General features: G+C 39.4%; 43 protein-coding genes (2 of these 43 running past the window's edge). 15 read left to right on the top strand and 28 right to left on the bottom strand.

What is annotated here, in order from left to right; all coding sequences use genetic code 11:
* The 3 genes from OGI71_RS18385 to OGI71_RS18395 all read right to left on the bottom strand — a co-directional run.
* A protein-coding gene (locus tag OGI71_RS18385) for a bifunctional UDP-3-O-[3-hydroxymyristoyl] N-acetylglucosamine deacetylase/3-hydroxyacyl-ACP dehydratase (protein WP_259186648.1) crosses the window boundary here: on the bottom strand, window positions 1-294 show its beginning. 1,107 nt of this gene lie to the left of the window's left edge; only the first 294 of its 1,401 coding nucleotides appear in the window; its start codon is at window positions 292-294; its stop codon lies beyond the left edge, outside the window.
* A 143-nt stretch (window positions 295-437) separates the two neighbouring features.
* Window positions 438-1,478: a UDP-3-O-(3-hydroxymyristoyl)glucosamine N-acyltransferase gene (lpxD, locus tag OGI71_RS18390; protein ID WP_282250908.1), complete on the bottom strand. Its 1,041-nt coding sequence runs from the start codon at window positions 1,476-1,478 to the stop codon at window positions 438-440.
* A 33-nt stretch (window positions 1,479-1,511) separates the two neighbouring features.
* The gene (locus OGI71_RS18395; RefSeq protein WP_282250910.1) at window positions 1,512-2,762 is read right to left on the bottom strand and encodes an HD domain-containing protein; all 1,251 of its coding nucleotides are present in this window, start codon (window positions 2,760-2,762) and stop codon (window positions 1,512-1,514) included.
* A gap of 260 nt (window positions 2,763-3,022) precedes the next feature.
* Here OGI71_RS18395 and OGI71_RS18400 point away from each other — a divergent pair, with 260 nt between their 5' ends.
* The 3 genes from OGI71_RS18400 to OGI71_RS18410 are packed head-to-tail and all read left to right on the top strand — an operon-like array spanning window position 3,023 to window position 6,066.
* Window positions 3,023-4,576, top strand: a complete 1,554-nt coding sequence (locus OGI71_RS18400; protein ID WP_282250912.1) for a PglZ domain-containing protein — start codon at window positions 3,023-3,025, stop codon at window positions 4,574-4,576.
* Between the two features lie 12 nt (window positions 4,577-4,588).
* Window positions 4,589-4,999, top strand: a complete 411-nt coding sequence (gene tsaE, locus OGI71_RS18405; RefSeq protein ID WP_282250913.1) for a tRNA (adenosine(37)-N6)-threonylcarbamoyltransferase complex ATPase subunit type 1 TsaE — start codon at window positions 4,589-4,591, stop codon at window positions 4,997-4,999.
* A 23-nt stretch (window positions 5,000-5,022) separates the two neighbouring features.
* Complete coding sequence (locus OGI71_RS18410; protein WP_282250914.1) at window positions 5,023-6,066, top strand: ABC transporter ATP-binding protein; 1,044 nt, start codon at window positions 5,023-5,025, stop codon at window positions 6,064-6,066.
* Here the strand turns inward: OGI71_RS18410 and OGI71_RS18415 are convergent.
* Entirely contained in the window at window positions 6,063-6,914 is an 852-nt protein-coding gene (locus OGI71_RS18415) for an alpha/beta hydrolase (RefSeq protein WP_282250916.1), read from the bottom strand. The genes OGI71_RS18410 and OGI71_RS18415 overlap by 4 nt on opposite strands.
* Before the next feature lie 166 nt (window positions 6,915-7,080).
* On the bottom strand, window positions 7,081-8,292 hold the full coding sequence (locus tag OGI71_RS18420) for an alanine dehydrogenase (protein ID WP_282250918.1): 1,212 nt from the start codon (window positions 8,290-8,292) through the stop codon (window positions 7,081-7,083).
* A 223-nt stretch (window positions 8,293-8,515) separates the two neighbouring features.
* On the opposite strand from OGI71_RS18420, the gene OGI71_RS18425 reads away from it, so the two are divergent.
* From OGI71_RS18425 to ytxJ, 5 genes are all read left to right on the top strand, one after another.
* Window positions 8,516-10,441 carry a nucleoside-diphosphate sugar epimerase/dehydratase gene (locus tag OGI71_RS18425; RefSeq protein WP_282256149.1) on the top strand — a complete coding sequence of 642 codons (1,926 nt, stop codon included), beginning with the start codon at window positions 8,516-8,518 and terminating at the stop codon, window positions 10,439-10,441.
* Window positions 10,442-10,518: 77 nt separating this feature from the next.
* The gene (locus tag OGI71_RS18430) at window positions 10,519-11,190 is read left to right on the top strand and encodes a tetratricopeptide repeat protein (RefSeq protein WP_120261859.1); all 672 of its coding nucleotides are present in this window, start codon (window positions 10,519-10,521) and stop codon (window positions 11,188-11,190) included.
* An 82-nt stretch (window positions 11,191-11,272) separates the two neighbouring features.
* The gene (gene ribH / locus OGI71_RS18435; RefSeq protein WP_282250920.1) at window positions 11,273-11,761 is read left to right on the top strand and encodes a 6,7-dimethyl-8-ribityllumazine synthase; all 489 of its coding nucleotides are present in this window, start codon (window positions 11,273-11,275) and stop codon (window positions 11,759-11,761) included.
* A gap of 147 nt (window positions 11,762-11,908) precedes the next feature.
* Complete coding sequence (locus tag OGI71_RS18440; protein WP_282250922.1) at window positions 11,909-12,649, top strand: hypothetical protein; 741 nt, start codon at window positions 11,909-11,911, stop codon at window positions 12,647-12,649.
* Between the two features lie 5 nt (window positions 12,650-12,654).
* Window positions 12,655-12,984 (top strand): bacillithiol system redox-active protein YtxJ, encoded by a 330-nt coding sequence (gene ytxJ / locus OGI71_RS18445; protein ID WP_282250923.1) that lies wholly within the window; start codon window positions 12,655-12,657, stop codon window positions 12,982-12,984.
* Here the strand turns inward: ytxJ and OGI71_RS18450 are convergent, their stop codons facing one another.
* From OGI71_RS18450 to OGI71_RS18470, 5 genes are all read right to left on the bottom strand, one after another.
* Complete coding sequence (locus OGI71_RS18450; protein WP_282250924.1) at window positions 12,985-13,827, bottom strand: cyanophycinase; 843 nt, start codon at window positions 13,825-13,827, stop codon at window positions 12,985-12,987.
* Between the two features lie 28 nt (window positions 13,828-13,855).
* On the bottom strand, window positions 13,856-14,911 hold the full coding sequence (locus OGI71_RS18455; RefSeq protein ID WP_282250925.1) for an isoaspartyl peptidase/L-asparaginase: 1,056 nt from the start codon (window positions 14,909-14,911) through the stop codon (window positions 13,856-13,858).
* Window positions 14,912-14,915: 4 nt separating this feature from the next.
* Window positions 14,916-16,346 (bottom strand): RagB/SusD family nutrient uptake outer membrane protein, encoded by a 1,431-nt coding sequence (locus OGI71_RS18460; protein WP_282250926.1) that lies wholly within the window; start codon window positions 16,344-16,346, stop codon window positions 14,916-14,918.
* 13 nt (window positions 16,347-16,359) lie between these two features.
* Window positions 16,360-19,491 carry a SusC/RagA family TonB-linked outer membrane protein gene (locus OGI71_RS18465; protein ID WP_282250927.1) on the bottom strand — a complete coding sequence of 1,044 codons (3,132 nt, stop codon included), beginning with the start codon at window positions 19,489-19,491 and terminating at the stop codon, window positions 16,360-16,362.
* A 101-nt stretch (window positions 19,492-19,592) separates the two neighbouring features.
* Entirely contained in the window at window positions 19,593-20,003 is a 411-nt protein-coding gene (locus OGI71_RS18470; RefSeq protein ID WP_282250929.1) for an RNA-binding S4 domain-containing protein, read from the bottom strand.
* A gap of 176 nt (window positions 20,004-20,179) precedes the next feature.
* On the opposite strand from OGI71_RS18470, the gene OGI71_RS18475 reads away from it, so the two are divergent.
* The 4 genes from OGI71_RS18475 (at window position 20,180) to folP (ending at window position 23,135) form a co-directional block, all read left to right on the top strand.
* The gene (locus tag OGI71_RS18475; RefSeq protein ID WP_108636324.1) at window positions 20,180-20,998 is read left to right on the top strand and encodes a 2,3,4,5-tetrahydropyridine-2,6-dicarboxylate N-succinyltransferase; all 819 of its coding nucleotides are present in this window, start codon (window positions 20,180-20,182) and stop codon (window positions 20,996-20,998) included.
* 29 nt (window positions 20,999-21,027) lie between these two features.
* Window positions 21,028-21,606 carry an L-threonylcarbamoyladenylate synthase gene (locus tag OGI71_RS18480; protein ID WP_282250933.1) on the top strand — a complete coding sequence of 193 codons (579 nt, stop codon included), beginning with the start codon at window positions 21,028-21,030 and terminating at the stop codon, window positions 21,604-21,606.
* Between the two features lie 213 nt (window positions 21,607-21,819).
* The gene (locus OGI71_RS18485; protein WP_282250935.1) at window positions 21,820-22,299 is read left to right on the top strand and encodes a DUF4920 domain-containing protein; all 480 of its coding nucleotides are present in this window, start codon (window positions 21,820-21,822) and stop codon (window positions 22,297-22,299) included.
* Window positions 22,296-23,135, top strand: coding sequence for a dihydropteroate synthase (gene folP / locus OGI71_RS18490; protein ID WP_282250937.1), 840 nt, complete (start codon window positions 22,296-22,298; stop codon window positions 23,133-23,135). The genes OGI71_RS18485 and folP overlap by 4 nt, the downstream gene beginning before the upstream one ends.
* A gap of 48 nt (window positions 23,136-23,183) precedes the next feature.
* On the opposite strand, the gene OGI71_RS18495 is transcribed toward folP, so the two are convergent.
* From OGI71_RS18495 to OGI71_RS18580, 18 genes are all read right to left on the bottom strand, one after another.
* Window positions 23,184-24,206 (bottom strand): cytochrome c peroxidase, encoded by a 1,023-nt coding sequence (locus OGI71_RS18495; protein WP_282250938.1) that lies wholly within the window; start codon window positions 24,204-24,206, stop codon window positions 23,184-23,186.
* A gap of 140 nt (window positions 24,207-24,346) precedes the next feature.
* Window positions 24,347-25,213 (bottom strand): MbnP family protein, encoded by an 867-nt coding sequence (locus OGI71_RS18500; RefSeq protein WP_282250939.1) that lies wholly within the window; start codon window positions 25,211-25,213, stop codon window positions 24,347-24,349.
* Window positions 25,214-25,244: 31 nt separating this feature from the next.
* Window positions 25,245-27,233 (bottom strand): TonB-dependent receptor, encoded by a 1,989-nt coding sequence (locus OGI71_RS18505; RefSeq protein WP_282250940.1) that lies wholly within the window; start codon window positions 27,231-27,233, stop codon window positions 25,245-25,247.
* A gap of 5 nt (window positions 27,234-27,238) precedes the next feature.
* Window positions 27,239-28,183, bottom strand: a complete 945-nt coding sequence (locus OGI71_RS18510) for a hypothetical protein (RefSeq protein WP_282250941.1) — start codon at window positions 28,181-28,183, stop codon at window positions 27,239-27,241.
* 437 nt (window positions 28,184-28,620) lie between these two features.
* The gene (locus OGI71_RS18515) at window positions 28,621-29,001 is read right to left on the bottom strand and encodes a hypothetical protein (protein WP_120261872.1); all 381 of its coding nucleotides are present in this window, start codon (window positions 28,999-29,001) and stop codon (window positions 28,621-28,623) included.
* Window positions 29,002-29,111: 110 nt separating this feature from the next.
* Window positions 29,112-30,446: a DUF5125 domain-containing protein gene (locus tag OGI71_RS18520; protein WP_282250942.1), complete on the bottom strand. Its 1,335-nt coding sequence runs from the start codon at window positions 30,444-30,446 to the stop codon at window positions 29,112-29,114.
* A gap of 11 nt (window positions 30,447-30,457) precedes the next feature.
* Window positions 30,458-31,930 (bottom strand): glycoside hydrolase family 30 beta sandwich domain-containing protein, encoded by a 1,473-nt coding sequence (locus OGI71_RS18525; protein WP_282250943.1) that lies wholly within the window; start codon window positions 31,928-31,930, stop codon window positions 30,458-30,460.
* Window positions 31,931-31,966: 36 nt separating this feature from the next.
* Window positions 31,967-33,487 (bottom strand): RagB/SusD family nutrient uptake outer membrane protein, encoded by a 1,521-nt coding sequence (locus tag OGI71_RS18530; protein WP_282250944.1) that lies wholly within the window; start codon window positions 33,485-33,487, stop codon window positions 31,967-31,969.
* A 10-nt stretch (window positions 33,488-33,497) separates the two neighbouring features.
* Window positions 33,498-36,470, bottom strand: coding sequence for a TonB-dependent receptor (locus tag OGI71_RS18535; RefSeq protein ID WP_282250945.1), 2,973 nt, complete (start codon window positions 36,468-36,470; stop codon window positions 33,498-33,500).
* Between the two features lie 256 nt (window positions 36,471-36,726).
* Complete coding sequence (locus OGI71_RS18540) at window positions 36,727-38,247, bottom strand: DUF6377 domain-containing protein (RefSeq protein WP_282250946.1); 1,521 nt, start codon at window positions 38,245-38,247, stop codon at window positions 36,727-36,729.
* Window positions 38,248-38,525: 278 nt separating this feature from the next.
* On the bottom strand, window positions 38,526-43,076 hold the full coding sequence (locus tag OGI71_RS18545; RefSeq protein ID WP_282250947.1) for an efflux RND transporter permease subunit: 4,551 nt from the start codon (window positions 43,074-43,076) through the stop codon (window positions 38,526-38,528).
* A gap of 13 nt (window positions 43,077-43,089) precedes the next feature.
* On the bottom strand, window positions 43,090-44,196 hold the full coding sequence (locus tag OGI71_RS18550) for an efflux RND transporter periplasmic adaptor subunit (protein WP_282250949.1): 1,107 nt from the start codon (window positions 44,194-44,196) through the stop codon (window positions 43,090-43,092).
* A 146-nt stretch (window positions 44,197-44,342) separates the two neighbouring features.
* Window positions 44,343-44,705 carry a hypothetical protein gene (locus tag OGI71_RS18555; RefSeq protein WP_259186610.1) on the bottom strand — a complete coding sequence of 121 codons (363 nt, stop codon included), beginning with the start codon at window positions 44,703-44,705 and terminating at the stop codon, window positions 44,343-44,345.
* 174 nt (window positions 44,706-44,879) lie between these two features.
* A complete protein-coding gene (locus OGI71_RS18560; RefSeq protein WP_282250952.1) occupies window positions 44,880-47,168 on the bottom strand; it encodes a GH92 family glycosyl hydrolase in 2,289 nt (762 codons plus the stop codon).
* 254 nt (window positions 47,169-47,422) lie between these two features.
* Entirely contained in the window at window positions 47,423-49,717 is a 2,295-nt protein-coding gene (locus OGI71_RS18565; RefSeq protein WP_282250953.1) for a GH92 family glycosyl hydrolase, read from the bottom strand.
* 10 nt (window positions 49,718-49,727) lie between these two features.
* Entirely contained in the window at window positions 49,728-50,447 is a 720-nt protein-coding gene (locus tag OGI71_RS18570; protein ID WP_282250955.1) for a basic secretory protein-like protein, read from the bottom strand.
* Window positions 50,448-50,468: 21 nt separating this feature from the next.
* Window positions 50,469-52,820 (bottom strand): GH92 family glycosyl hydrolase, encoded by a 2,352-nt coding sequence (locus OGI71_RS18575; protein ID WP_282250956.1) that lies wholly within the window; start codon window positions 52,818-52,820, stop codon window positions 50,469-50,471.
* A gap of 171 nt (window positions 52,821-52,991) precedes the next feature.
* Complete coding sequence (locus tag OGI71_RS18580) at window positions 52,992-53,978, bottom strand: LacI family DNA-binding transcriptional regulator (protein ID WP_282250957.1); 987 nt, start codon at window positions 53,976-53,978, stop codon at window positions 52,992-52,994.
* A gap of 529 nt (window positions 53,979-54,507) precedes the next feature.
* Here OGI71_RS18580 and OGI71_RS18585 point away from each other — a divergent pair.
* From OGI71_RS18585 to OGI71_RS18595, 3 genes are all read left to right on the top strand, one after another.
* Window positions 54,508-55,080: an RNA polymerase sigma-70 factor gene (locus tag OGI71_RS18585; RefSeq protein ID WP_282250958.1), complete on the top strand. Its 573-nt coding sequence runs from the start codon at window positions 54,508-54,510 to the stop codon at window positions 55,078-55,080.
* Between the two features lie 111 nt (window positions 55,081-55,191).
* Window positions 55,192-56,319, top strand: a complete 1,128-nt coding sequence (locus OGI71_RS18590) for a FecR family protein (protein WP_282250960.1) — start codon at window positions 55,192-55,194, stop codon at window positions 56,317-56,319.
* Between the two features lie 304 nt (window positions 56,320-56,623).
* Window positions 56,624-57,671, top strand: the 5' end (the start) of a protein-coding gene (locus tag OGI71_RS18595; RefSeq protein ID WP_282250962.1) for a SusC/RagA family TonB-linked outer membrane protein. It continues 2,306 nt past the right edge of the window; only the first 1,048 of its 3,354 coding nucleotides appear in the window; its start codon is at window positions 56,624-56,626; the stop codon falls past the right edge of the window.

The raw sequence follows: 57,671 nt of genomic DNA on the forward strand, positions 1-57,671 counted from the left end.
ACCATCAATATCAATCAGAACATTGTCGATTTGAAGACCAATTAATGATGCCATTAAATGTTCGATTGTACTAACACTTGCTCCATTTTGAGAAATAGTGGTTCCCCTGGAAGTGTCTGTAACGTTATCTGCATCAACCAAAACCTCAGGTTGACCGTCTAAATCTACACGTCTGAACTTAAACCAGTGATTTTCCGGAGCTGGTTTGATCGTCATCGATACAATTTTTCCTGTATGAAGACCTACCCCCGAAATTTCAACCTCGTTTTTGATGGTTCTCTGTTTCACATTCATTTCTAATAACATATTTTTAAATCAAAACTTCTTTTGACAAAACCATCATGAGATTATAATATTTATATCGAAATAGCAGCAAGCTGGACTACTCATGATAACTTCATTACAATTAGATAACAGTTTATTTCAATGAAAAAAGATTATTTTAACTTTGATTCTATTAATTTTTCTAGCTCTTGGATGCGTTTCTCCAACTCTGGAAGGCGGGCAAATATGACATTTGATCGCAGCTGAGGCTGATACGGCATCACTGGTGTGCCACCCCATTTTTTCCCTTCGTCTTTAATTGACCGATTAACACCCGATTGAGCTTGTATTTGAGAGCCTTTAGCCACGACAATATGCCCTACGACACCCACCTGTCCTCCTAACACCACTCGTTCTCCAATTTTTGCACTCCCAGAAATCCCCGTCTGCGCAGCAATTACTGTATTTTTACCAATATCAACGTTATGTGCTATCTGAATCAGATTATCCAATTTGACACCATCACGCACAATAGTCGCTCCCATAGTAGCTCTATCGATCACAGTATTCGCGCCAATCTCGACATTGTCCTCTATTTGAACATAACCTATTTGTGGAACCTTCTTATAAGAACCGTCTTCCTGAGGGGCAAAACCAAAACCATCAGAGCCAATAACGACACCTGAATGAACAACAACGTTCTTGCCTACCTTGCAATCATGGTAGATCTTTACTCCTGGATAGAGGGTCGTATTATCATCAATCGTAACTTTATCTCCTATAAAAACCTGTGGATAGATCTTCACATTATCGCCGATCGTAGCTCCTTTACCGATATAAACAAACGCTCCAATATAGCCGCCAGCTCCTAATGTCGCCTCAGGATGTATAAAATAGGGTTCTTCACGTCCACTTTTGTCAAGACGAAACTCATTATACATATTCAATATGGTAGAGAAAGCCGCATAGGCATTCTTAACGCGAATAATCGTCAGTGTGGGTTTGGTCGCTTGCATCAATTGCAAATCTTCATTCACAATGACTATCGATGCATCAGTAGTATAAATAAAATGCTCATATTTTGGATTTGACAAAAAAGAAAGATCGCCTTTTTTACCTTCCTCAATTTTGGCAAGGTTACCTACAGTAACTTCAGGATTCCCTTCAATCCTTCCTTCTAATAATGTCCCTATTTGTTGAGCAGTAAATTGCATGGTACAAATCTATGTTTTTTTATTAAAAAATAACTATCCGATGGAAGGAATTGCAATATATCCTACCTCTTTCGGATAACATAATGCATATTTGGACACATTTTTTGACAACGCTTCTAAATTTCCAAGATCCGACGCTTCAGTAATATCAATAAGTTCTCCCGACTTCAATAATATCTTGATTTGATCATTGGAAGGATTATATGCGCGATTATGAATTTCCTGTGTAAACACATAATAATGAATATCCTCTTCCTTTACACCCAAGGACTCCCGTACTTTGGCTTTTACCAATTCGATATAATCTGAGGGAAAGGGTTTATTGCTCATAACTGAACGATACAGGTCTCTTTTCATTATTCGCTGACACATTTTACTCAAAATCTTATCCTCATGCAGCTCCCATGTTTTTATCGCTGACATAATATCCGTATCATCTAAACGAGTAAACCAGTCCAAATGCAACGGGTCAGCCATAAAATTTGTTCGGTCAATCTCCTGACTCAAAAACCAATGGAATGCTGGAGTAGAAAAGAGTGCTACTCCAGATGCTGTTAAATATTTTGCTCTTTGTAAAATTTTAATCAATAATTGCTCCGCTCCTATAACCGTTTTATGTAAATACACTTGCCAATACATCAGTCTCCGCGCAATAATAAATTTTTCCACAGAATAAAGTCCTTTATATTCAACTACAATCTCGTCATTCACTACATTCAACATCTTAATAATGCGGTCAAATGAAATTACTCCTTCAGAAACACCCGTAAAAAAGCTGTCTCTATTCAGATAATCCATCCGGTCTACATCCAATTGGCTAGAAACAAGCTGATGGAGAAATTTTCGAGCGTATTTATTATTAAAGATATCAATCGCCATACTTAATCTCCCCCCCAAGTCCTGATCCATCCGATCCATCAACAAAGAGGAAAGTAATTCATGCGAAACGCCTGCAATCAAACTATGTTCCAGTGAATGGGAAAAAGGACCGTGACCGATATCGTGTAGCAAAATTGCAGCTAAGACAGCTTCTTCTTCCTTTTCAGAGATCTCTACCCCTTTACTTCTAAGCGTCTCCAATGCCATCGACATCAAATGCATAGCACCTATAGCGTGCTGAAATCGTGTATGTAACGCCCCTGGATAGACCAAATGAGTCATACTCACCTGCTTAACATAGCGAAGTCGCTGAAAATAGGGATGTTGTACAAGGTCAAAGACCAACCCAGTAGGAATGGCAACAAACCCGTATACAGGATCATTGATGATTTTATTTTTATTCAATGCGGCGATAAATTAATGCTACTTTTCAACATATTAAATAGAAAACCCACTTATGTAAAACACAAACTTATGGTTATCACTAATATAAACTTAAAACAAAGATAGTTAGTTCATCGTTAAGAAATGTTAAAAATAAATCTAAAGCACGATATTTGCTTATGTTAGCACGATATTGAAATCCATTCAATGACCGAGGTATTTTCTTTTGTTACAATTTGAGTAACATATCAACCTCTCTTATAGTAGACATATATAACAAGATGCAAAAAACACATATTCTCTGGGCTGATGACGAGATTGACTTTCTAAAACCTCATATTTTGTTTTTAGAAAGTAAGGGGTATAAAGTTGACACAGTCAACAATGGAAATGATGCAGTTGAAGCCTTTAAAAATGGTTTTTTTCACTTAATATTTCTGGATGAAAACATGCCGGGGCTAACTGGGCTCGAAACACTCTCGATCATCAAATCCATTAATCCTACAGTTCCTATCGTACTCGTCACCAAAAATGAAGAGGAACATGTCATGGAAGATGCCATCGGATCTAAAATAGATGACTATTTAATCAAACCTGTAAATCCCAAGCAGATTTTGATGACAATAAAAAAACTCACTGAGAATAAACGTATTGTCAATGAGAAAACTTCCATGGCCTACCAGCAAGATTTCCGCAATTTAGGGATGATATTAAATGACGATCTGGATTTTAACCAATGGTCAGAAGTATATAAAAAACTTGTTTACTGGGAGTTATCACTTGAAAAGCTCGATGACAACAACATGCATGAAATCCTGACCATGCAAAAGTCGGAAGCGAACATGCAATTTTCAAAGTTTGTAGAAAATAACTATATCAATTGGATCAATCGTCCGGAAAATGCACCTATTTTATCCCATCAGTTGTTTAAAAAGAAAGTATTTCCAGTACTTGAGGATGAAATATCTACCTTTTTCGTCCTGATAGATAATTTGCGTTTTGATCAATGGAAAATCATCAACGAGGTGATTACTGATTATTTTAGACTGGAAGAAGAGATCAACTATTTCAGCATCCTCCCAACAGCAACGCAATATGCGAGGAATGCAATCTTCAGCGGCTTAACGCCATTGGAAATGGAAAAACGGTTTCCGAAGTTATGGCAAAATGACGAGGATGAAGGTGGCAAGAACTTATATGAAGACAAATTTCTAGATGATCAGGTCAAAAGGTTATATCGTAAACCGATAAAACATTCTTACACCAAAGTTTTAACACTTGAACAAGGCAAGGACGTTTTAGATAATTTAGGAAACCTGATACATAATCAGCTCAATGTTCTGGTCTACAACTTCGTTGATATGCTATCCCATGCACGCACGGACAGCTCCATGATCCGTGAACTGGCGAATGATGAAGCGGCATACCGTTCGCTTACCTTATCGTGGTTTGAGCACTCACCTCTTTTAGAGACCCTTAAATGGCTTTCACAGAAAAAAGTACGTGTTATTATCACAACGGACCATGGGACGATTCGGGTCAAAAAACCGAGCAAAATTGTTGGAGATAGAAATACAAATACAAACCTCCGCTATAAACAAGGGAAAAATCTAAATTACATTGAAAAAGATGTATTTACGATAAAGAATCCCCATGATGCACAGTTACCCAAACTTCATGTCAGCTCAACTTATGTATTCGCCAAAGAGGATTCCTACTTTGTTTATCCAAACAATTACAATCAATTTGTTAATTACTTTAACGGAACATTCCAGCATGGAGGAATATCATTGGAAGAAATGATCATCCCCTTTGCGACATACTTGCCGAAATAGTAATTTTGCAACATGGAAATTATCGTAAATACAACGGCAGATCTTTCTGTTGCAGCCCAAACTCTTTTGAACAGGTTTCCAAAGGATCGAATTTTTCTGCTATATGGCCCAATGGGGGCAGGAAAAACGACCTTTATAAAATATTTGTGTGAACAATTAGGTGTAAAAGATAGCACGTCGAGTCCTACCTTCTCGATTGTTAATGAATATGATTCTGACAACGGGCCAATATATCATTTTGATTTTTATCGGATTAAAGATGAACAGGAGGCATTTGACTTTGGTTATGAGGAATATTTCTATTCGGGAGCATACTGCTTTATTGAGTGGCCTGAAAAAATACCAAATTTGTTGCCTGAAGAAGCAAAAGAAATACATATCAGCATCATAGACGCTGCTACCCGAAAAATATCTATCCGTTAATCTATCTTTTATCATACTCCATTATGGCTCATTCATCATCTTGTCAATATATTCCTTCAGATATCCACGTCCCGGGGTTAGCAGCTATTCATGCTGAACATTTAAGTTTCTCATTTCATGAAAACAATGTACAGTTTGCTGTTGAAAATGCTTCTTTTGATATTGAAGGAGGAAAAATAACGGCTATTATTGGTGAGTCCGGAAGTGGAAAAAGTACCCTACTTAAATTAATCTATGGCCTGTTAGAACCTACGGACGGTGGCGTGCGGTATAAAGGCTGGCAAGTTCCTACGCGTAAAGACAAGCTAATACCCGGACATGATGCCATGAAACTCGTCTCGCAAGGATTCGACGATTTAAATACCTATGCGAATGTATGGGATAATGTTGCTTCACAGCTACCCAATACGGATATCAAACGTAAGCAGGATAAGACCGCAGAGATTTTACAACGCTTACGCATAGATCATTTGGCAAAAAAAAGAGTCGCTGATATCAGTGGTGGAGAAAAACAGCGCGTTGCCATCTGTCGCGCATTGGTCAATGAACCAGAAGTACTTCTGATGGATGAACCGTTTAACCAAGTTGACGCGTCTTTTCGAGATACCTTGCAACAGGACATCAAAGATATTGTAAAGGAAACAGGTCTTACGATAATTTTGGTTTCGCATGATCCCACTGAGGTCCTTGCTCTGGCAGACAACCTTATTGTCATGAAATCAGGAAAAATATTAGATCAAAATAATCCACATCTGTTGTATAGCCAACCATCACACCCTTATACGGCACAATTGTTGGCAAAAAGTAATATCCTAAATCCCCAACATGCACAAAATTTAGGTATAGCAAGCGAAAAGCCTATTGCAATTCACCAGGAATGGATCTCTATTATGCTCGCCGAAGAATCACCTTTCTATGTAAAAGACACTAAATTTAGAGGCTTCTATTATGAAATCGTTGTTTCAAACAATGTGGTTGACCTACATTGCACAACCACTTCACAACTAATTCCTCAGAAAAATCAAGCGGTTGATCTAACAATTTCCAATTGGATCCCCTTCGATTAATTCAAGGTGGACACCCAGGACAGAAATACATCAAACCATTTTTTTTCTGAAGTTTTGTTGATCAATCCAAAACCGTGGCCGCCTTGTTCAAACACATAGAGTGTATTTGGGACATGCACCTTATCCAATGCCGCCATCATCTGGTAGCTGTTTTCAATCGGAACAGATTTGTCATCTTTGGCATGCACAAAGAAAACAGGACAGACCTCTGGAGAAACCTGCAAATCTGAAGAGAATAATTGAACAAGTTCTTCGGATGGATTCTCTCCAATCAGATTAATTTTAGAACCTTTATGCGTCACATCATTCTGCATGGAAATAACTGGATATATTAGTCCTGCAAAGTCCGGCCGCAGTGACACATGTGATGGATTGGCGATATATTCTTTCTTAAATTTGGTCACTAAGGTTGATGCCAAATGCCCTCCCGCTGAAAAGCCTATAACACCAACTTTTTTGAATTGTGGGTTGGAAGTACGAATCAATTGAACTGCCCGCTGAGCATCTTGAAGCGGTCCAATGCTCTTATCCCGCATGATATTGGGTGACGGTAATCTATATTGTAATACATACGCCGAATATCCATTTCTTACTAGTTCCTTAGCGACTGCATGCCCTTCATGATCCATTGCGATATGTGAGTATCCACCCCCAGGGATCACAAGTACGGCAATATTTTTGGCTGCACCTTCAGCTGGTTTATAAACAAATAATTTGGGTATATTTTTTTCCAAAAGAACCTGATCTTTATCAGTTGCATTTGGAATAGTATCCGGGTAAAGATTTATAACTTCCTGAGCCTTTGCAAGCGAAACCAAAGAACACAGGATCATAAGAATTTTTTTCATCCTTTTAAATTTGATTTTTCAGTTGTGATGAAGCTATCAGATTTATTCATCCCGCTATGTGATTATTCATTCATAATTTGTTTTTTAGTTGCATTCATGAACTCGTTTCACTCGGTTTGAATAAATCATGATGGTTTCATCTGTATCATATAATATGAGGTGTGCGTTACAGTGAAGAAACTACCAATAAGTCCAAATCTTTTGCCGTCATATTAAATCGGGAAGCCATATCGGCATTGGTTAGGTTGCCTTGGTACAGATAGATTGAACTTCTTATCCCCGGGCTTTTCCAAATCGCATTTTTCAATCCGCCCAATTCTGCAAAGTCCAACAAGATGGACGTGAAAATATTACTCATCGCATAAGTCGCTGTACGAGCGACCCGCGAAGCGATATTGGGAACACAATAGTGAATGACATCAAATTTTCGAAAAACAGGTTTATCATGCGATGTTACTTCCGATGTCTCAAAATTCCCACCTTGATCAATACTGACATCTATAACAACCGAGTTCGGTTTCATCTTTGAAACTGTTTCTTCGGAAATCACACAAGCAGAGCGGCCGTTGCGCGCGCGCAATGCGCCAATAACTACATCTGAACTTATAACTGCTTTATTGAGAATAATTGGTTGAATAACTGAAGTGAATACAAGACTACCAAGATTGTTTTGCAAACGGCGGAGTTTATAAATTGAATTGTCAAATACTTTTACTTGTGCGCCCAGCGCCAAGGCTGTTCGTGCAGCCTGTTCCCCAACTGTGCCCGCGCCTATAATGACGACCTCTGTAGAGGCTACTCCTGTAACACCTCCTAGCATGAGCCCCTTTCCACCGAAAGCATTACTTAAATACTCTCCAGCTATCAAAGTCGCCGTCGCCCCGACAATTTCGCTCATTGCACGTACCACAGCTAAACATCCTCCCTCATCCCGCAGATATTCATAGGAGATTGCGGTAATCTTCTTATGCATCAGCGCCTTTAACACTTCAACATTCATTAAAGAAGGCTGTTGGGAAGACAAGAGTACTTGCCTCTCTTTCATCAATTTAACCTCAGAGACGGTAGGGCTACCTACTTTAATGATCAAATCAGCCTGGTATATTTCTTCACTGGATGACACGATCCGAGCTCCCTGTTCACTATAATGGTGATCCAAAAAATTTGCTCCGGCTCCGGCTCCGGTCTCAATCAATACCTCATGCCCATTTTCGACAAGTAATGCTACCGCCAACGGTGTCAGACATATACGCTTTTCCTGAAGCGAGATCTCCTTTGGAATGCCAATAAAAAGACTTTTCCCGTTCTTTTTCTTCTCAAAAAGCATTTCTTTCGGAGAAATCATGGCCTGACTCGCAAGCTTCCCTAACTCATTCATTTTATTAAATTGACTTTAGTTAAAATTACGATAAATAATTAATCTAATCAAACGAAGATAAAATTGTCATAATACCCACATCGTTGTCGAACCAATAACACAAATCATAGATCTCCTATTACCTTTTGGAACCATTATATGGTGTGGAAGATTAATGCATATAAAGACCATGGGAATGAAACAAAATTATCTACATTTGTCTAAATTAATCAGATATAATACCATGCTAAGTAAAATCAGTATAGTACCCAGATGGATCATTTTTTTATTGGATATTTTCAGTGTCTCTATCGCTTATCTCCTTGCAAACGTCATTTATTACGATTTTAACTTCGATTTTCTCCTTGACATAGATTTCAGCATAAGATATATTCTATTTATAAGTGTCTGCTCCCTCTCATTTTACTTATTCAAGATGTATACTGGGATAATTCGTTACACAAGCGCGATTGACTCCATCCGGATATTATCCACCATAATATTTAGCGTATTCATGCTTTTAATCATCAAATTGATTATTCAAGCAAATGAAATTGAACGGAACATTCCCACGGCATTAATCATCTTTTTTGCGCTCTTCTCATTTTTAATATTAACAGTATATAGAACTATTATTAAAATTTTCTTTCTCTATACAAAAAAGGTCAATGGCACCAGAAAAAAAACCTTGATTTATGGCGCAGGTGATCTCGGTATCGCCGTAAAAAGAACACTAGATCATGATGTTAGATCGAAAAATGCTATAATTGGTTTTTTGGATGATAATGACCAGAAGATCAACAAAGTGATTGATGGAACGAAAATTTATTCATCCAAGAAATTTAATCATCTGATCAATACCTTAAATGTTGAAGAGGTCATTATAGCATCACATAATATTCCTTCAGAGCGCAAGAATGCAATTACTGATATTGCTTTAGAGCGAAATGTAAGTATATTAACACTTCCACCTGTCAAAAAAATCATGAATGGGGATCTTAATCCCAATCAGATTCAAAAAATAAAAATTGAAGATCTTTTAGAAAGGGATCCAATCAAAATCAATGACGATCATATCCTAAACCAAACCAAAGGTAAAAGGATCCTTGTTACTGGTGCAGCTGGATCAATCGGGAGCGAAATCGCCTCACAATTGGGTAAATATGAACCCCAAATGATTATCCTCTGTGATCAGGCGGAATCCCCATTGCACAATTTACAATTGGATTTACAAGACGAATTCCCAAATCAAGTATACCACACTTATATAGCAGATATCAGAAGTACAAAAAGAATGCGTTTACTATTTGAAACATTCAAACCACATTATGTATATCATGCGGCAGCTTACAAACACGTACCTATGATGGAAAACCATCCACTTGAAGCTGTACAAACCAATGTTATGGGTACCAAAAACCTAGCTGATCTGGCGGTGGAATTTCAGGTCGAAAAATTCGTTTTCGTTTCTACTGACAAGGCTGTTAATCCAACAAATATTATGGGGGCAACAAAACGAATTGCCGAAATATATGTACAGGCCCTAAACAATCATTTGGAAAGCTTATCGAATGGTGACGTCAATACCAAATTTATTACCACACGCTTTGGCAATGTCCTTGGCTCAAATGGTTCTGTTATTCCTAGATTTAGAGATCAGATCCAAAAAGGAGGTCCTGTTACAGTAACTCACCCCGAAATTACACGTTATTTTATGACTATCCCCGAAGCCTGCCGACTTGTTCTTGAAGCTGGTGCAATGGGTCAGGGTGGAGAAATATTCGTCTTTGACATGGGTAAATCAGTGAAGATCGTTGAACTTGCCAAGAAGATGATACGTCTTTCTGGATTTAAACCGAATGAAGATATCGAAATAAAGTTTACAGGTCTAAGACCAGGTGAAAAATTATATGAAGAGCTGTTAAACGATCTAGAAAATACCCTTCCGACGCATCATGAGAAAATTATGATCGCCAAGGTCCGTGAAAATAATTATAACATTGTAAGCCTGAAACTAGCGGAATTAAAATTGCGGTTAGCGACTCAAAATAAAAATGAGGTCGTTTATCAAATGAAGCTTATTGTTCCAGAATTTAAAAGTAAAAATTCGATCTATGAACAACTGGATAAAGAAATTGAATTGTCAAATGAGTCCGAAAACAAAAGTTAATTCACTTTAAAATTTGTAAAACACTTGCAAATTTGCTCGAAAAGTGTATTTTTGCAACCATATTTTACTGATTAGTAATGTCTAAAAATACAAATAATACAAATCAAGGTTTGAAACCTTCAAAAGGATCTTTTTTTCAAGATAACCAAAAAAGCGTTGCGTTTATTTTAGGTGGTATCGTTGTATTGATTTTGCTGTACTTTGGATACGAAAAACTCTACTTGCAACCAAGAGCAGAGGAAGCATCGAATCGCATGTACAAAGCCGAGCAGCTTGTTACAATTGATTCTTTACAGAATAAAGCGATTTCAGGAGATGGCGCATTCCTTGGTTTCAAGCAAATTGCAGACGAATATTCAAACACAAAATCTGCAAATATTGCAAATGCATATTTAGGAGGTCTTTACTTACGTCAGGGTAAATTTGATGATGCTGTAAAAGCATTGGAAAAATATTCCCCTACAGGAAGTCAAATCTTAGACCCACTAGTTATCGGTTTGACTGGAGATGCTTATTCAGAGTTAAAAGACTATAAAAAAGCTGCTGATTATTACAAACAAGCTTCTGAAAAATCGAGCAACTCATACACAACTCCATTATTTCTAAAAAAATTAGGTCTTGTTTACGAAGCACAAAACGACTACAAAAGTGCTGAAACAGCTTACAAAAAGATCAAAACAGATTTTCCAGAAAGCCAAGAGGCTTCTACTATCGATGGTCTATTGGGTAGAGTACAAGCACATTTATAAGAAATCATAAATACACAAAAAAGAGGCTATTTGATAGCCTCTTTTTTTGTGACCATCTAAAATCACTATCTTTGCATCTATTATGGCAAGTAGCATTAAAAATCTATCAGACTTTTCGCATATCCAAGTTGCGGATGCGAGTCCATTCAAATTTGCAATCGTAGTTGCACAGTGGAATGCAGAAATTACTGGTGCACTATTGAACGGTGCTATATCAGGTTTAGAAAAACATGGTGCAAAAGAAGGCAATATCGAAGTTATCGAGGTTCCAGGAAGCTTCGAACTGACCTCTGGAGCAGATCTGGCCTTGAGAAATCAACGCTTTGATGCTGTTATCTGTCTGGGATGTGTAATCCAGGGAGAAACCCGCCATTTCGATTTTATTTGCCATGCGGTCGCCAATGGCATTTCAAATGTAGGACTGAAGTATAATAAACCGGCTATCTTTGGTGTACTGACTACAGACAACCTTCAACAAGCTTTGGACCGTGCCGGTGGAAAACATGGCAATAAGGGTGAAGAAGCTGCTATTACAGCAATACAAATGGCTACCATCGCTAAAAAATTCTAGTTTGGTATCAATTTTGTCTATTATTTAATCATGAAAAAGTATTCTGGGCCAAAACATAAAAATGCACAAGTACTTTTATTTTAAATAAATCGATTAATAAAATATGATAATATCTTATTAATCGATTTTTATTTTTTAGATATGATTATGAAAACATTATCGAACATACTCTTAGCATTTATGCTATCATTCCTTTCTCTCGGGCATTTATCTGCTCAAGATGATAGCCTGAATAAACAGATCTGGCGCAGTATTGGTGGTCAAGGGAAATGGGATTCCTTACAATATCTCGCTTTCTCGGCAAAGGGCAATACAGTATCGGAAGAATTGTCTAATGAAGAACGTAAATTCCTCTTTAACCGTACAACAGGAGAATGTAGATTCGATGGATTTAGTGGATCTGATCAGGTGACCTATTTATTCAATTTTAAAGGAAACAGCACAGATAAGCTTTTTATAGCAGGCAATGTATCTACTGACGGTCAAGAAATAAAGAAATCCATAAAAAATCAACTTTTTGCAGATTTAAATCTACTGTTGTTACCCACGCTTATAGAGCAAAGAAGTGTTCAGTTTAAAAATCAGGAAGAACGTTTTATTGGCGGGCAAAAATTAACAGTTGCAAGTATTACCTCATCAGGTCAGGTTCTCGGTTCGAAGCTAGACGGTTTAATCTATATAGATCAAAATACGGGTGAGATTACGCGTTACGAATACACTGATAAATCAGAAAAAATCAGTTATGAGGTAAGCAAATACAAAGAAATAGGTGATGGAATACGTCTACCTAGTTTATTTAGCGCTGCTAGCAACGACAAGAGAACCTGTGTATTCTCTTCGATCTCTTCATTTGTGCAAGTCGAGCAAAAGAAATTTAAAGAATTATAATTATTATGATCAATTGGATAGAATTAAATACAGAAGAACAATTACAAGAACTTTATCAATCGGACAAGGTGTCCGCCATATTCAAACACAGCACAACCTGTGGTATCAGTAACATGGCAAAACGCAGCTTAGAACGGATGTCAAATACAGTTGATCAGGAGTATTCTATTTATCTTTTAGACCTGTTGCGCTACCGGGCACTTTCCAATGAAATTGCTCAACGATGGAATATTGAACATCAATCACCGCAGATACTGATTGTCGAAGGCAAAAACAGCCTTTATGATGCGTCACATGGGGATATTCAATTTGACGAAATTGAAAAATACCTATAATTATTTGATCTTAAATATTTTGCCTTCATCATAGGCACTCAATGTAAGATTATCCCAAGTGATCATTCCATTGGATTTTTTCTTTAATCCACGTGGATTTTTGGCTACGATTACTTGGGATTCGCCAACCACTTTTACAGTATTCTGTCGAACTATGATAGCAGTTCCCTCATCAATCCCGATACAGGTCTTGTCAGGGAACTCAGCTAAGGCAGTAAAAAGTCGATTATATCGACTTCTCTTTACAAAATGCTGATCTATAATCGCGGATTTTATCAATCCCAGACCTTTGGATGTCTCTAAATTTTGATGTTCCAGTCTATTGAAGGTAGGCCGATAGACCGAATCTTTTAATTGATTACCTGTTATCATTGTCTCGCTCATAATAGCCGCACCAGCGCTTGTGCCCGCTATACATGCGCCTTGCTGATAAGCTGCATGAATCGCGTCGAACAATGCTGTATGCTCCACGATCGACATAAAACGATTTTGATCTCCCCCTGTAATATAAATCAGTTTTGCATGGCGTACCGAATCAACTAGCGTCCGATCTTCGGCATCCGATTTCGAAAAATTAATACTGGTGATCTTATTTTTTGTCACTTCCTTGAGTTGATGTACCATGCCTTCTACAGACTCATCGGGGATCGTGGAAGCCATCGGTAAGATCATAATGTAATCCTTTGGCGAAAGCCGAGCTGCTTCGACCAAAGCCTCCATCAGATGTTCATCTTTATGCCCACCACCAATAATGAACAATGTTCCCTTAGGTGAAATTCGCGATTTCTGGTTGGTGAAAGAACACAAAACGACTACTGCAATAATACACAACAACTTTTTCATAACAGCTTCCCTTAGATTATACGTTTGATTACTTATAAATTTCTACTTTTACCGTACCCTCCTTTGTAACCGTCCCTCTATACATTCCTTCGGTATTAAACGGCATGGCGACATGACCTTCTTTATCCATAACAATCATTCCACCATCTCCGCCCATTTTGCCAATCCGATCAATGACAGCTTGACCTGCTTGCCATACATTATCATTTTTATATTCCATTAAGGCCGAAACCGAATATGCAGCTACATTACGAATATAGAATTCACCCCAACCGGTACAGGAAACCGCACAGGTTGCATTATTAGCATAAGTCCCTGCACCAATAATTGGTGAATCGCCAACACGACCAAATTTTTTGTTCGTCATCCCTCCGGTCGAAGTACCCGCAGCTAAATTCCCCTGATTATCCAATGCGACACAACCCACTGTCCCAAATTTATAGTCCTTATTAAGGATACCCAAACGGGAACTCTGTTTCTGATCATGATCCAGCTGTGTTTTGGTACTGTCCTCTTTTTTAATTTTTTGTAGGGCATCCCAACGCATTTTGGTCCAAAAGTAAGATGGATCTACCAATTGCAATCCCACCTGTTTTGCAAACTCTTCTGCTCCTTTGCCCACCATCATGACATGTTCCGATTTCTCCATGACCGCACGCGCTGCGGAAATTGGGTTTCTAATGGTTGTGACGCCAGCAACCGCACCAGCAGCTAATGTCTTTCCATCCATAATAGACGCATCCAATTCGTTTTTTCCCGCATTCGTAAATACGGCTCCCTTTCCCGCATTAAACAAGGGAGAATCTTCCATTACATGAATCGCTTGTTCAACGGCATCCAAGCTTGAACTCCCTTGCTTTAATTGGCTATAACCAGCTTGTAGAGCCTGCTCTAAAACCGTTTTATAGGCCTGCTCCATGGAGTCAGTCATATTTTTTTTCAAAATTGTCCCTGCACCACCATGAATTGCCAGAACAAATTGTTCCTTCGTCATGTCTTGCTTCTCCTTTCCGTCATTGTGATTACAGGAAGCCACAACCGCAGCACTTCCAATAATCATGGCTATCATTGCATGTATCTTCATTTTATTATTTTGTATAACCTGGATTTTGCACCATATTTTTGTTGACAAATATTTCATCTGCGGGAATAGGAAAATTGTATTGTGCTTTTGTTGACTCCAACAATAGTGCTCCCGCCGTATTTACAGCATCTTGGGGACCTCTACGAATAGGCATTTTCTTTCTTTTTAAATCAAAAAAACGATGTCCCTCAAATGCTAGCTCCTTGTAACGCTCCGCTAAAATAGCATCAATAAGTTCATCTTTAGAAGCGATCACTTGGTTTTGATAATCTTGGATTCGAGCTTTCCGCAACACGTTCAAATCACTATTTGCTTCATTGAGTTTATTTGTTTCGGCATTAGCTTCAGCCCGAATTAAATACATCTCCCCCGTCCTAAATAATTTCACATCCACAAGACCAGCTGTTGCATCAGCTTCTTTACGGCCCAAATATTTTCCAATCAGATACTGTTGTTTCCCTGCTCCCCGATTGGGGTCATCGAGAATATAGCTACCAAAACGTATATCTTTATTCTTATCAAATAGAGCGATCAATTTATTCGAAGGAGTATAAAGAGCTATTTCGCCGTCTTGTCTAAAAAATAGCGCGCCTATAGGTCCTTCGGCAGGAGAATCATCTTCTTTGGGGAGATCTGCTGCTGTCCTACGCAATGAAAAAACCACTTCATTGGAACTCTCATCTGACCATATTTTCGGAAAAGAAGTCCGGTCAGCCAGTGGCTTTGCAGCAATGACTTTCGATGAAGCAGCAATTGCCAGTGGCCAATCTTTTGCATATAAAGCGGCTCTTGCCTGCAATGCATACAAACCCATTTTAGAAAAGCGGTAAACAGCCTCTTCATCTCCAATTAAGCCCAAAGCCTCATTAATGTCCTTTTGGACTAAACTGATTACTTCGGCAACTGTTTTCCGTGGTGGATGTCCAATTTCAGACTTCAACATATAGGGAATTCCCAATGCTGTGGGCTCATAGCTCGCTGCATAAGCTCTCAAAAGCTCAACATGAGCAAAAGCACGGACTGCAAGCAATTCGCCTTGATAATGCTTTTTCGTATCAGCATCCACTTTCTCCAATTTTTCCAGTCCTGCCAAAGCGCGATTCGCACGATCTATGACTACATAGTACTCACCAAAAGCACTCGTCACCGATGAACTTGAGGCTGTATATTGCCAACGATAAGCACTAACATTTCCAACCGTATTTTCCAATGGATAAATTGCTTCGTCCGATACAACTACACTATTTCCAATGAGTGTATAGGTCATACCAGCATAAGCACCTTTGATGGCCATATCGATATCATCCAGATTACGGTAAGCCTTTTCGGGATCAATCGTATCTGAAGGTTTTAGATCTAATTTATTACAGGAATAGAACGTCGACAAACCCACAGTAAAGAGGCCGATTATTAGTATATTTTTAAATGATTTCATTGCCGTAGTCTTTTTAAAAATTAACACTGAATCCCGCTGTATATGTTCTCGGAGCAGGATAGTTAAAACGGCTGATCCCTTCACTATTTTCGGGATCAAGCCCTCGCCAGGACGTCCAGGTCAATAAATTTTGTCCCTGAAAGAAAATTCGGGCTCCTTTAATTACCTTTTGATCCCCAAACAATGTTTTCGGAAACTGATAAACTAAATTGACATTTCGCAATCTGAGGAAAGAAGCATCCTGGATATCTTTGGATGTATATTCGCGTGGTACATCAATCCGCTGTAAAATGGTATTGTCTCCCGGTTGCTTCCAGCGATCAGTAAGCATGCGTATACTTTGGTTACTCGTCATATAACCTGAATTTTCATTATAAAAATCCTCGTTATTCCAACGGCTAACATCACTCACAAATGCAAACAAAGCATCCAACGAGAGGTTTTTCCAGCGGACAGTTGTATTAAATCCGCCAACCCATTTTGGAAACATACTGCCAGATTTTGTAACGGCCTGTGAAGTTTCATCGTATTCGGTTGTTATACTACCATCGCGGTTATAATACTGCGCATCGCCAGTCTGGGGATTAACCCCTGCCCACTCAGGCGCATAATAGGTACCATAGGGCAATCCAACTCGCATAATCCGTGTATCTCCATCTAAAACCTCGGTCAATGCATCAGAAAGATATAATATGGTATTTTTATTATAGGAAGCATTGACCCCTAAAGTCACCCCCCAATCTTCCCTCTTAATAACATCACCGGATAAGCTCATTTCCAATCCCCTATTACGCATCTTGCCCGTGCTCAATGGTAGTTTACGATCCAAGAATCCCGATGTCAAGGAAATCGGCTGATCGAAAAACATATTCTTGGTTATTTTATTATAATAATCCATGGCAATACGAAGCCGCTTTGATGGAAAAAGCTCCATATCAAATCCGGCATTGAATTCATCCACATATTCCCAGTCATAATTCGGATTTCCGGGATCATAAGGACGAATGGCTGTTTCACCACCATAGGTAATGTCCTTTCTAAAAGTTGCTAAGTAATTGAAATCACCGTTGATTGTACTGGCCGTGGTACCATAACTGGCCCGTAGAGATAGGCCTTGTATGAATTCATTGGATTTCAAGAATTCCTCTTCCTTGATATTCCAATTTGCGCCGAAGGAGTAGAAACCATGCCAACGATTCGCCTCCGCTACACGGGAAGAGCCATCATAACGATAACTTGCCGTCAACGAATAACGATTGTCATAAGTATACCTTCCCAAGGCCATATACGAAGCCAACGCATATTTAGTACGCCCACCCAAAATTGCTGGTAAATAGGTCGGACTTACTGTTACACCATTCGGATTTTCCGGTAGACGGCTATCAATACCGTAACCTTTGTATCCAAAGGCGCGGTTACGTCGATATAAATATTCAAAATAAGCTGAGAGCTCCAAATTATGCTTTTCGTCAAAAGTATTTTGATAGGTTAATCCGGTGGTACTGATCACATTGGTAGACCGGAGATTGTCTTCTGCGAATAATCCCTTTCCACCAAGTGTCGGATCCCGATCCCGTGATCCGTAATAAGAATCAGGGTTGATATAATCTTGGCCGGTAGTCGTGTTATAGTCTATACCCAATCGCGTGTGGGCTTTTAAGGTCGGTAGTAATTGATAATTTAGATTGAGGCCAACATTGGTATTAAATAACTCAGAAGAACTACTTGAGTTGAGTAGACGTTCCAATCCGGCACTCCCTTCGCGCTGATCCAAAATAAAGTAATCGTCTTCATTACCAAAATGAATGAGCGTTCCGTCCGGTGCATACGGATATTCATAAGGTAGTGCATAATAAACCGATGCCATAGACGATCCGACACGTGAAGCTCCTACACCTTCGGTAAATTTCGAATTTGTATACCCAAGGGTCACATTTACACCTCCTGAAAGCTTCCCTTTATCAAAATCTACATTATTTTTCAAGGTATACCTATCAAGACCAGATCGAATGGCGACCCCCTCCTGTTTATAGTATCCCGCACTGCTATAGAACCGCACATGCTCCCCACCTCCGCTTACATTCACCTGCTGATCCATAAACTTTCCGTTGCGAAAGAAGTAATCGCGCCAGTCAACATTAATCCCTCTCAAACTATCCAAAATTTGAGCTGCTCGCGCTTTATAGGCGGAAGTTCCGCCCGCTACCTCGGGATTTTTAGGTGAATAAGTCCATCCGGGACCTATGCCTTCATTATTATCTGGATCGACAAAGGGCCCCAACTCTTCTTCAAATTGTAAACGTTGCTGCGTATTCATCATCTGGAATTTTGGCCGTGTCAGTTTAGAAAGGCCATATTGAGAGTTAAAATTCACAGCTAACTGGCCAGATTTACCTTTTTTTGTCGTGATAACAATAACACCGTTTGAACCTCTGGATCCGTATAAAGATTTTCCTGTTGCATCGCGCAATACATTGACAGATTCAAAATCATTCGCACTAAAATTCTTCAGTTCAGATGTGGCAATAGGAATTCCATCGATCACATACAGAGGATCCGAAATACCATTGATGGAACCAATCCCCCGGATAACAACAGAAGCAGTAGCACCAGGTTGTCCTGAACTAGCCATTACACTCATCCCCGGAACACGCCCCTGTAGCATTTGGTCAACAGAAGCCATAGGTACTTGTTCCAGATCTTTTGCTTTTACTGTGGTGGAAACATTGGCGGACTGTTTTTTTGAATAATTCGTATATCCTGTCACTGTCACATCCTCCAACACCGTGCTCTTATTTGCCAATACAATCGTTAGCGGCCCCGAACCGCTGAAAGTATTGCTCTGTCGGTCATAGCCCACAGAGGAGAACTCCAATTGATCCCCCTGTTTTGCAGTAATACTGAAATTGCCATCTGAAGTTGACTGTGCAGTTGTTCCAGCTGTCAAATTTCTGACAGTGACTCCTCCTATGCCTTGCCCCTTCTCATCAAGAACTTTTCCTCGAATAGTTTGTTGCAACAGTACAAATGAATTTCCATAATTGGCAAATGAGATGGATTTGCTTCCAGTCTTGGCAATAGTTGGTGCTAGGTTTAGGCTAAGCGCTAGTGTCAACAGCGCTTGTGCGTGCATGCTACCTCTCATAAATATCTACATTTTTGGTCAGTGTTAAAGCATATCAATATGGATAACTTTACTTAACCTAAAATGCAAATAATTATCGAACAAATGAAATGTTTTTTGCCTTATTCATCTTCTTTGTCCCACCAGTCTGAAGCCTGTAAATCATCTATTTCACGACGATCTTTCTTCGTAGGTCTTCCCGTTCCGCGGTCTCGCTTAAGCACAGGTGCCTGAAATACCGATTTGTAGCCTACAGTCTCTTCTACAGGGGTTTGATCTTCATAAAACTGAACAGCAGTTTTTGCATCCACCCGCCGATCAAGAAGACCGATCACTTTAACAACTTTCTTTTCGATTCCTTTTTGGATATGATAGACATCGCCGATCTTAACTTCGTAAGAAGGTTTAATATTTTGACCGTTCAACTTGACCCGTCCCGCCTTACAGGCTTCGGTTGCCAAAGTTCTTGTTTTAAACAATCTTATCGACCATAAATATTTATCAATTCTCAATTTTTCTGATGCTGCAGCCATAGTGCAAAAATAGTTATATTAGCAAATTATCGTGGTATTCCCACCGAAAATTAACATATTTCCCCTATACCTAATTTCTTCATGGCAGGGGAGAGAACGATAAAGTTGCTTTTAAATGCAACTTTATCTAAGTTTGTACATCAAAATAAACAAATTCAAATAAGCAAACAAATAATATGGTAGAGCCACTTAAAAAATTGATTGAGGAAGCTTGGGAAGATAGACAATTATTGGAGTATAAAGAATATACAGAAGCAATCCGTACAGTGATCATGAAGCTAGATAGCGGTGAAATCCGTGTAGCGGAAATGATCGGCACGAGATGGCATGTAAATGACTGGATCAAGAAAGCTGTGATCTTGTATTTCCCGATCAACGATATGCGTGAGATGACAGCAGGTCCTTTTGTATTCCATGACAAAATGAAGCTAAAAACGGATTACAAACACACTGGTGTGCGTGTTGTTCCTGGCGCTTCTGCTCGTTTAGGTGCTTATTTAGCAAAAGGGGTAATTATGATGCCTTCTTATGTTAACATCGGTGCTTATGTAGACGAAGGCACCATGGTAGATACATGGGCAACAGTCGGTTCCTGTGCTCAAATTGGTAAACATGTACACTTAAGTGGTGGTGTTGGTATCGGTGGCGTACTTGAGCCAGTTCAAGCTGCTCCAGTTATCATCGAAGACAATGTATTTATTGGATCGAGAGCGATCGTTGTTGAAGGAATTCGCGTAGAAAAAGAAGCTGTGTTAGGCGCTAACGTCGTATTGACTGCATCAACCAAAATTATTGATGTTACTGGACCTGAACCTGTAGAATACAAAGGCTATGTTCCTGCTCGTTCGGTTGTCATCCCTGGATCGTATACTAAAAAATTCGCAGCTGGCGAGTATCAAGTTCCTTGTGCATTGATCATTGGTCAACGTAAAGAATCTACAGATAAGAAAACTTCATTAAATGATGCTTTACGGGAGCATAATGTAGCTGTCTAAATTCAAGGTTAGAACTAAAAAAATAAAAAATGAGTGCATTTGTGGATCGTGAGGATTTGAACAAAGCGTTGGAAACGCTAAAAGCAGGTGGGTTAATCCTATACCCAACAGATACAATCTGGGGGATAGGCTGTGATGCCACTAATCCTGATGCCGTAGAGAAAATCTTTCAATTGAAAGGAAGAGATAAGTCCAAAAGTCTGATCGTCCTTTTACATAACGACAACCAATTGGCAAGTTATGTCAACGAAATCCCCGATGTTGCTTATCAACTTATTGAATATACGGACAAGCCATTGACAATTGTCTATTCGAATGCCAAAAATCTTGCCCCTAATGCCATTGCAGAGGACGGTTCGATTGGCATTCGAATTGTCAAACATCCTTTTTGTGAACAGCTTCTACAACGTTTCCGTAAACCTATTATCTCTACTTCAGCAAATATCAGTGGTGAGCCAACAGCGAAAGATTTTGACGAAATAGCTGAAGAGATCAAAGCAGGTGTAGACTATATTGTCGAATATGATAGGCATGTGAAGACTGATGGTAGATCATCTACCATTATGAAGCTGGACCCAAGTGGTAAATTTGAATTCATTCGAAAGTAATATAAATACATCATGATGTATTCAAACTCAAAGTAGATTGAATAAACGGTGTTAGCTATCTTGCATTCAGCTTTAATATACACGCAATGAAAACCGAGCCTGTGAGCTCAGGGAATAGCCTCATCACAATTGAAACCGCCAAAGGCAGCATGAACCGAGTGAAACGAGCTCATTTATACCGATGAGACCAATACTTATAAATAATTTATACAGATGAAAAAGATCATTTTATTTTTTGCATTGGCAATTGCTGTAAGTACGCAATTACACGCTCAGAAAAAGGAGATTCCCTCAGCAAAACCGGGTGTAAAATATGGAAAGGAAATTCAGGCTAATAAAGCGATTTCTGTTGCTAAACTGGAAAAAGAACTAAGTAGCAAGAATACTTTCAACGGTAAAATTGAAGGCAAAGTCGTTGAAGTCTGCAAAAAGAAAGGCTGTTTCATGACCTTACAACGCGATGGAGAGGAACCTATCATGGTACGTTTTAAAGATTATGGATTCTTTATGCCCGCAGATATCATTGGTAAGACAGTTGTTGTCGAAGGTGTAGCCAAGCGGAAAGAAACTTCAGTCGCATCATTGCAACATGCCGCAAAAGATCTCGGTAAATCTCAAGCCGAAATAAATCAGATTACTCAGCCAAAAAACGATATTAATATTGTCGCTGAAGGGGTTGTTGTGGTAAGATGAAAAAATTTCAGACAGTAACTGCCCCATCCATCAATGTAGGTGGAAAGCTAATGACATTTGACAAGCCTGTTATTATGGGTATTCTCAACGTTACACCAGATTCCTTTTTTGATGGTGGAGATAATACCACGGTAGAGAAAGCTCTGGGAAAAGCAAGTAATCTCTTAACGGCAGGCGCTCAAATCCTCGATATTGGGGCCTATTCTTCACGTCCCGGCGCGCCATTAATCTCTTCTCAAGAAGAAATGGACAGGGCGCTTCCCCCTATCCTGGCAATCAGAAACGCCTTTCCAGAAGCGATCTTATCTATAGACACCTTTCGGGCAGATGTTGCTGCAGAAGCTATTGACGCTGGTGTACATATTGTCAATGACGTATCAGGAGGTACGCTTGATGAGGAGATGTTTGCAACAGTAGCCAAATATCAGGTGCCTTATATCCTCATGCATATGCGTGGGACTCCAGAAACCATGCAAGGACAAACCGAATATACCGACATCGTGACCGATGTTGCTACCTTTTTGGGACAAGGTATAGCTCAATTAAGAGATCTGGGTGTAAAGGATATAATCCTCGACCCTGGGTTTGGCTTTGCGAAAACAATCGATCAAAATTATGAACTGCTTTATCGGGTCGATGAATTACAATATTTTGGTCTCCCTATTTTAGGTGGTATATCACGTAAATCCATGATCTACAAAAAATTGGGTATTACTGCCCAGGAAGCCCTCAATGGTACAACGGCATTAAACACCTTACTTTTGGAAAGAGGTGTACAGATACTCCGTGTCCATGATGTCGCAGAAGCTAAACAGCTCGTTGATCTCTTCTATTAGAGAAATGTGCATACTATTTGTATAAACATCGTTCCGGGTATGTCGTATTTACTTGCCAATAAATGTTGGATCACTTAATGTTTCTATAAAAGCGATAATATCCTGCTTTTCTTGCTCCGTTAATGGAATTCGATTACCATTTTCTTTAAGAATAGGATCGAGATTTTCTGCTTCCAACACACCTTTATCAAAATAATCTAAAACAGATCTTAAGGTTGGAAATTGACCAAAACTTCCGTAAGGCGCTGTGTAAGCCGCATTTCTTAAAGAGGGAACACGAAAAGCCATCTGATCTGCATGTCGTCCAGTGACCCGACCTCGTCCTGCTTCTTCAGGATTGGGATTCAATGGAAAGCCTACATTTCTAAAGCTCTGATCAGTAAAAAGCTCCGTACCATGACAACTTGTACATTTACTCTTGAAAGTTATATACCCTCTCTCCTCTTCCGCTGTAAATCGCTCCCCTTCATTTCTTTTTACACGATCATATTTGCTATTGGCAGAGATCAATGTATACTCGTATTGTGCAATACTGCGATAAATTCGATCAGCCGTTATGCTTGCATCGCCAAATGCTTTTTGAAATAATTTTTTATAATCGGCATCAACACCAATTTTACCGATCACCTCCAAGATAGAGGAGTTCATTTCTTCATGTGTTATAATCGGAACGAGAGGTTGCTTTTCTAATTGCAGGATATTTCCATCCCAATTATAAAACTTCATAAATGCCATGTTTTGAACAGCGGGCGTATTACGAAGTCCCACCCGTTCATAAATTCCGACGGCCTGTTGCTTTCCATCTGAAAAAGCTAGACTGGGATTGTGACAACTCGCACAGGAAATAGTATTATTTCCGCTGAACCTCTTTTCATGAAATAATTTCTCGCCCAATTCAACACCATATTTTGTAGGTCTATTTTGCGCTAGGGAACTATTTAATGCTGGAAATTCTGCAGGTATCTCCAGTGAAATTTCAGGGTTGTCCTCCTTTATTGATTCGTCCATATCCCTTTTACTGCAGGAAAGTACAATCAATAACACAGTTAAGGCACAGATTACTGTTTTCATTCGAATAAACGATTTTGCAAATAAGAATAGGATTATTATGCCACTATTGTTTCCTACTAACTAACAAGGGGTCTGTTAGATTTTATATTAAGACAAGGCCATCATCACTAAGTTCCTGATGACCTTGCCATTAATTTCTTTTAGTTGTTTTCGACACGCTCGACAGAAAACATGCCGCTTTTATCCTCTTTACCATCTCCCCCAATATTATTTACAAAAACTTCCATGGCCGCCATGCTGCTATGAAGGCTTGGTGTTGTTGCATTTTTCGACGTTAGGATTACTTTTGTTTTTCCACTTAAGAGTTTATCAAAGTCAGCTTTGATCGTGATTTTAGGTGCATTGCTTCCCACAACAGCAGTCGTCGTTAGATCCAATGTAATATCACGATAAGCATCTACGCCCTGCGTATATGTTTCAGGTTTACCTCCCTCTCCATTCAGTGTGCTTCCGGTGTGGACCTGAAAAGCATTATTTTCAACACCATAAAATCCTTCGATCTTCGTAAATCGATATCCCGTAGCCCATTGCCACATCATATCGGTATCATTAGCTCCCGCTGCAGCATAAAATACCGGAAATCTGACCTGATCCAATGTATTGATTTCTTGCTTCACCCCTAATCCAAATTTGAGCTGACGATACTCCCCTACAGGTATATTGGTCAATACATAATCCAAACTCGCTTGTTTGCTTTGGTTAACCACAGTAGCTCCTTTATCCAGGTCATTTACATTGTAAGGGATTTCAGTTCCATCTGCTTTAACAAGTCGAATATTACTGACAACATACTTAAGTTCTGAGAGGTGATGTGCTTGATCCTTTTCTGATGTGTTAACGGTAGCATCAGTAATTGTCGCTCCTCCAAGGACAATGGTGCTATTTTTAAATGTATTATTAAAATGTAAGTTGATATTATTTGCTACAGGGTTGTTATCGTTTTTGCTACAGGAAATCATTATTAATGAAGCAGCAGATAAAATTAGATAGTTCGTTAATTTTTTCATTGTATGTGTTATTTAAATGTGATTGATTTTTTTAAAAATTGACTTTTAGGGATGTAAAAATATTCCGTCCCATTCGTGGAATATTTCCCCAATCCGCATAGGTACTATAGTATTCATTCAACAGGTTCTCAGCCCCAACCTGAAAGACAGATTTGAACTTGCCGAGACTGAAACTGTAATCCGCAGATAAGTTCCATATTTTGTAGGAAGCCGTTTGATCTTCGCCATAGGCTGGACTGTAATTGGTCTGTGCAAAATCCCCATTTAATGAAGTCCGCAAGCCTATTCGTTTATAGGCATAATGAAGTGCTGTCTGATAGCTTAACGGCCGTATAAAAGGGAGATTACTCTCTTCATCGTCCTTGCCTCTAGCGTAGGTAAGCACCGCTTTCCAATGCAGGTTATCCAGGACTTGATAATCTATGCTCATCGCCGTATTAAATAGCGTCGCATACTTTAAAGACGTGTAACCTTTCACACCAACGGATTGATAATTCATGGGGCTTCCTAAACTCAGAATCCGTCCGATGATATAATTGTCGATGTAGAAGTAGTTCACTTTTGCGGATACACTTAGCTTTTCCGTTTTGAATCCAACACTGGCGTTAACCTCATAAGAGATTTCATTTTTGAGATCAGGGTTTCCGATGTAATCGTAACGGTCAAAGCTATTGTAGATATAATAACCATAGGCTTCGGAAACGGAAGGTGCACGATGTCCAACCCCTGTTCCGACAGAAATATCAAACTGATTTAAGTTTAACTCGTAACTGGCATGTATCCCCGGAAGCCATCTATTCTTTTTTTGTGGTGCGCCCGGATGAAAAATCCAGTTAAATTCCACATATTTAGAATAATTGTAGTTCCAGCCCAACGAACCACCCAAGTTCACTTTACTCCGATCTGAAATTTCCCAGGAATTATTCATTGCAACACTCACAAAACGTGTTGTTACCCAAGGCCAACTATAGGCAAACATAGTCTGTTTGGATCGATCCTGTGGGTACATCCGCATTTCCGCTATCGAAAGATTATCATAAGCATTTAACTGTACTTCTGAAGAATATCGGTCCTTCTTTAAATTTATTTTTGAAACCAATCCATAGGTTGTACTCCATCCGGGCATATCCATATGTACCAAATTCTCCGGCCGTGTCGTATCATCCATATAGTGCTCCACGGCATTGAAATAAACTTTGGTATCCCACACTTTTACCAACCCTTCCTCAAACAATTGTTTATAGGATGCTGATGTAATAATCGCCCGTGATAACCATAGGTCCATCGGTAAAGCTGGGAAGCCAACATCTTTTGCTCGATCAAATATCGCATCTACCCTGACAGCAGAAAGCGCACTTGTCTTATAGGCTAAGCCCAATGATGCATTCAGTTTATTATATTGTGAGTGCAGCACTTCCTTGTTGTTTCCATCATAATAATTACCCGCTTTACGAAGGGCAATGCTACCATCAGCAACGAAATTGTCTGTTGAATAGAATAGATTCCCAAGGTTAAAAGCTTGTTTATTGTTAAATTCAAAACCTGTCTGATACGCACCACCTATTTTTTGTTGCAGACCAAAAGGAGTACTTCTCCTTTTGAGATCAATACTTCCTGCCACTGTCGCACCATGCATATTCCCTTCTTGCCCAGACTTAATATCAATGGAAGAAAGGTTATTGCTTTCCACGTAGGAAGTTATGGGGTCCATCTTATCTGTACAGGCACCAAAAACATGCATACCATCAATTGTGATTGTGGAACGTTCCGTACTCATGTTATTCAGTAAGGGTTCCCATGCATACGCACCACGTTTGATAAAGCTGATATTGTCTGATGAAGCCAAAAATTCATCGACGGAGACGGCCATTTTCATGTCACTTTCAATCTTTCGCTTGATCGTAGCTTCAACATTGACTTCCCCCAAACGTCTCGTTGTATCTCTTTTTACTGGGATGCTTTGCCCATGTACTTTCAATCCAAGAGAAAGAATAAAAAGAATAATACTTAATTTCCTCATAACTCTTAGAATAAAATATCGAGGTACAACTCACTTTTACGTCCTTCCACTCCCGGTGTAAAATCTTTCGGCACCTCGGTACCACGGATTACTTTTCCATCTGGATTCAACAAGATGAAATTTAACGTCCAGTTCCCGGTCATGGTATAATTAACGACACCATGATATAAACCATCCGTGTCCTGTATCAAATCTTTATTGTTAGGAGAGGAGTGATTGCCCATAGACGGTTCAGGCATACGTGGGTCTAACTTCAGCGCATAACGCTCAACTTGCGAATAGGAAAATTGCAGTTGATCAGCGAAGCCTTTCGGTGAAGAGTCAAGCTGCCTATTCAATTTATAGATGCCAGCGACCAATTTATTCTCAGCGACATTAGGTTTCTTTGGAGAAATTAATGCAATGACATACTGCTCATCATCTTTCCCTGTGAACATCGTCATATTCAGATTTTTATTGGTTTGTTGCCGGACCAATACTTCTTTTATCACGGAGAAATTTTGACCGCCAACTGTAAAATTGACATTGATTTCCCAACCGCCTTCCGAGCCACTTTCGCTGGTAAAAACGGTATAACCCGAGAAATACTTATCGTCCGATTTATAACTGAAATTATACTGGTTTGGACATGATCTTTTCTCTCCTGTAACAGTGGTCTGGATTGGCAAAAATGTAACACCAGACACTTCCACAGGAGTATTCGTTTGCGTGTTCTTGATTCGCACGCGGATATCATTATAACCGCGATACAATACACCATTCAACGCCTCGATGCTAATCGTATAACCGGCGTTTACAACATTTGTAACCTCTTTAAATTCAACACCCTCCTCGACCACACTCCCTCTTTCGGCTTCATAATTTGTTTTTCCCTTTGTACATGACCCGAGAAATACGCATGTTATAGCAACATAAAAAACTATTGTTTTTATCAATACACTTACCTTCATAAAAATACCATCTTAGCTTAGTTTACAGGAGACTAATCTTAGTGCAGGATAAAGTATAGTTAGAAGACAACAAAAATGACGACAGAAAGGTATGCCCAACAAAAAGGGGATAACAATACATATGCTGTCCATAGAATCTTCTAAATTAACTGGAACCTGACATCCAAAAAGCCGATAACCTGTTCAAATAAAGTTTTCATCCGTTTAAATTTTTTATTCAGTTGTGATGAAGCGATCAGATTTATTCATCGAGCGTATGCTTTAAGCGGCATTCATGAGCTCGCTTTGCTCGATTATTCGTTCCCTTATAAGATTGAATAAATCATGATGGTTTCATCGGAATAAACTATTCCTTAAACACGATGAAGCGAACATGAGGAATTATTTGTCGCTCTAAGTGAACAACAAAAAACTCATGATGAATTCTAAAAATGGATTTAAACTAACGGGGGGTGGAAAATGGTAAAAATAGGTCTGTAAGAATAATTTTCGTTGTATTCAGGAAACGAGCGCTCCGCTACATCTTCTTGAAATAAAGAAGAGACCTTAAAGTCAAAATTTTGGGAATTATTGATAAAAACGACGTCGATAATACGTGATTCAAGGTTCTTTTGTTCCTTTTCTTCGTGTTCACGCATTTTCTTCATTAGGATACATTGTCCTCTACACGAAAGGGCGTTCTCATTGAAACGGTTGATACATTCATAGCGTGCAATGTAATCTCGATTCAGTTCAAAAATGGACCACAGCCATACTGTTGAGAAGCTCTGGAGGAGCATCAAAGGCAATAAAATCCATATGAACTGTCTAGCTTTCATCTTGTGAGTTCGGCAAATATATAAATGAATCCTTGATTAAACAAATTCAATAGGAACAATAAAGTCCCCAGATAAGGTTTTACCTGGGGACTGAAAAATCAAAAAACAGCTTATTTTGGTACAACTGTAAGCACAGCTTTTTTATTACCGGCTGTTAAATCTAATGTGAATGTATATGTTTTGCCAGTTTCTAACATTTTACCGGTTTTGACACCCAAATTTCCGGAATCACGTCCATTTTTACCATCACCAACAAAAACTAGATCACTTGAGGTTGTAACATCCGTACCACCAAATTCTCCGCCCCAGCCCTTCTGATGGAAAAACTTAAAGTTGATATTATCGGTATTGATAGACTCGCCTGCTCTCAATGTAATTTGGTACTTTTTATTACCCAATGGAGCTAAACAGAGTGCTTTATCTGTATTCCAACCTACCTGATTACTGGATACTTTTGGTTTCCCAACGCCTTCTCCAATTATCCATACGGCACCGGTACCATCTTCCTGCAATTTAGCAAGATCATTTCCGGCCATGGCCTCAACGACGAAGTATTTTAGCGTGAAGTCTGCAGTAACACGGTATTTCCCTGTTATTCCTTTAAACGATATGGCCCCATCAACTGATTGGCTGAAGAAATCCGGATCAATCCACCAATCTTTCAAATCTTCGATACCATCTATCGTGACCGAATTACCTTTGGTCATATTCAGCTCCGCTCTAAAATGTGTATCATCAAGACGACTAAAAACCGTACCATCGATCGCGTAGGCGATAATAAAAGGTGATGCCTGATAAGTTAACGTATTCAATGCGATACTATACACACCAGAGGTCGAATTTGAGAAAGGAATATCCAATGTGGATCCGAGCGTAATGGCATTATTGACCCATCCAAAATTCATGCTATTTCCCTGCTCACCAACCTTTGGCGCCTGAATATATCCTTTTACAGAAAACGGAAAATTCTCTTTGGCCGCATATTGATTCCGCCCGGTTCTCTCCATCCGATAGGACTTTGATTCAGTAACCAAAGTGAGATAAGGAAAGTCCGGACGGCTTAAGTCTATATCAAAAGACTGTTCGGTCTTCTTCTGACTAATATTCTGCAAGACAAACTTAATGGTTGCTTTGCCATCTGGAATGTCTTTCAAAAAAGGGACATAAATTTTTCCGCTATAGTCGCCATTCTCTTTTGTACGAATCGTCGTTTCGGTGACCTTATCGTCTGTAAAATATAATTGAGCTTTCAGCGTAGATAAAGCAACTTCGCTATCCGATACACGAACATTAAACACTAAACTATCACCAAAATGAGCAGCAGAAATAGCTGATTTCAATTCTATTTTGGGATCACCAATTTGATAGACATATTTTTCATCCTTTTTACAAGAACTTACCACAGCTATTGTTCCCAATAGTATATTGATGAGATATCTTTTCATAATCCCAATATTTAGTTTTTCCAACGATAAGAGACAACTGAATTTGCAGGAACCTCATAGCTAAAATGATTTTTACCATCTGCCAACGTGATTTTACGGTTGTCATTCGATTCATTTAATAACACCATAGCGTAGGTACCATCTGTATTTTGAAAGGCACTATAAACCAGCCCCTCTGCTGTATATCCTGTAGCACCAATTCGTGTCGCTCCAGACTTAACCACAGATGAAAGATGTCCTACAATATAATAATGCGAGTTGCGCGTGATGCTCTTATAATTTGATTTGCTAATATCGACAGCACCATAACAGGTTTGACAACCACCTTCGCGATTCGGTCCCTTATCAGTATCCAACATCAAATTCCAAACAATAACACCCTTGCTCCAGTTATTGACCGTTCCCAAAGCCACTTCACGCATATCTTCCATCAAACGCTTGTCGAGATTACGCCCGTCGTTCCATTCTCCTATAGATGTCTCTGTAAAGACCAGCTCCTTATCCGGGCGTTGATTATGAATATCAATTAGCTCCGCTTTATCTCCTCCATAGTTGTGATAAGCTGCGCCAGCAATAAAGGAAGCCGCCCCTGCATCATTATAGATTTTAATAGGATAATCTTCCTGATCAGCCATATTATCGTAATTATAGTTATGGTCAAACGCGTAGATCTTCGTAGCAATACTTGCAGCCTTGAGCTGTGGGCCTAGAGATTGTTTGATAAATGTTTGTTGCTCCTGCCATGACATGTACATTGAAGCAGAATTTTTTCGATTCAATGGCTCATTTTGAACGGTAATTGAATAAATATTAATACCCTCCTTCTTCATTGCTTGAAGCCATTGTACAAAATACCAACCATAATCCTGATAGTATTTTGGATTTAATTGACCGCTAGTCCAAGAATCGAAAGGTTTTAAATCTGTCAGATTATTGACCTTCATCCATTTTGGCGGAGTCCATGGCGATCCCATAATTTTGACGTTTGGATTGATGGCCAGTATTTCTTTCAACACAGGAATGACATATTGCGTTTCTTCTGACTGCAACCCAAAATTTTCCTTTCCTTCTTTGTCCCAACAAGTATACTCGCTCAATGAAAAATCAGAACATCCGATAGCAATACGAATATAGCTCATGCCCATACCATCTTTATCGGAGAAAGTCTCCGTAAGAAATTTCGTCCGATCCTCCTTACTCATTTTCATCAGATTATAACAGGTAGAACCGGTAATAGCTGCACCAAATCCGTCCATTGTCTGAAACTTCTGAGCAGGATTTACGGTAATTGTGTTGGGCGACATATTAAACTTTGTACTAAAATCGACATATTTTTTTGTCAGATCATAGGCACGGTTTGTATTAGTCATCACAATAGTGACATCGCCAGATTTTTTGATATCATCGCCCTGTGAGGGTGTGAAGCTATCACGGTTACAAGATGTTGCCGTGATCAAACAGGACAACAAGAATGTATATATCATAGTGTTATTATTACGTTTCATAAACAATTAAAATAATTAGTATCCTGGATTCTGAACTAAGTTAGGATTCTGGTCAATTTTAGGCTGTGGAATCGGCAGACGGTAGGAATTCTTTGTGAACGGATATACCTGCGCCTTTCTTCCTGAGTCTTTCGCATACACGGCATTCATGACAGTTTCCACCTTATCTAAACGAACTAGATCAAACCAACGCTGCCCCTCGAAGGCTAATTCCAGGCGGCGTTCTTTCAGATATGCTTCCAATAATGCATCTTTATTCGACCGAATTCCTGCAGGTAATTTGGGTAATTTTACACGTGTACGGATCTTATCAATAATGTCAGCTGCACCGGAAAGATCAGTTCCCTGCAGAATCAACGCTTCGGCTTTCAATAATAGAATATCGGCGTAGCGGAGCTTGACAATGCTACTCATGCCCGAACGCAATTTAAACATAAAAGGATAATGGCTCGATGGGTAATAGTTGCTCCAGGTTGTTGTATAGTACACAATCGCTTGCTCCATCCGAATTTGGTCTGCCTCATTTGTATATGCTTGTATCAAATCACGCGATGGTGTGACCCATTTGGCCCATGTAAATGCATTGTCGTAATTGGACAGGTCTCGACCGAACATCCAGGTCGCCCAGTTTCCTGAGCCAGGCATAAATTGCGCTTCTAAAATTGATTCTTTTGTATTTCGTTGTGCTAAATCGGTCTTGGCCGCGTTCACTGCATATAAATCTCCATAATTAGGATTCAAATCAAATCCATCTCCAGTCAATGCATCTGCATACTGAATCACTTTATTATAATCTCTAAGCGGTTTCTCAGCATATAGCTTTGCCAACATAGCTCGGGCTACAGACTTTGTAAACAAAGTTTTATTCGCATTGCTGTTGACCGGGGCATCAACCAGGGCCTCCAAAAGATCCTTCTCAATCTGTTTATGCGCTTCCTCTTCAGTCGCTTGCTTGGGGAAGTACTCCGGATATACCGCTTCGATATTTTCCGCGGTAATATCTTTTCCTTGTGTTGTAATTACTGGAATGGATCCAAATATGCGCACCATATCAAACATCGCAAGCGCCCGAAAGATTTTACCCTGCGCCTTGTAGACTTTGATGTCAGCCTCACTAATGGATTTATCCGCAACACTATCGACATTGATTATTAAACGGTTGGCCCGCGCAATATCTTCCAGATAACGTGCCCAATCCCGATCAACAACGGAATTGGATCCCTCTATAGAATTATTCTCAAATGGTACAACTTCGGCACCTGTTGTTCCTGCGTACGCATTGTCAGCATGAGAATCGCCGATCAGCAATAGATCCAGGTACCAATGCTCTTGCCGATCTCGCATCTGTTGGTAAATTCCCGAAAGAAAATTATCAACCTCGCTTTTGTTTTTAAAGACGATCTGTGTTCCATTTTCAGTTTTACCTTGACTTACATCTGTATAGCTGTCCAGAGGATCACGATTTAGCGAGCAAGATGCCAGCAATAAGCCTGTTATGAGCAAAGGTAAAACGTATTTAATATTTATTTTTTTCATCACAATTCAATTAAAATTCTACATTTACACCAAGTACAAAGGATCTATTTTGTGGATATGTCCCCCAATCGAGGCCTTGTACTCTTCCCGAATTTCCCCACTGGTTTACCTCTGGATCCATGCCTGAATATTTAGTCAGCGTAAATAGGTTGCTTGCCGAAAAATAAGGCTGAATCTTTTGAATTCCAATCTTTTTCAAACGTTCAGGTGCGATAGAATAACCCAATGAAATATTTTTCACGCGCAAATAACTTCCATCTTCCACAAAATAAGATGAGTTTTTGATATCAAAACCTGCTTTGGGCACATGTGTAATCTGTCCGGGAACACGCCAGCGATCGAGTACAACTGTCGTTTGGTTACAACCATCATACATTCCCTCTGTTTCCATTCTGCTCGCATTGAAAATATCATTACCGTAAGTGCCCTGAAGAAATATACTTAAATCAAAATTTTTCCAAGAAAAACTATTTGTCAATCCGTACACAAATTTTGGATTGGGATCCCCGATATAAGTGAGATCGGAAGGAGATGTTTTGCCATCACCATTGAGATCTCTATACATCAATTCACCTGTCTCCGGATTTACACCATCAGAAATATATCCATAAAATCCACCTAAAGGCCTTCCAGGTTCATTCCTAACGACCGTTGCATTGACTAGATTATTTGTAACCGCATCATTGTAGATTTTTGTAAAAACGAGCTTATCCAGACGGTTCTTATTAAACGAAATATTGAAATCCGTATTCCATGTAAAATCGCCTGTGAGATTCTTGGAGTTGATCCCAATCTCAAATCCTTTATTGGTCATTTCGCCCTCATTCCGTTTAATTGTGCTCGCCGAGGAAGACCCTGTAGGCAAGCTCACTTCCATCAACATATCTGTTGTTTTTTTATGGTAGTAATCTAAGGTCAGGTTCAATCGATTATTTAATGTAGAAAAATCTATCCCCACGTTCGCTTGGGTCGTTGTTTCCCATTTTAAATCTGTCGCTCGTAAGGTAGTCGAATTCCCAATATTTGGCGGAGAATATTGATATTTGTCTTCAAACCAAGGTAAACGCTGAATCACATTGAATGAAAGATAAGAGTAGTCCCCCAATCCAGATTGATTCCCGGTCTGACCCCATCCCCCGCGTATTTTAAAGTCATTGATCCAATCCACGTCCTTCATAAAATCCTCCGCAGATAAACGCCATGCTGCCGATACCGAAGGGAAATATCCCCACCGACCAGAAGGACTTAATTTTGATGATCCATCCGCGCGCATATTTGCTGTTACAAGATATTTTCCATCGTAATTGTACATTGCACGGGCAAAATAGGATAGGATGGCCCAATTGGATGCCCCGGACCCAGTTCCATTCCATGAAATCTTGTTTGCCGCATTGAGCGTCTGTATGATACCATTAGCATAATTGGAACCATAAATATAACTATTGGAATATTTGGAATCTGTCCAGGATGACCCTGCCATTGCCTCCAAGCTATGTTTTCCAAAGCTTCTGCTGTAAGTCAGCACATTGTCCCAAGTCAATACCGTGTTTGTGTTGCGAGCATCAGATGCCTCTCCAAACTGATTTCTACCCTGTTGTGTAATCCAGGGATCTAAAAACGTTGTCAGTACACCCGATCGTCTGTCCATTGAAAAAGAGGACTTCCAGGTTAAATTGGGTAAAAAAGATATCAATACACTTCCTGTTGCCAATAATCTATTCTCCCGATTATTGTTATTCTTGGTTCGTTCGAGATTTTCTAAAGGGCTGTTTATATTTAGCCCATTGAAATTAGTATTGTACCGATCAGGAAACAGAGTATCCCATATTGGTGCATAAGTTGGCGTATTAATGATAGAGGTAACCACTCCGCCACGATTAGATCCGTTGCCCGAGATAATCCCGTTGGTATTGTAATCCGCATAAGATAAATTGGCATTAACCTTCATCCATCTTTTTACTTGATTATCTATATTCGCTTTGAAGTTATAACGTCTAAAGAATGAACCTTGCAGCGTGCCTTTCTCTGTCAGATAGCCCCCACCCAAATAATAACGTAATTTCTCGTTACCATCGGAGATTGATAACTGATAATTCTGTTGAACTCCAGTTTTATAGGTTTCCTTAAACCAGTCTGTTTGATCAGTAAGCCCTTCAGGCAGCTTAACATAACCTGTCTCATCCATCAACTCCTTGTATTGTGCGGTATTCAGGACTTTTACGGTATTATTAACCACATTTGCTGTAGCTTGTGCTCCTAAGGTAATTTTAGCTTCCCCAGCTTTTCCGGATTTTGTCGTTACAAGAATAACACCATTTGCTCCACGCGAACCATAAATAGCTGCAGAAGAAGCATCCTTTAAAATCTGAATGTCCGTGATATCACTTGGTGATAAAAATTTGATGTCCTCAACAGGTAATCCATCGACAACATAAAGTGGGTCATTTGAACCATTAAATGAGGTTGTACCCCGGACTTTAATTGACATCTCACCACCGGGTGCTCCATTGGGTTGGATCACAGATACACCTGCAGCCTTCCCTTGTATGGCCTGCCCCAAACTTACGACCGGTCTCTTTTCCAAATCTTTGGTCGATACCGAAGAAATTGCGGTGGTTACATCTTTCCGTTTTACGGCACCATAACCGATCACAATAACGTCTTCAAGTACATTGGTCGATGAGTTCAGCTGAACAGTCATTGTACTATTAGCCGGCAATTCTTTATTGTCGTAGCCAACAAAACTAAATTGAAGAATACTACCGTGAACAGCTGAAATTTGAAAACGCCCATCTCCGTTACTGGAGACCGCATTACTGGTACCTTTCTGTGTAATTGTTACGCCAGTGAGCGGTTTCTGATCTTGGGCATCAAGCACTCGTCCACTGACCTGAATACGGTCTTGTGCAAACACCGAATTCAACCAGGTACACAAGAAAATCAGCCCTATTGAAAAGGTTACTTTTCGAGTAAAGTAAATCATATGAAATAAAAAAATTGGTTATTGTTTTGTCTTTGGTTATTCCAAACTAGCGAGGAGTTTCCCCTGCTCCATCGCTCAAAACAAAACTAGCAGGACCGAAACAGGAAAAAAAGCGGCGGTACTTAAAAAGTACCTCTCAAAAAACACAAAACACTACAAGACAGCGCACTACAAAATAAAACACAAGATAAAAAGTACTAAAAAGAGATCGAATACAGGCTTGTATTATTAATTATTTGGTATTTATCAGTGGATATTAAGGTCGATCAATAGTTGCAATTTGACAAACAGATGCCTCAAAGGCATCGCGATGGCCAGCTGCTTTGTTACGTACCTTGGTTCTATAGTTATAAACTGTACGAAGGGAGTATCTAAGAAAACTAGCGATCTTAACCGAGTCATCTATTCCCAGACGAATCAGGGCAAAAATACGCAGTTCTGTATTGAGCAGTTCATTTTTCTTCGGATATATCTTCTCGTCCTCTTGAAGAAGGGCATTAAATTCATCAACAAACGTTGGATAAAGGTTCAAAAAGATCCGATCAAAATTGATATAGAGTTGTTGTATCTCCCTTTCTTCCATCTGTGTCGATCTCAATTGCTCCCGGATTGCTTCCCATTGGTTATTGGATGCCTTTTTCAGCAATGCTTTTCGTATATCCTCCATTTTGTCAATATAACTTGAACACATATCAAAAAATTGCGCAATATACTCCTCTTTAATGTGATTGGATTCTGAGAGTTTTAAATTCGTTTGATTGATTTCAGTATTCAATGACCGCAACTGCTGATTGGTTCCTGACAATTCCGACCTGATCCTTCGCAAATGCTGGACTTGACGATAGATTACAATCAATCCGATAATTACACCGATCAACAAAATACTAACCACAACAACCAAGGCGATCAATTGCTTATTCTGACTATTGATTTTCTGTTGGTACGCAGCATTAATGATTGGGTAGGAAGAGGTGCCTTCAATAATCCGATAACGCACTTTACACAGCATCGCATCATCAATTGTTTTTTCAATATAGCGAAAGGCACGGTCAAAATCCTGTTTATCATAATAAGCTAGCGCTAAATCATGAAATGAAGCATTGTCTCGATTTGCCATCTCAATATCTGCACTCGCTGAAATAGCCAGATAATAAAGTTGGCCGGCCGTATTTTTTTCGTATTTATAGATCAAGCTAATAAAATAGGACAATAAGGCGCGCTGCTCCAAGTCTTTCTGATTTTCCGTCCAAAGCTTGAAAAATTGCTTTTTCGCATCTTCCCGACTGCCATTAAATAAGGTTTTTATCGCAATGGTCGTCCGATATTCCAATGAAGATTTCGGCAAAACCTGTAATAGTGAATCTCGATAGCGTTCACTTGCCTGATAATATTCCTGACGGTCGTTACTTTGTCCATAATGACTATAAAATGAGCTATAGGTATCGTAATATTTGGCTAAAAGTTTGGTAGCAAGGCCTGCGGAACTAATTTGGTTCAACAATTTTGATGCTTCAATATAACGCCCAATCGTCGAATAAACCCAGGCTAAATCTAGTTGAATAACTGTATGAAGTGAATCATTGTTGGCCGGAGCTAATTTTTGGCAAAGCGTGATATAGGTAAGTGCAGCATCGGAATCGAACTTTTTATAGTTTTCAAAAATTTCATAATTCTTCTCAAAAAAACGAATTTGGTCAGCTTCAAGTGCTTTCGCCTCTTGTTTTAGTTTGGCTAATTTGTCTTCCCGATTTTTAACATACATCTTCTGATTTTCCATTAGATATTCTAAACGTTGAAAAATCTTGGTACTATCCGAATAGTCCTGAGCAGTTAGTAAAAAACTTAAATGAAATAGAAAAATGAAAACAAAAATGCGCTGCAACATAATAAAGCCCGGTTCAACATAGTCAAAGCTAAACTACATAAAAATAACAATAAAAAAGAGGACATCTCACGACGGCCTCTTTCTGTGACCCTCTTTTTGGGGTCTAAGAATTAACAAATTAATTCTTTATCGCATGAAAAATAGTTTCCCTAATTAGCTGAACATTGGGTTTATTTCCACCCACCTCCCAAAGCTTTGTAAAGTAAAATCTGGTTCAAGGTATTTTCTTTCTCCAGTTCAACTTTTCCAATCTGGGCTTCCAAGGATTCTTTTTGAGCTGTAACCACATCCAGCGATGTCACACGTCCCGCAATAAAAAGCTCTTGTGCAGCTTCAATAGATAGATCCAATGCCCTTACGTACTCATCCACAAATGTTCTACGCTTACTGATTGCCTCTTGAGTCATAATGACATTAGAGACTTCGTTATAAGCATTCACAACAGATTTCTCATAGTCTAAAAAAGCAATTCCATAATCGGCTTTTGCAACTTCATACTGTGTCTTCAATTGTCTTTGATTTAATATAGGCAGCGTGATACCACCAAATAAATTATAAGCAATAGATTTGTCCAAATTAAACAACTTGTTGAAACTGAAGCTCTGTAAACCGACAAAAGGGCTAATGGCTACCGAAGGTAGAAAGGCCAACCGTGATGCTTCCTGATTGTTTGACGATGCCATCATCTTCAGGTAAGCAGTTTTAATATCTGGACGCTGATTGACCAGATCATCCGGAGTGCCAAAGGTCATTGCATGATATAGATTTGTATTTTCAATATATTCACTGCGCTTAATAGGCTGATAATATCTTCCCAGCAATCCGTTGATATGATGTTCCCACAGTGCAATCTCCTGACTTAATTTCTCCTGAGCAGATTTAGAATTTGCCAATAGTGCTTTAAACTGTTGCACAGACAGTTCCGTGGCATAACCGGCATCTTTTTTTACCTCAACGACTTCAAGTGCATTCGTATGCAGTTCAATATTACGGTTATACACCTTGATCTTTTGATCGAGAGCCATTAACTCATAATAGGCCGTTGCAATATTGGATACCAATTCTGTTTCTAACAGGCGTTTTCCTTCCTGTTCGGCCAAAAAACCAAAATAAGCAGCTTGCTTCTGGCTTTTTAATTTACCCCATAGATCAATTTCCCACGAAGAACGAAGTCCAATAAAATAATCTGGGATAAATGGTTCTGGCAGCTTTTCATCATTTTTCAAATTACTCGAAAAATTTGAATCATAGTTACCGATACCCGATTCCGTGTAGTGCCCATATTTACGTATCCCGCCCTCAACAGCTGCTTCTACAGTAGGGCCTAATGCAGCCTTTCGCTGTTTAAAATAAGCCTGTGCTGATTCAAGCCGTAAGATCGATTGGCGAATATCAATATTATGCTGTAATGCGGAATCAATCAATGCAACTAAAAGTGGATCCTTAAAAATCTCGCGCCAAGACCGATTCCCCACATTTACGCTATCAACAGCAGTCCTTTCTGAAAATGCTGTCGGTACGGCAATTTTATCAGGCTGTGCCGCCTTCTTGGGGACAGAACAGCTACCAAAAAGAATGAGTGCAGCAATCACTAACGATGTCTGTTTTATAACCTGTTTTTTATTCTCCTTTTTTGAGAATAAGATAACCAGCCCCGGGATAACAATAACACCTAATATCGTTCCGATAAGCATACCACCAACTGCAGCAGTACCAATACTCCGGTTCCCCAAAGCACCAGCCCCACTAGCCATCATTAATGGAATCAATCCAGCAATAAATGCAAAAGAAGTCATCAAAATAGGACGTAAACGCGCGACAGCCCCCTCAATTGAGGCAGTCACAATATCCATTCCCTGCTTATATTTCAAATTGGCATATTCCACAATTAGGATCGCATTTTTACCCAAAAGACCGATCAGCATGACCAGTGCGACCTGGGCATAAATATTGTTTTCCAAGCCAAATATTTTCAGGAAAATAAAGGCTCCAAAAATTCCGGCAGGTAAACAGAGGAGAACTGGTAATGGTAATAAAAAGCTTTCGTACTGAGCACACAACAACAGATAAACAAAGAGTAAACAGAGCGCAAAAATATACAGGGCCTGATTTCCTGAAATCTTCTGTTCACGGGTCATCCCCGACCATTCGATACTGTAACCTTGCGGTAAAGATGATGCAATCTTTTCAACTTCCTCGATCGCCTGTCCTGAACTAAACCCAGGAGAAGACTGACCTGTCACCATCGCTGAGCTAAACATATTATAACGCGTAATCTGCTCTGGACCGTAAATACGCTCCATGGAAATAAAAGCATTATAAGGTACCATCTCTCCGGTTTCATTCTTTACATATAGACGGAGTACATCCTCAGGCCGCTGGCGATACTCAGGTCCTGCCTGTACCATCACCTTATACATTTGCCCGTAACGGATGAAATTTGTTGCATAGAGACTCCCCATCAAGGTTTGTAGGGTATTCATTGCATTTTCTACCGATATCCCTTTCTTTGCAGCCATATCATAGTCTACTTTCAGCATATACTGCGGAAAGTTAACATCAAAACTGGAACTGATATCCTGAATGACTTCACTTTTCTCCATATCCTCCATAAATTTCTGCAATACCTCCGCCGTCTTATTGAGATCTTCATTCCCGCTACGGTCCAACAACCGTAATTCAAAACCTGAAGAGTTACCAAATCCCGGAACTGTCGGAGGAGGGAAGAAATCAATTTGCCCATCTACAAAATCCTTTGTTTTCTCCCGCAATTCCTTGATTACATCATCGACCGTTTGATCTCTTTCTTTCCAAGGTTTAAGGTTAATCATCCCCATTCCATACGATGCACCGGAGACCTCAGTAACGATACTATATCCCGATAGGGTTGAAACTGTTTCGACAATATCCAACTTACGTGCAACGGAATCAATCTTATCCAATACGCGCTCTGTACGATCTACTGTTGCCCCCGGAGGTGTAGTTACCGAGACATAGATCATACCTTGATCTTCTGTTGGAATAAAACCCGATGGCAATATCGCACTGCTTCCCCAAGTAGCAACAAAGAATCCACCCAACAATAGTAGTGTGAGTCCGCGTCTAGCACTTGTTTTCATCAATATTCCTTTATAACCGAAAGCGGTTCGGTCATAAATAGCATTGAATTGTTTGAAAAAACGGTCCAACCAATTATTGGATGGTTTGCGATCATGTGGTGATTTTAAGAAAAGCGCACATAACGCAGGTGTCAACGTTAGGGCATTTATACCTGAAATCACGATAGCCGCGGCCAAAGTCAGCGAAAATTGCCTATAAAATATACCTACTGGGCCTGAAAGAAAGGCAACAGGAACGAAAACTGCCGACATCACCAATGTGATCGCGACTACAGCTCCCCCAACTTCTTTCATTGCTTCTAAGGTCGCTTCCATGGGTTGTAGATGTTCTTCCTCCATCTTAGCGTAAACCGCTTCCACGACCACAATCCCGTTGTCGACCACAATTCCGATCGCCAATACCAATGCAAATAGTGTTAGTAGATTGATTGAGAAGCCTAACATCTGCATGAAAAACAAAGCTCCAATCAGACAGACCGGTACCGCCAGAATTGGGATAACTGTCGCTCTAAAATCCTGTAAAAATATAAACACGACAATAAACACCAGTAGAAATGCTTCCAGTAGGGTCTTTATAACCGATGAAATAGATGCATCCAAGAAACGTGACACATCATAGCCCATGGTATAGGTCATACCCGCTGGAAATGAAGTCTGCTTCAGTTCTGCCATACGATCTTTTACCCGTTGAATAACCTCCTGCGCGTTTGATCCTGGTAGCTGTTTTAACATGATGGACGCAGATGGGCGTCCATCTGTTTTGGAGACCATTTCATAATCCAGGGAGCCGAACTCAACGTCAGCTACATCCTTGATACGAATAATCGAACCATTGGAATTTGCACGAATAGGCACATTGGCATATTCATCAATCTCCGTAAATTTTCCTGGATAACGCAAGACATACTGTTGCATATTGCGCATTTTGTCTGAGCTAATCCCAGTTTGCCCAGGTGCAGCCTCAATATTCTGTTTGCGCAAAGCCGCTACCACATCTTCGGCAGAGATATTATATGCCGCCATACGATCGGGTTTTACCCATACACGCATCGCATAATCCCGCATACCCATAATCTGGGCTAGCCCGACACCTTCAATACGTTTCAGCTCCTTCAGGATATTGATATCGGCGAAATTATAGATGAAACGTTCATCTGCAGTTTCATCGTCAGTAAAGACATTCAGGTACATCAACATTGAGTTGACTTCTTTCTCTGTCGTTACCCCAGCTTTAATAACTTCCTCAGGCAATTCATCCAGTACAGTCGTTACCCTGTTCTGAACATTGACCGCAGCAATATCCGGGTCCGTTCCTACTTCAAAGAAAATCTGTATCACCGTACTTCCATTATTAGTTGATACGGAGTTCATATAGGTCATCCCTGCAACACCATTGATCGCTTTCTCCAATGGAATAGCGACGGCATTGGTACTTACTTCGGCATTCGCACCAGTATAATTGGCGTTCACAACCACCGATGGCGGCACAATATCTGGAAATTGCGTAATCGGCAACGTAAATAATGCCAGTAAGCCCAAGAGTGTAATAAAAACCGATATTACAAGCGATAATATGGGCCTTTTTATAAATGTTTCAAACATAATTTATCCTCCGCTACAGCCTCCTCAATTTTGGATTAATTTTCATTCCATTACGCAAATTTTGCACACCTTCATAAACCACTTTAACATTTGGATCGAGCCCACCTTCAACAATGTAATAATGGCCTACACGAGGCCCCGCAATAAAAGGTGTCATCTTGACTGTACTATCAGCCTGCATGGTATAAACATAAGTTTTGTCCTGTATCTCAAATACTGATTTCTGATGTACAAATGCATGTTCTCCAGTTTCCATCGGGACAGCAATCTTACCAGTAGCACCGTGTTTCAGGATATGTTCCTTATTTGGAAATTGTACACGAAGTGCGATAGACCCCGTATTTGCCTCAAATTCACTTTCGACAATATGTGCTACCCCTTCATGTGGGTATAAGACCCCATTCGCCAAAATTAATTTCACCGTTTTACGGGTTTCCTTCCCATTCATTTTATCTTGCATCATCGTCAGGTATTCCCGTTCTGAAATATCAAAATAAACATTGACCTGGCTTAGATCAGAAATCGTGGTGATGAGGCTTCCCTCTGTCAGTAGCGAACCTTCCTTCAATAAGATCCGATCTATCCGACCATCAAATGGTGCCTGGATCACCGTATAATCCAATCTCGTTTGGGCTTGATTAACTAAAGCACGGGCTTCTTCAATTTTAGAATTAGCGGCCTTCAACTGAATTTTTAATAGATTATATTCCGAAGGACTCACAATATTTTTATCCACCAACTTTTGGGTTCTTTCCATCTCAAGCTTGATTTTTTGAGCTTCAGCAATGGAATTATCATATTGCGCTTTTGCTTTGGCAACCTCCGAGCGATACTCTTCGTTATTATATCGGAATAAAATCTGGCCTTTCTTTACCCAAGCACCCTCGTCCACATATATTTTATCTAGAAATCCATTTAATTTGGATCGAATCTCAACATTTTTCAAGGCCTGAATATCTGCAATATACTCCTGATAGACAGTCGTATCCATTACAACAAGCGGTGTAATTGGTATATTCTTAATTTCTTCTTTTTGCTCGGCATTAGCATTGGAGGAGCTGCAAGAAGCCAGCATCCCTACCGTACCCAATAATAGGCACAGTGCAAATAATTTCTTCATAAAAACGATAAAAAATAAAATGTAAAACTAGATGGGAGCTACAATAATATTGTGTAGGAAGACACCAGAGCTACTGCCCCTGGACACCAGAAAAATAAAAAACACTATTATTTTATAGACTCCAATAGAAAAGTATAGGAGAATCCTTAGAAAGGCCGGAATCTATATAAAAATTGATAATATCCTGGTCGACAAATAGTTTTTGACCGATAAAATGGATGTATTTTATCCTTAGAAAAGCATAATGCAGTAAATACAATCCCAAAAACAAATATGAAAATGGATAGTACCTGACTATTGACAGAAAATATACGATAGTCGTCCTGCAGTAGGACTTTCTCTTCTTGTGAAGAATGAATAGGTTCTAGATCCAATACATCATCCAAAAAATACTCCACCATCGTTTCTCCCGCATGCAGCACTTGCCCCGTCGTCGATGAGAATGACTCATACGTCAAGAGATTGAGATACGCAAAGAGTGTTAAAAGATGAAATAATTTACCTAACATATCGAATTTTCGAACCACAAAGGTATGACTTTAAATAGCCAAGATTATTTTATTCGTGTAAAAAAACCATGACAGCAAATAGATTGGTCATCATGGTTTTTTTGTCTCACTTTTTTAAGTGAATTGTACCTGTGATTTTTTTATACTATTTTATTTATTTCCTGATCTTTCGTACTAAAACTTTTCGTTACTGAAAGAATATGGAGCATCGTCCTTCTTGATTCCTCTATTTTTATTCGGTTCTGTACTCATTTTAAATTCCAGATCTGCTCCTTTTAGGAGATCCGAATAGCGAATATAGTTTTTCTCATAAGCTTTTCCATTCCAGGAGAGCTGGTTCACATAAACCTGATCGACCCGCTCTTGCTTCGCATGAATATGGACTTTTTTCCCATTTTCGAGTTTTAAGGTCACGCTATCAAACTGAGGTGAACCAATAACATATTCTCCAGATCCGGGTGAAACAGGATAAAATCCCAATGATGAAAAAACATACCAAGCAGAAGTCTGTCCATTATCCTCATCACCACAGTAGCCATCTGGTGTCGGAAGGTACAGTTTATCCATGATCTTACGGACCCAATATTGTGCCTTCCATGGTTCTGCGGCATAGTTATAGAGGTAAGGCATATGTTGGATCGGTTGATTACCATGCGCATATTGCCCCATATTCATGACCTGCATTTCACGCATCTCGTGGATCATGCTACGACTTTTCATACCTTCATAACTTGGGATAACAAAGACAGTATCCAACATGGAAACGAAAGATTTATTTCCGCCCATCAAATCGATTAGTCCCTGTGGATCATGGAATACACAAAAACTCCAATGCCATGCATTACCTTCAGTATATTCACGGGACCAAGCACTTGGATCAAAATTTGCAACAAAAGAACCATCAGCTTTTTTACCACGCATCAACTTTGTCGTTGGGTCAAAAAGATTTTTGTAATTCATCGCCCGTTGTGCATAAATAGCTGTTTCAGATTTTGGTTTACCTAAGGTCTTTCCAAATTCATAAATACACCAATCGTTATAGGCATATTCCAAGGAGCGGGCTACGTTCTGGTCAACCTTTACATCTGCTGGAATATAACCTAGTTTATTATAGTACTCATGGCCAAAACGCCCAGTAGAAGAATGTTTTGGATACGCATTATGTGCACCATGTTTCAGGGCCTCCCAAAGAATTTCTTTATCATAACCTGTTCGATTAGTCACCAAAGCATCCGCTACTACCGATGCAGAATTATTACCGATCATAGACGCACGATGCCCCGGTGATGCCCATTCTGGCAAGTATCCACTTTCCTTGTAGGCATTCACTAAGCCCTCCTGCATACGATCATTCATAGATGGATAGAGCAAGTTCAAAAGCGGAAATAAACTTCTGAATGTGTCCCAAAAGCCTGTATCTGTGAACATTTCACCAGGTAGGATCTGGCCGTTATAAGGGCTATAATGAATTCGTCTTCCTGAACCATCAATCTCGGAGAAATCTCGTGGAAATAATGTTGAACGATAGAGACAGGAATAAAACGTACGCAAACGATCCACGTTTTTATCCTCTACCTGAACACGCCCCAATACCTCGTTCCATTGTTGTTTGCCTTCATCTGCAACCTGCTCAAATGTTTTAGACTTCACTTCATTGAGATTAAGCTCCGCCTGTTCAAAACTAATAAAGGAAGAAGCAACCTTTGCCATTACTTTCTCTCCTCTTTTTAAAGAAGGGAAGCCAATGATCGCTCCAGCATGATCATCCTGAATTTCCAATTCATTATCCTTGATATTGCCATTCCTTACACCAGCTTTATACGAAAAAGGCCGATCAAAAGTTATGACAAAATAATTCTTAAAATTATCTGGAACACCACCACTATTTTTGGTCGAATAACCTATAATTTTATTTTCTTGAGGAATAACCTTGATATACGATCCCTTATCAAAGGCATCAATAATCACATAAGCCTGTTCTGTTTTGGGAAAAGTAAATTGAAATACCGCAGCCCTTTGGGAAGGTGTAAGCTCAGTAGTGACATCATGATCTGCCAGGTAAACACTATAATAATAGGGTTTCACAACCTCGGCTTTATGCGAGAACCAACTCGCCCGTTTTTCCTGATCAAACTGTGGTTTACCCGTCATCGGCATCAACGAGAATTGTCCATAATCATTATTCCAGGGACTAGGTTGATGCGTTTGCTTAAATCCCTTGATCTTATCCGCAGTATAAGTATATACCCAACCATCGCCCATATTACCTGTCTGCGGTGTCCAGAAGTTCATTCCCCAAGGACGCGCGATGGCAGGATAGGTATTCCCATTAGACAGCTCGTATTTAGATTCTGTACCAATCAAAGGGTTTACATAGTCTACCGGAGAAGATTGTTGCGCTAAACTTACATGAGACGCAAAAAGAAAAAGGACACCGCCTGTTATTTTTTTAATGTTAAACATAATTCTTGTTTTGGTTGAAGCCGTCCTAAAATTCATCAAAAAGCTAAAACGTATTAGTAAATATAATATAAGAAATTTAAATATAGAGGATAACAAGCCTATTTTCACAAGATGGTTACAAAAAATCCCCTATTCAAGTGGTTGCCTGAATAGGGGATTGTATCTTTTAAAACATGATCAAATGAGATTTTACCCGTTCTATCTGATATCGTTTGGCTTCTGTTTGAATTTTATCATTCGTATAGTCAAATATTTTATTTACTCGGTTTACTACTCATGTTATAGATCAGTTCACCACCATTCGTTAGGCTACTATACGATAGTTTCAAATTATCCAAGAGTTTACCATTCAAAGTCACCGATTTAACATATACATTCTTCTCCGATTGGTTACGCACAGTAATCGCAATACTCTTTCCGTTTTCTAGATTGATCTTTGCAGATTTCACCAATGGGCTTCCAATCCAATAGGCATCTTCACCCGGTGCTACAGGATAAAATCCAAGCGCTGTAAACAGATACCAGGCGGACATCTGTCCACAGTCATCATTTCCACCCAACCCAGCATGTCCATTATGATATTGATTTCGAATAATCTGACGTAAACGTGCCTGCGCCTTCCAAGGGCTCTGGGTCATGTTATACAAATAGGCAACATGATGCGAAGGTTCGTTTCCATGTACATAATTCCCAATAATTCCATCCCGGGTGATATCCTCGGTATGCTCAAAATATTTATCGGGTAGTTCCATAGTAAATAAAGAATCCAGATAGGTCTCCAGTTTCTTTTGACCACCCATCAGCCCCATCATCTCCTGAGGTTGGTGTGGGACATACAAACTATAATTCCAGGAATTCCCCTCGATAAAGCCCTGGCCATGGGTATCTAATACATCAAATTTTTCCTTAAACTTCCCTTGAGAATTCTTTGGTCGCATAAATCCAATCGCCGGATCATATAGCGATTTCCAACTCTCAGCACGTTTCGAAAAAGTACGGTAAATATCTTCTTTACCCAGCTTCTTTGCCAATTGAGCAATACACCAATCATCGTAAGCATATTCCAGTGTATTGGAAACCGAAGTACCAGACACATCATCCGGAACATACCCTTTATCTATATAGGCTCCTATTCCCTCATAATTACGTGTATTTGCAGTTTGTACACAAGCTCGTAATGCTGCTTCGGGATCACCTTTATACACGCCTTTCAATATGGCATCAACAATGACTGATACGGAGTGATAACCACTCATACACCAATTGTCGTTGGCATAATGTGACCAAATCGGCAACATTTTCAATACGCTCTGATCGTAATGCGCCATCATCGACGCTACGATATCTGCATTGCGCGAAGGGTTAATCAGATTCAGAAGCGGATGGAATGCCCTAAACGTATCCCAAAGTGAAAACGAGGTATAATTCGTAAAACCCTTCGCCTGATGAATCTCCTGATCCAATCCTTTATATTCACCATTTTGATCCATATAAATGGTTGGCATCAGACTGGCATGATACATGGCAGTATAGAAATTGACTAGATCCTCCTTGTTCAACATATCCACTTCAATTTTCTGAAGTTCCTTTTCCCATGCCGTTTGTCCTGCATGCACATACCCATCAAAATTCCAGTTCGGAGCTTCAACTTCCATGTTGTTGAGCGCATTCTTCATACTTACTGGGCTCAGCGCAACTTTCATCAGGATAGATTCGTTGGCTTTCGTGTCGAAATCCAAATGTAGCTTGATGTTGTGAGCGGCTAGATCGGGGAAATTATGCTGTTGATCAAACTTACGCCAAAAACCGTTATACACTGATTTCCCATCTTCATATTTAGCGCCATAGTTTTTGAAAGGTTTGGACGTTTTTATCGCAAAATACACGGTACGTGTCCGGGACCATCCATTCGTCTGGCGATACCCTACCAAGGTCGAGTCATTCAATACCTTGACAACTGTCCAAACATTTTTACCATCATAATTATAAATTCCAGCAGTTAAATCCACCACAAGATGTGAAGCATCTGATTTCGGAAAGGTATAACGATGGATCCCTACGCGTGTTGTTGTTGTTAATTCTGCTTTAATCTGATGTTTATCAAGCAAAACACTGTAGTAGTTGGGCTCGGCACGTTCATTTGCATGCGAATAAGGAGATCTATACCCCTCCTGAGATTTATCTGCAGTTCCTGGATTGAGCTGCACCTTCCCCTGGGTTGGCATGACTAATATATCTCCAAGATCAGAGTGGCCAGTACCACTAAAGTGTGTATGGCTAAAGCCAACAATCGTTGGGTCACCATATTGGTAGCCAGCACAGTATTTATACACATCACCATTGTACTGTCCATTTACAGCATAGGATAAAGTATCCGTATCTGGACTTAGCTGCACCGCACCGAAAGGGACGGTCGCCCCAGGGAAAGTATGTCCCATTCGAGCGGTTCCGATCAGTGGTTTAACATACTGAATCAATTTGGTTTCCTGCGCTCTTAATAAATAAGGGGCACATAGCAAACCGAAACAAACTAAACTTCTTATGTTCATTGCTTAAGGATTAGATCTTTGGATTTTGACTATAAGCACTCCACAACTCGTCAATCGTCTTTCCGGTCTGCGCTTTCCAGAAATCATCTGTATACGTTTTACTCCGCATTGCTCCATCCAATTTTTTAACAAAATCCTTTTTCACATTTTTGTTAATCCAATAGAGGAATCGTGCCGTGGTACGGTAAGAATCCGTATACTTTTGTTTCGCTGTATACTCAGGTAATTTCCAATTTGCTCCAGCATTATCTATTCCGTCATCAAAACGGACAAAATCCGCTACCCCTTCGGTTACCCACCAAGGTCCGGCCCCATCAGGATAAGCCTGAACAATGTGCATTACTTCATGGGTAACAACATCGATATCACCTGGATTTTTGGCAAACCACTCTGGGCTATATCGTACAATACCTCCAGCTGTTGCGGCCACACCCTTATAATCTGGATCAATAACAAAAGACACTTTTTTGATAGTCTTGCTATTATATTTTTTTGCCAGTTTGGGATAATTAGTAAAATAAGCCGCCACCAATCTCTTCTTTAGTGCAGGACTAAAATCCTTGTCTTTATTGATCCAGATTAAGGTATATCCACCTTTGGTGATACTGTCGACATCTACAGCCACCTTTCGATCATTTTGCGTATGCTGCCAATTATCCTGTGCGGAAAGCGAACAAGAATACATTAAAGCGACAACAGCAAGCGTTCTTTTCAAATATTTAAAGTTCATAATTAGGTTATTGTTATTTTCTTATTTCTTCTTTTTTGTTTTTTTTGAACTCAGCCCATCCTTCAATTCACTTGTCATCGAATATGGAGCTGCACTCAAGGTTGTCCCCCTATTATAGTTTGGTTTAGCTGTCATATCAAAATTAAGATTCCCACCTTCATGGAGTGCCTTATGACTTAACCAGTTTTTACCATAATTTGTTCCATTCAACTGCAGCGCATTGACATAAACATTTTCATTCGAATTCTTAGGTGCATTTATTGTCAATGTCTTACCATTTTCGAAAGTTAATGTAGCTTTTTTAAATAACGGAGCCCCAAGCACATATTCGTCTGTCGCTGGACAAACCGGATAGAAACCTAAAGCAGAAAATACATACCAGGCCGATGTTTGACCATTATCTTCGTCGCCACAATAACCGTCAGGAGTTGGCTTATACATTCTGTCCATAACCTGACGCACCCAATATTGCGTTTTCCATGGTTGGCCTGCATAATTATACAGATATGGCATATGCTGAATCGGCTGGTTACCATGCGCATATTGCCCCATATTAGCAACCTGCATCTCCCGAATTTCATGGATAATACCACCATAGTAGCTATCATCATAATTTGGAGCCTGAACAAATACAGAATCCAGCATATTGACAAAAGTTTTCTCTCCCCCCATTAAATCGATCAGTCCCTGCACATCATGGAAGACACTCCAGGAGTAATGCCAACTATTACCTTCAGTGAATGCATCCCCCCATTTCAATGGATTGAAAGGAGCTTGGAATTTGCCATCTTTATTTTTACCACGCATTAGATTGGTGGAAGGGTCAAATAAGTTCTTATAATTTTGAGCACGTTTAGCATAGAGATCAATCTCAGTCTTAGGACGGTTCAATGCTTTTGCCAATTGGTATATTGTAAAGTCATCATAAGCATATTCTAATGTCCGGGCAGCATTTTCATTGATTTTAACATCATAGGGAACATAGCCTAAGCTATTGTAATATTCAACACCTTTTCGTCCAACAGCGGTCATTGGCCCCTCATTATTTGCACCATGTTGCAAGGCCTCATATAGTTTGTTGATATCATAACCACGCAAGCCCTTCATATAGGCATCTGAAACTACCGAAGCAGAGTTGTTACCAACCATGATATCCGCATATCCAGGGCTACTCCATTCAGGCAGAAACCCACCCTCCAGATAAGCATTAAGCAATCCCTCCTGCATTTCTTTATTGATAGAAGGATACATAAAGTTTAAGAAAGGATACAAGGCTCTAAAGGTATCCCAGAAACCTGTACCACCAAACAAGTACCCTGGTAGCGTTTTACCATTATATGGGCTGAAATGAACCGCCTTTCCTTGTGCATCGATTTCATATAGTTTATTCGGGAAAAATAATGTACGGTACATTGTAGAATAAAATGTGCGCAATTGATCAATATCATCACCTTCAACCTTAATTTTACCTAAGGTCGTATTCCATATCTGGCGTCCATCTTCTTTAACTTGGTCGAATGACTTATTGCCGAGCTCATTTAAGTTTAACAAAGCTTGATCAGCACTGATAAAAGAGGACGCAACCTTTACCTGAACAGGTTTTGATTTATCCTTAACTTTGAAACCAACAATGGCGCCTGTATGATCACCTTTGATTTTCAGCTGGCCATCTTTCTTTTCTTTTCCCTCCCAGGTAGCAACACTAGCAAAAGGTTGATCGAAAACAAGGACAAAATAGTTCTTGAAATTTTCAGGCAATGGGCCGCGTGCATATTTCGACGAGTAGCCAATGATCATATTTTTTTCGGGGATGATCTGAACTTCCGACCCTTTTTCATAAGCGTCCAAAACGATATAAGCATCATCCGTCTTATTGAAAGAGATCCGAAACATCGCCGCGCGTTCAGTCGGTGTCATCTCCGCTGTCACATCGTGATCAGCTAAATACACAGAATAATAATATGGTTTTACAACTTCAGCTTTATGTGAAAACCAGCTTGCACGCTCATCCTGATCAAACACTGGTTTTCCGGTAACAGGCATAATAGAGAAAACACCATAGTCATTCATCCAGGGAGAAGGCTGATGTGTTTGTTTCAGTCCACGGATCTTATCAGCTGTATATTGATACTGCCATCCATCGCCATTTTTTCCGGTCTGTGGAGTCCACATATTCATCCCCCATGGTCTTGCTATGGAAGGATAAGTATTCCCGTTGGATAGCTCAAATTTGGATTCTGTACCCATTAAAGGATTCACCAGATCGACAGCTTCCATTTGCTGTCCTCTAAACTTCTGAGCCAAAACCGGTTTTGCGCAAAACAAACCCAAGGACAGTAATGACCCTAGAAAAACACTTAATGATTTCTTCATTATTTAGGATATATATAAATATTTCTACTAAAACGTATTAGTAAAGATATAAAAAAGAATATTAAATCAAAAAAACTCGGAGCTTTCGCATATTAGGTCTTATGATTTTTACAATAAGGCTTTATTTTCTTTAAGACAAATTTCGGATTTACCCCGCTTCAGGTATTGATACTATCTTTTGATCAAATTTGTCGAAATCACATATTCCTTCGGACTGGTAATCCCACGATCTATTTCCCTCAACAATACCTTCACACAGGTTTTTGCCAATGGCTCCAATGGTTGTTGGATGCAGGAGATCTTAGGATTTAATATATCGAACAATTCATGATCGTCAAAAGAAAACAACGGAAAACTAAATTGTTCCCCTCCTTCAGTCCGAAGCGATTTCAAACCGAGGATGCAGAGGTAATTGGTCGTAAAAAATAAACCATCTAAATCCGCATTTTTAGATACCCAGCTCTGCACAGCAGCTATACCCTTTTGTCGTAAACGACGATATGGTAATTGCAGTATCCTCGCTTGCATACCTGTTTCCTCACAAAACTCTAGATAAGCATCTTTACGGGCGAGCATCTGGGGCTGATCCGAATCGATTGTAATCAATCCAAAATTTTTACATCCAATAGACTGCAAATATGAACAGGCCTTCCGGCTGCTGACTCCGTTGTCAATATGAACATAATGTGCCGCTATATCAGGTGAATTTCGATCGAAAACAACTAAGGGCACTTTATATTCCAAGATTTTTCGTTGATGTTCCTCCAAGTTTACCGTAGGTGCTAGAATTATGCCCTCTACCTTCTTTTCAAGCATGAAATCAATGATATCTCGTGCATTTTGAGGATCTCCCAAAGTACTACTGTATAATACATGGTAATTTTTCTTGCGCAGCAGCTCCTCTACATACAAAGCAAAAGGGCCAAAAAAGGAATCTCCAATATTTTCGACAATCAACCCAATTGTATTCGAACGCCCCGTAGCCAAGCTCTTCGCTAAAGAATTGGGCTTATAGCCTACTTTTGCTACATAATCCAGCACGCGCCTCTCAAGGTCCTTACTGATACGCGCCTGTTCGGCTTTATGATTGATCACCAATGAAACAGTAGATTTGGAGACATTCAGTTCCTGTGCAATTTCTTTAATAGATTTGGCCATAAGAGCATTTCATAAAATTAAGTGAAATTAGAAAATAAAATGAAAAGTAACTTCCTATCAAGATCAATGAATTCTTAAACAATCGTGTGCATAAAATTATCTGAACATGTTTTTGACAAACCCCGTCCATATTACCGTGCATATTTCAACAATTGAAACTCTTTATGCTGGTGACATTTCGTTGTTCCCACATTTCTGTTTAATACCAAATAACTTCTTCGTGACAACTGGGGATCTTGGTTGCAGTAGCCCTGTTTACTAGCTCCTTATCTCACTAACACAATAGCATCTGAGGTCAGCTAAAGTATCTTCACCATAATAATACTATAACACTACTTAGTCAATACTTCACGCGTACTGGAGCTCTATCTTGTCAACGAATTATTATTTTACTGATCTATATCAAAAAACATTAATTTTTGTCGAATATTAATAAATATTCAAAAGTAAATACAAAAATCTGAGCTACTTTATCATTTTTTAATGAAAATGTTAATTTTTTTTTAAATTTACTCGCTGCTAGCTCCTTATGAAAAACACCAAATCATACCAATACCAAGAACTTCTCCCCCTTATACAGCAAGGGGATCAGCGAGCTTTTTCGGTATTATATGATTTATTTGCCCCCGATCTGACTTCTTTTATAGCAAAAAAAATCAGCAGTCGTGAAATCGCTGAGGATATCCTACATGACCTTTTTATTTCAGTATGGAAAAATAGGGCTTTAATTGCAGAAATAGAGTCTCTTCCGGCTTATCTATTTAGTTCTTGCCGCTATTTGGTGCTTGCCCATTACCGCAAAGAGATGAAAATACAGATTACCCAAGGCATTGAACATCTTGAGTTTGAAGATCAATCCATACCAATCGAGGATCGACTTTATTACCGTTACATCATCGACATTGTTGCCAAAGAAGTAGAAAATCTTCCTCAAAAATGTCAGGAAGTATTCAAGTTGAGCCGCGAATATTATATGAGTAACAAAGAGATTGCTATAAAATTAGGAATCAGTGAATCCACTGTAGAAAAACATATCAACAAGGCTATTCGCCATTTACGCACCGCAACAGGTAATCTATTTCACTTTATCTTATTCTTTTAGTTATCCGCAATCTTCTATTAATAAAAAAATATATTTTTTTTCATTTTGAGTAGAGGCTCCTTCCTTTTTACATCACTTGTATTATAACCAACCAGTATAACGTTGCGATTTATGAAGCGAGTGAAAGAATTATATAGACTGATTAGCAGTTTTCTGAGCCGGTCCGAAAATATTGAGGAACGTAAACAACTTTTTAAGTGGTTTGATCAGCAATCGGCCGGTAAAATACCCCCAGAGCAGTTTTCTACCATCCAAAAGAATGTAAAAAATCGCTTGTTAGCTGAAATTGGCGTAATAGAAAAAAAATCCAATAATATAAAGTATGTAAGGATTATCAGTGCAGCAGCAGCCGTATTGATAATCGCTTTTTTCACCTATAGATACTGGCCTGCAGCAGAGCACATTGCTTCCAACAAGCTACTAGCATCGATTCCTCCAGGAAGCGAAAAGGCTATTATCATCCTAGCAGATGGCAAACAGATCAATCTCGATGAATTATCGCTAAATCAGAGAATCCAAGTCGGAGAGACAATTCTAACAAAAGATGCTCAGGGGAAAATCAGTTATCAAAATGCCACTACCGGAAAAATTATTCCGCAACAAAACACATTAAAAACTCCTAAAGGAGCAACCTATGAACTCGTTTTAGCAGATGGCACATTGGTTAGTCTCAACGCTGACTCGAAGCTAACTTATCCTTCTTCATTTGAGTCGGGAGACCGTATCGTCGAGTTGGAAGGTGAAGCTTATTTTCGGGTAACAAAAACAAAAGACCACAAAAGCTTCATTGTTAAGACAAAAAACCAACAAACGAAGGTACTCGGCACAAAATTTAATATCAATGCCTATTCAGATGAAGAAGATATCCGTACCAGTCTAGAAGAAGGTTCAGTGATTGTTTCCGAACAGCGCAGTGCAATTAAATTAAGGCCCAACGAGCAAGCATTTTCTGAGAACGGGAAACTCCGTTCGAAGACCATCAATATAGACCAAGTACTTAGTTGGAAAAGCGGTCAATTCTGTTTTGATGGGACAAATACATCTGAAGTGTTTAAAGAAATCGCAAGGTGGTATGATATAGATGTCACGTATAATGGAACGAGCAATGCCAGTCAATATAGTGGGAAAATTCCCCGGAATTTAAGTTTAGATAAGCTTATTCAGCTTTTGAATTATGCAAATATCCAAACAAAAGCTGTTATAGGAAAGAATAATAGAATCAACTTAATCATCACATAACCAAAATTATTACTGAAATGAAAAGCGAAAAACTACCACCCTAATTCCTGGCTATTGATATCAATAAAGACGGATCCTGTTGGCGCAGAACCCGTCCAACTTATTGGTATTAAAGTATCGTCTAACTTCTAAATTATTAACACGTTAAAACCAAACGAATTTAATGAAATTTACCTTAACTCCGTTCATTAAGAAGGAGAAAGATTTTCATTCGACCAATTTGGACGCTAACCTAGCGTCCTATATATGGCGAATTTATGAAAAACAAAAGCCTCTTTGTGCGCGCCCATTATCTAGATCTCTCATGAGGATCAACTTAATCACCCTACTACTAGGCCTAGGTCTGTCTCAAGTAGATGCAAACACCTATGCCCAACAGATTAGCTTAAAAAAGCAAAAATCGAGTCTGGAATCGATCTTAAAAAACCTCGAAAAACAGAGCGGTTATTCATTTTTTTACAAGAAAAATGAGATCAACCAGATCATCGACTTAACTGCTGAAATCAAGGATACCCCATTTAAACAAGCGTTAAATGTTATTCTGAACAAAGCAAATCTGTCTTATGACTTTTTTGATAAAACAGTAGTTGTTAAAAAAAATACAGAAAGGCAACGACAAATAACGAGAATAACATTAGCTCCAGAACGAGTCGTCCTGACCACGCAACAACAATATGTAAAAGGAAGAGTAATTGATGACGAAGGGAGACCGGTCTCGGGAGCATCAATTCGCCTTAAAGAAGATGCACGAAAAGGCGTTATGAGTCTGCCTGACGGAAGCTTTGCATTGCCCATATCTTCACTTAACGAAATTCTGGTTATAACTTCCTTGGGCTACGAAAGACAGGAAATTAAAGCGAGCTTAAATCCCGATAAGATGGTTATTCGCTTAAAGAAGCAAGAAAATGCGCTTGAGGAAGCTGTTGTTTCTACAGGTATTTTTAAGAAGGAAGACAAAAGTTTCACAGGAGCATCACGTACGATTACGACAAAAGAATTGCGACAATATGGTGCCAGAAACCTTGTGACCTCTTTACGTAATATCGATCCATCGTTTAATATAATCGAGAATAATCTTTTCGGTAACGATCCTAATCGACTTCCAGAAATTCAGATGCGGGGAAATTCCAGTATCCCAAATGTGAATGAAATTCAAAGCGAATCTGCAAGTCAGCTTAACACACCACTGATTGTTCTAGATGGTTTCCAGACATCACTTCAGGCACTTATCGATATTAATGAAAACGATGTCGCTTCTGTTACCCTCTTGAAAGACGCTGCAGCGACTGCACTTTACGGTTCCCGAGGTGCTAATGGGGTCATCGTCATTACAACAAAACTTCCGAGACCGG

Origin of the sequence: Sphingobacterium sp. ML3W, assembly GCF_029542085.1 — a bacterium.
Classification (GTDB): domain Bacteria; phylum Bacteroidota; class Bacteroidia; order Sphingobacteriales; family Sphingobacteriaceae; genus Sphingobacterium.

Coding starts and splice junctions, on each gene's coding strand:
- OGI71_RS18415 (WP_282250916.1), bottom strand. CDS start 6,914: ATGAAAAAAATTCTTATGATCCTGTGTTCTTTGGTTTCGCTTGCAAAG.
- OGI71_RS18535 (WP_282250945.1), bottom strand. CDS start 36,470: ATGATTTACTTTACTCGAAAAGTAACCTTTTCAATAGGGCTGATTTTC.
- OGI71_RS18400 (WP_282250912.1), top strand. CDS start 3,023: ATGCAAAAAACACATATTCTCTGGGCTGATGACGAGATTGACTTTCTA.
- OGI71_RS18465 (WP_282250927.1), bottom strand. CDS start 19,491: ATGAGAGGTAGCATGCACGCACAAGCGCTGTTGACACTAGCGCTTAGC.
- OGI71_RS18470 (WP_282250929.1), bottom strand. CDS start 20,003: ATGGCTGCAGCATCAGAAAAATTGAGAATTGATAAATATTTATGGTCG.
- lpxD (WP_282250908.1), bottom strand. CDS start 1,478: ATGCAATTTACTGCTCAACAAATAGGGACATTATTAGAAGGAAGGATT.
- OGI71_RS18530 (WP_282250944.1), bottom strand. CDS start 33,487: ATGAAAAAAATAAATATTAAATACGTTTTACCTTTGCTCATAACAGGC.
- OGI71_RS18560 (WP_282250952.1), bottom strand. CDS start 47,168: ATGTTTAACATTAAAAAAATAACAGGCGGTGTCCTTTTTCTTTTTGCG.
- OGI71_RS18585 (WP_282250958.1), top strand. CDS start 54,508: ATGAAAAACACCAAATCATACCAATACCAAGAACTTCTCCCCCTTATA.
- OGI71_RS18455 (WP_282250925.1), bottom strand. CDS start 14,911: ATGAAGATACATGCAATGATAGCCATGATTATTGGAAGTGCTGCGGTT.
- OGI71_RS18440 (WP_282250922.1), top strand. CDS start 11,909: ATGAAAACATTATCGAACATACTCTTAGCATTTATGCTATCATTCCTT.
- ytxJ (WP_282250923.1), top strand. CDS start 12,655: ATGATCAATTGGATAGAATTAAATACAGAAGAACAATTACAAGAACTT.
- ribH (WP_282250920.1), top strand. CDS start 11,273: ATGGCAAGTAGCATTAAAAATCTATCAGACTTTTCGCATATCCAAGTT.
- OGI71_RS18510 (WP_282250941.1), bottom strand. CDS start 28,183: ATGAAGGTAAGTGTATTGATAAAAACAATAGTTTTTTATGTTGCTATA.
- OGI71_RS18545 (WP_282250947.1), bottom strand. CDS start 43,076: ATGTTTGAAACATTTATAAAAAGGCCCATATTATCGCTTGTAATATCG.
- OGI71_RS18495 (WP_282250938.1), bottom strand. CDS start 24,206: ATGAAAACAGTAATCTGTGCCTTAACTGTGTTATTGATTGTACTTTCC.
- OGI71_RS18500 (WP_282250939.1), bottom strand. CDS start 25,213: ATGAAAAAATTAACGAACTATCTAATTTTATCTGCTGCTTCATTAATA.
- OGI71_RS18565 (WP_282250953.1), bottom strand. CDS start 49,717: ATGAACATAAGAAGTTTAGTTTGTTTCGGTTTGCTATGTGCCCCTTAT.
- OGI71_RS18525 (WP_282250943.1), bottom strand. CDS start 31,930: ATGATATATACATTCTTGTTGTCCTGTTTGATCACGGCAACATCTTGT.
- OGI71_RS18520 (WP_282250942.1), bottom strand. CDS start 30,446: ATGAAAAGATATCTCATCAATATACTATTGGGAACAATAGCTGTGGTA.
- OGI71_RS18450 (WP_282250924.1), bottom strand. CDS start 13,827: ATGAAAAAGTTGTTGTGTATTATTGCAGTAGTCGTTTTGTGTTCTTTC.
- OGI71_RS18425 (WP_282256149.1), top strand. CDS start 8,516: ATGCTAAGTAAAATCAGTATAGTACCCAGATGGATCATTTTTTTATTG.
- OGI71_RS18480 (WP_282250933.1), top strand. CDS start 21,028: ATGAGTGCATTTGTGGATCGTGAGGATTTGAACAAAGCGTTGGAAACG.
- OGI71_RS18460 (WP_282250926.1), bottom strand. CDS start 16,346: ATGAAATCATTTAAAAATATACTAATAATCGGCCTCTTTACTGTGGGT.
- OGI71_RS18555 (WP_259186610.1), bottom strand. CDS start 44,705: ATGTTAGGTAAATTATTTCATCTTTTAACACTCTTTGCGTATCTCAAT.
- OGI71_RS18590 (WP_282250960.1), top strand. CDS start 55,192: ATGAAGCGAGTGAAAGAATTATATAGACTGATTAGCAGTTTTCTGAGC.
- OGI71_RS18420 (WP_282250918.1), bottom strand. CDS start 8,292: ATGAATGAGTTAGGGAAGCTTGCGAGTCAGGCCATGATTTCTCCGAAA.
- OGI71_RS18515 (WP_120261872.1), bottom strand. CDS start 29,001: ATGAAAGCTAGACAGTTCATATGGATTTTATTGCCTTTGATGCTCCTC.
- OGI71_RS18570 (WP_282250955.1), bottom strand. CDS start 50,447: ATGAACTTTAAATATTTGAAAAGAACGCTTGCTGTTGTCGCTTTAATG.
- tsaE (WP_282250913.1), top strand. CDS start 4,589: ATGGAAATTATCGTAAATACAACGGCAGATCTTTCTGTTGCAGCCCAA.
- OGI71_RS18575 (WP_282250956.1), bottom strand. CDS start 52,820: ATGAAGAAATCATTAAGTGTTTTTCTAGGGTCATTACTGTCCTTGGGT.
- OGI71_RS18505 (WP_282250940.1), bottom strand. CDS start 27,233: ATGAGGAAATTAAGTATTATTCTTTTTATTCTTTCTCTTGGATTGAAA.
- OGI71_RS18475 (WP_108636324.1), top strand. CDS start 20,180: ATGGTAGAGCCACTTAAAAAATTGATTGAGGAAGCTTGGGAAGATAGA.
- folP (WP_282250937.1), top strand. CDS start 22,296: ATGAAAAAATTTCAGACAGTAACTGCCCCATCCATCAATGTAGGTGGA.
- OGI71_RS18410 (WP_282250914.1), top strand. CDS start 5,023: ATGGCTCATTCATCATCTTGTCAATATATTCCTTCAGATATCCACGTC.
- OGI71_RS18540 (WP_282250946.1), bottom strand. CDS start 38,247: ATGGAAAATCAGAAGATGTATGTTAAAAATCGGGAAGACAAATTAGCC.
- OGI71_RS18430 (WP_120261859.1), top strand. CDS start 10,519: ATGTCTAAAAATACAAATAATACAAATCAAGGTTTGAAACCTTCAAAA.
- OGI71_RS18485 (WP_282250935.1), top strand. CDS start 21,820: ATGAAAAAGATCATTTTATTTTTTGCATTGGCAATTGCTGTAAGTACG.
- OGI71_RS18580 (WP_282250957.1), bottom strand. CDS start 53,978: ATGGCCAAATCTATTAAAGAAATTGCACAGGAACTGAATGTCTCCAAA.
- OGI71_RS18550 (WP_282250949.1), bottom strand. CDS start 44,196: ATGAAGAAATTATTTGCACTGTGCCTATTATTGGGTACGGTAGGGATG.